This is a genomic window from Flavobacterium soli DSM 19725 (assembly GCF_000422705.1).
Taxonomy (GTDB): Bacteria; Bacteroidota; Bacteroidia; order Flavobacteriales; family Flavobacteriaceae; genus Flavobacterium; species Flavobacterium soli.
The window spans coordinates 1-43,411 of the sequence record NZ_AUGO01000016.1 but is presented as its reverse complement, the minus strand read 5'-3'; the positions used below and the strand labels follow the sequence as shown (position 1 = coordinate 43,411).

Genomic DNA, 43,411 nt, shown 5'->3' with positions numbered 1-43,411 from the left:
GGCTGTCAATTCAATATGTCTATGAACGTGTCTTCTCTATTGTTTCGCTTGTGTCTCAAAGCGGGTGCAAAAGTACGATTCTTTTTTTATCCTGCAAGCCTTTTTTAAATTATTTTCAATTTATTTTTTCAGCCTCCCAAATCTCGAAAAATCCGTTGTTTTGCGGGTGGCAAAGATAAAATCCTTTTCCGAATCTCGCAAATCTTTTTTTAGATTTTTTCCTGATCTTTTTCCAGTGTCTACATAAGAACTTCGCCTTGAATGCGGGTGCAAAAGTACACAAGATTTTCATTCCCGCAAGCTTTATAAACACTTTTTTTTAACCTTTTTTACAATGCATTGGAAACGTGCGGCTTGGAATCGAAAGTTTTTTCAACCACAGCACTCTTGAAATGCCTTACACCTTCCCTTGGCTTGAAAAATAACCGCAAAACATGTTACGAATGAAATAAAACCCGAAGCCAGAAGCAAAATTTAGCAGGCCTGCATACCGTGAAAGCTTCCAAAAATGCCCCCTGTTTGCTAAATAGCCCCGACTGGAGGGAAAATCCTTTTCTTTTTTTCCTTAAAAAAAAGAAAAGATTTGGAAGAAAGGCGGGAATATGGAATTATTCGAAGCCGGAAGATTCGCTTCTAATCGAAACGAATTGCTTTTACAGGAGATATTTTTGTTATTATATAGGAAGGAATTAACAACACAAGTAAACATATTATTATGGTTCCTATATTAAGGAGGAGTATGTACATCCAATTTATATAGACTGGCGCTTCGTTTACATAGTAGTTTTCTGGATTGAGTTTGACGATGCCAAAATACTGTTGGATTAGAATTAAGCTTATTCCAATTGCATTACCCCAAAGTAGGCCGCGGAATATTAGATGCGAAGCATTGAAAAGGAAAATTTTTCTAACAGTCCAGTTGTTAGCTCCTAGTGACTTTAAAATCCCTATCATTTGTGTTCGCTCGAGGATGAGAACCAGAAGTGCTACTATCATATTAATGGTAGCAACGATTATCATTACAATTAAAATGACCTGGATGTTTATGTCGAACATTTTGAGCCATTCAAATATATAGAAGTATTTTTCGATGATGGTTTTTGTATCTAATGCTTTACTTGCATCTGCTTTATTGAATGTATTATTGTAAACTTCTTTTCCTATCGTTTCGATATTATCAAAATCGTTTACAAAAACCTCGAAGGAACCGACTTCATCTTGAGTCCACTTATTCATTCTTTGGATATGACGGATATCTCCCAAAACATATTTGGCATCAAATTCAGGAAATCCTGAGTTGAAAATTCCGGTTATCAAGAAGGCTCGACGGTTTGGAATCTTGTTTACTTCGTCCTTCATAAAGAAAGTCGTGAACTTATCACCAACTTTTAACTTCAATCGATCGGCAAGGAATTTTGAAATAATTACTTCTTCGTTAATATCTTGTGTGAGATTTGGAATTCTGCCTTGAACTAAATACTCCTTTATATTATCCCATTGATATTCCTTACCTACTCCTTTATATAGTATCCCTTCAAAAGCAGTTTCGGTTCTGATGATTCCCATCTTTGTAGCGACTGCTTGAATGTGATTCACCTCTGGAATGGATTTGAATTTTGGATAGAAATCTTGATTAGTAGAAATTGGAACCAAACTGACTTCGGATTGATTGCCGTCATAATTAGAAATAGTAACATGTCCGTTGAAATCTGAAACCTTTTGACGAATCTTTTGTTTTAGCCCTATTCCGGTTGCTACGGAAACAATCATCATAATCATTCCGATGGCAATCGCTGAGATTGCAATTTTTATAATTGGTGCAGATATACTACTTTTATGGTTTTTAGCAGTAATTAATCTTTTGGCTATAAAATATTCTAGATTCAATTTGATATTTTTGCTGATTTGATTTTCAAAAATACAGCTTTAGCGTTTAATTTACGCCAATTTTACTAATAATTATATTCTTCGAAAAATGATTTCTTTTTCTAAAACCATTCAAAACATAAAAATTTCCAAAACCTTGAAAATGGTTTTTATTCTAGCAGTTTTTACCTCTTGCAAAACCAAGGCAAAGGTGAATTATTCTGTTCCATCCGAAACAACAGTCAAAACGAAAATGAAATCGGAGAGGTTTCTAACAGGTGCTGATAACGTTTTGAGCTATTTCGACTTGATCGAAAATAAAAAAGTTGGCATTGTGACCAATCAAACGGGATTGATTACTTATGATTCTATAGTTAAACAAACAAAAAAGTTAGGCATTAGAGAAAGCAAAATTACCAAAACGGAACATATTGTTGATTATTTGGTCAAACAAAAAGATGTTGAACTGGTTAAGATTTATGCTCCTGAACATGGTTTTAGGGGAACTGCGGCAAATGGAGAACTGATTACCGATGGAAAAGACACGAAAACTGGCTTACCTATTTTATCCTTATATGGAAACAGCAAAAAACCCAGCAAAGAACAATTAGAAGGAATTGATGTTCTGCTTTTTGACTTGCAAGATGTTGGGGCTCGTTTTTATACTTATATTTCGCACCTACATTATATCATGGAAGCTTGTGCAGAACAAGGAATCCCATTGATTATTTTGGATAGGCCAAATCCGAATGGCGGAATTATCGATGGGCCCATTCTAGAACCCGAACATTCAAGTTTTATCGGGATGCATACGATACCGGTTTTGCACGGCATGACTATTGGAGAATATGCTTTGATGATTAACGGTCAAGGATGGCTGGCAAACGGGATTCAATGTGAAGTGAAAATTATTCCCTGTGAAAATTATAATCGCGAAATGCCTTATAGCCTTCCTGTAAAACCTTCACCAAACTTACCAAACGACCAATCCATCAATTTGTATGCAAGTTTGTGTTTTTTTGAGGGGACAAATGTGAGTATTGGAAGAGGAACTGATATGCAATTTCAAGTTTATGGCTCACCTTATTTGCCAAATACTGGATTTTCATTTAAACCAGAACCTAATGTAGGTTCGACCAATCCGCCAAATAAAGGATTGAATTGTTATGGCGAAGATTTGCGAAACGTAGAAAAAGTAACCCGATTGGAATTAAAATGGCTTATAAGAGCCTATCAAGAAACATTGGACAAAAGTAAATTTTTTACTCCCTTTTTCACCAAATTAGCGGGAAACAAAACGCTTCAGTTTCAAATTCAGGCCGGAATGCCTGAAGAACAAATTAGAGAAAGTTGGATACTGGGTTTGGAGGAATTTAGAATCATGCGACAACAATACTTAATTTACTAATATATTGTGCATTTGAAAAAATAAGAAAATTTTATCATATCGATTATTCATTATTATCTAGCTATTCCTTAAATTAGTGGGAATTATTAAAACAACAATAAACCAAATCTATTGATATGAAAAGAGCTGAAATTATATTGACCTTTATGGATGAACTCAAGAAGTTCATTGCATTTATTAACGAAGGTATTGAAAAGGGTATTGAACTTTTTGTTCAAGCCAAAATCTGGGTTCAAAGAATGATTGAATACCTTGAAATACGAATCACTAATTTTATTGACAGTGTTCGAGGACGAACTTTAGATTTGATTGAAACTTCTGACGATTATATGTTTGTATAAAAAAGATCCTGCTTCTCGGCAGGGTTTTTCATTTAGAGCTTTATTTTTTTCTTCATTTCCTCTACAATATTGAAAGCTGCTGGACAGATTGAAACATTCTTTAACGTCAAATCCGTAATTTGCTGAAACTTTTTTCTGTCAGTGTGTGGAAATTCTCTACATGCTTTTGGTCTGACATCATAAATCATACAATAATTATCGGCATCCAGAAAAGTACATGGAACACTTTTTAGCACATAATCGTTATCTTCATCTATTCTCAAATATTGATCGATAAACTGTTGGGGTTTTTGGCGGAACGATTTTGAAATCCTTTCAATATCTGCCAACGTGAAAAGCGGGCCTGTTGTTTTACAACAATTCGCACATTTCAGACAATCCGTTTTCTTAAATTCTCTGTCGTGGAGTTCCTGCATCACATAATCTAAATCCCGTGGCGGTTTCTTTTTGAGCTTATCAAAATACTTTTTATTTTCGATATGCTTATCTTTGGCTAGTTTTCCGAGTTCGTTTAATTGTGGTTTCAAGTTTAAATTTTAAAGTTGAGTTGCAAAGTTAAACAACTTTTAAACTTATAACCCTTTAAACTCATAAACACGCAATGAAAGATCTTTTTGGAAAAGCCATTTTAGATTATCAAACTAATAATACTCCTGAAGACTTGATTACCGAAACTTCTATTTCTGAAGAAGATGAAATGTCGGTTGCTTATTTGTTTCGTTCATTTGAAGAAATGCCTTCGATTGAACAAAAAGCGCTTGAACTCTCCAAAGGAAAAGTACTTGATATTGGATGTGGAGCTGGAAGTCATAGCTTATATCTTCAAAACAAAAAGAATTTGGATGTCACTTCAATCGACATCTCGGCAAATGCAATTGAATGTTGCCAACTTCGAGGATTGAAAAATGCAGTTGCAATGGATGTTTTGGATTTGGATTCAGCTACCAATAAGTTTGACACCATTCTATTATTGATGAATGGAACAGGAATATTTGGCACATTGAATAAAACGCCACTATTTCTTCAGAAATTGAAATCTTTGCTAAACCCTGGCGGACAGATTTTAATTGACAGTTCAGATATCATTTACATGTTTGATGAAGATGAAGACGGCGGAAAATGGATTCCATCTAACAATTATTATGGTGAAGTCACTTTTACAGTTACGTATAAAAAGGAGAGAGAAGATACATTTGAATGGTTGTATTTAGATTATAATACGTTGCAGAATGCTTGTTTTGATAACGGTTTGAAATGTGAATTGATTTCAGAAGGCGAACATTTTGATTATTTAGCGAAATTATACTAAACAAAAAACGTCTGAAAAGACGTTTTAAATTTTTATTTCGATGAAGCAATGGTTATGGGTAATGTATATAAAACCCTAACTGGTATTCCTTTTTGTTTTCCTGCAATCCATTTTGGTGATTTCGATAAAACTCGGATAGTTTCTTCTTTTGTTCCGTGACCAATATCTTTTAATACTTTGATATCTGAAAGACTTCCATCTTTTTCTACAACAAATTGAACGAGAATATTTCCTTTCAATTTTTTCACATTTGGTACTTTAAATTCTTGGCCAACAAAATTGTAGAATTCTTGCATACCGCCAACAAATTCAGGTTTTGAGTTTACATCATAATAAATTTTTTCATCAGATGAAACGTTGTTTTCTGTATCTGTGGTTTGAGCAAAAGTTGTTTCTGACATAGAAAACATCAACAAAAGCAAGAGTATCTTTTGCATGCTTATGGAATATTTAGATATTTATGTGTTTGCAACGAAACTCTCCATTTTGGATTGTTCATAACATAATCAACAATCAAGGGAGTCATTTCTTCTTTTTTGCTCCATTCGGGTTGAAGAAATAGAATGGCATTGCTGTTTACTTTTTCGGCTTGTTCTTCGGCAAAGATAAAATCGTGTTTGTTGTAGATAATGACTTTTAGTTCGTGTGCATTATCATACACGGTTTGGGTTGGAAGTTTGTTTTTCTTTGGCGAGAGACAAATCCAATCCCAGGTTCCAGTTAAAGGATAGGCTCCAGATGTTTCGATATGAACACGACGGTTTCTGTCTTTTAACATTTGCGTAAGTAAAGTCATGTCCCACGTTAAAGGTTCTCCCCCTGTGATGACAACCGTTTCGGAATATTTTGAAGCATTTTCTACGATATGATCGATATGGGTTGGTGGATGAATTGCTGCATTCCAGCTTTCCTTTACATCACACCAGTGACAACCTACATCGCATCCGCCAATTCTGATAAAATAGGCAGCTGTTCCTGTGTGATACCCCTCGCCTTGGATAGTATAGAACTCTTCCATTAGCGGAAGCATGGTTCCTTTTTCGACTTCGGTTTGTATTTCTTTTGGTAACATTTTATTTTTTAAATAGTTTGCAAAGATAAGGTTCTTTTTTACAAATGTTTAAAAGATGCCTAAAGTTATTATCATAGCCCTGATGGTGACATTGTTTGAGCTCTTGCAACTGCCGTAAGAGCTGTTGCAAAGCGAGTGGCTCCAGCAGGAATATGGTTTCTGAAAATGCCCGAGCGATTTGCTCCTAAATAAAAAAAACCGATAACGCGTAATGTTATCGGTTTTAGTTTATTCTTAAATTATATTACAATAATTTTAAAGTGCTTATTGCTGTTTCATCTGTTGGATCGATGGCTAAAGCTTTTTGGAAATATTCTTTTGCTTTTGCTTTATCGGTTTTTGCAAAATGAATTCCTAAGTTATTGTAAGCTTCTACAAATTTTGTTTTGTTTGCTGGCTTGGCCATTTCTTCAGGACCTTTTTCGGTTACTACTCTGATAAAATCTTCATAGTTTTTAACCATTTCCGCCTGTGCTACAGCGTCATTTTCTAACAAACTGTTTATACGGGCTTTGTAGATATAAGCATCTTGAGTTGTTGGTGAAGCAGCGATAACATTTGCGAAAGCTGTATTTGCTTTTGCCACAATTGCAGGATCTATGGTTTGGCCTTCTTCTAAATTTACATTACCAAAGTATAAAGCATATCCCAAATAGAAATTGTCATAAAGAAAGTTTCTCGAGTCAGGATTAGTTGTAGCCACTTCATAGATAGCAGCTGCTTCGTTGTATAATTTTAAGTCGAAGAATTTTTTTCCGATATCATTCAATTCGTTTGCCATTGCTGGATCCATTTCAACACCTTTGCTGATATCTGCAACTCCGCCAGCAAATAGGGTTTGGTCAACAGTACTTACAGGTTTTCCTTCGGCATCTGTAGTTGTTGTCAATGCTTTATTGGTTTTTGCCATACCTAAATATAAGTAGTCACGACCAATTGGTTTTGCATTGCTTTTTGCCAAGAAATCGTTCAAAGCCTTGATTGCTGCATCTGGATTATTGTTTTCGAAAGCTGAATATCCTAGATAACGTAGAATTCTAGGATTTACTTTGTCTAATTTTTGCATTTCATTTGCTTCCTTTTCCAAAGCTGCATAGTCTTTTGTCAAGATAAGGAAATCGGCATGACGCATACGAGAATCCAACGAATAATCGGTCAAACTCATGTATTTCTCATAGTTTTGAATTGCTAATTTATTGTAGGCAGCATATTGAGCTTTATCGTTAAGTCCCCATAAATAATAGGTTTCTGCAATTTCTCTATAAGCTGGACCATAATTAGGGTTGGTTGCCAAGATGTTATCAAAAGCCGCTTTTGCTTCTTTGAAAGCTTTTGAACCTTTTGTAATAACACCTAATTGCAATTTTGCTCTTAAAACTGAATTGTCAGCATCAAAAGAATTACGGTAAGCTGAATAAGCTTCGTTTACATTTCCATCTCCTTTGTAGGCATCACCTAACGAAAGTAATACTTGGGCATCCATTGGTTGGATTGCTTTGGCTTTATTGATATGAACAAGAGCTGTTTTGTAATCCGGTTTTTCGATATTCATATAGGCACGACCAATATACATGAACTCTTCGAAATCTTTTCTTCGCATATCGGCAGTAGCTTTGTCAAAATTTGCTTTAGCAGCTGCTACATTTCCATTATCTAAATCAATCTGACCAAGACCTATGTAGTTAAAATTAGCTTCTTTTTTGGCTAACAAACCTTTTTCATAAGTTACTTTAGCTGAATCCTCTAACTTTTGAGTAAGGTATAAATTACCTAGAACAAAGAAATTTTTTCCTTCGTCAGCTTTAGTATTGATTAGGGTTTTTAAAATCTTTTTGGCTTTTTCGTACTGTTCAGCATCAATTGCTTTTTTAGCTTGCTCCAAATCTTGAGCATAAGCTCCGGTTCCGAATGCAAGTAGGGCAATGCTGAAAATTTTTAACTTGTTCATAGTATTCTGATTTATTTATTATTTTATAATTCATTTCGGACATTCAGCTCTCTTGATGGAATTCTAACAGGCAATAATCCTGACTTTAGAATAATCCTTTGGCCGATCTCTCCTGCTACAAAAGAAGCAAATCCCATACCCAAACCGTCCTTTCCTTGATAATTTAACATATAGATTGGACGCTTCAAGGGATATAAACCCTCGCCTAGATTGGATTGATTCGGTTTGTAGTACATAGTACTGTTAGGCTGATTTTTAACATTTCTGACACTCATAACGGAAATATTGTCCAAATATTGCTCAGTTTCTGAGTAAGGTTGTACCAATATATTAAGACCTATAACGCCAATAGTTCCTGGGTTTTTAGTTACATATTCTAATACTTCATTTTGAGAATTTAGAGAATAAATGTTCTTTTTTTGACCATTTTTAACTCCTGCCAAGTTGTTCATATAACTGACTATACTAGAATTAGGATTCTCAAAAACTAACCCCTTTATCTTGCTCTCTTTTTCTTGCAATAAGTTGATTACTTCTTGCAAGTCGATAAGTGTATCATTTGAATTTTTATTCGTCACAAAAACAATTGCATCCGATGCAAAATGGGTAACTTTAGGGGTGATTTTCTTTTGCTTAAAATGATTCTCTTCTTGCGTAGTGAGTTTTCTAGTTAAAATTGCAATTTGAGCTTTATCCGAAAGCAGGTCGTTTACAATTTCAGATTCTGTTTTATTAACCAAAGAAAGTTTAGCTCTGTATTGGCTTTCGAAAACATCTGTTTGATCTTCAATAATTGGCTGAAGTGTTTGATCTACATAGATGGTCGCTGTTCCTTCCAAAATTGTTTCTTCCAATTTTTCAGGTTGATCTGATTTTTCCTTACATGCAAAAACAACTACAGTAATCAATCCGATAAAGAATACTATTTTAAAAAAAAGTGTTTTCATAAAAAGATTATTTTGGTTATTTTTTTTGCATGAGACGCACAAACCTTAGAAAAGAATAAACGATTAGAAGTACCCCAAAAGCTATTCGGTAATTGTCAGATAATGCAATTGGAAATTTTTTCCAGAAGATGATTATCAATCCTAAAACGAAATAGATCAGGAAAAACAATATTCCTAAAACGAGCAGAAATCGCCCTTTAAGCGATTTCTGAACTCTTTGATGTGTATTTTCACGGTTATTCATTCCTTAATTCCCAGACACAATGCTGATTGGTAATGAATATAAAACCCTAACTGGACGACCATTTTGGATACCTGGTTTCCATTTTGGAGATTTTTGCAAAACTCTAATAGCTTCTTTTCCTGTTCCATAACCTAGATCTCTCATTACTTTGATATCTGTTAAAGAACCATCCTTTTCAACTACGAATTGAACAAAAACTTTTCCTTTTAGATCTTCACCTTCTGGAACACGGTAGTTTTTACCTACGAAGTCATAAAACTTTTGAATTCCTCCAGGGAAATCAGGTTTTACTTCTACTGCATTGTAGATTTGATTGTCCTCTACAATTTTTTGATCTGTGTTTGGACCATCACCAGACGGCTCATCGATAACGATTTTACCATCATCTCTACCTTTAACGTCTTTAGTACCGACGTTTTTATCCTTAAGTTCCTCAATTGTCTTGATTTCCTCCACAACTTCTTCCTTCTTTACAACCTTAGGCTTAACAAATTTTACTTCATCAATTTTTGGCGCAGGTGGTGGTGGTGGTGGTGGTGGGATCAATGGCTTTGGTTCATCTGGTGGTGGAGCAATTGTAGCCATATCAACCATAGTAACTTTTTCAGCTTCTTCCTCTTTATCGCTTCCCCAATCAATTAAAGGCAATGCTAACAAAGAAGCAAAAACAAAAGCACCAATTGCCAGAGCTATCAAAGTGGTTCTTGGATTTTTTTTACGCAATTCGTAGGCACCATAACTTTTGTTACGACCTTCGAAGACCATATCAATCCATTTCTGTTTATATATATCTAATTTCATATCTCTTATTTTAATTAAGAACTTTTGTTCTAATTATCAAACAATGCTTCTTCTTCTTTAGTGATGTCAACAATTGCATAAACAGTAACTTTGCTAATTGCCATTTCGTCCAAAACATCTACAAGATTCTTATAAGTAGATTCTTTATGCGCTTTTATCAAAACGATTAACCCTTTTTTAGGATCACCCATCAATTGAGGAACTGAAACCATTTTTTCTTGGATATCTTTACGAATTCCTTCTCTGCCGTATTTATTATCCTTCAAAGGTTCGACTGGCTCATTCAATTGCCCCATATAAGTCTTAATCTTATTATCCGGTCCAACAAGGATATTAAGCGTTCTCTCTTGAGCAATTTTAACTGGTTCACTAGTGTCATCTTTATCCGGCATAGCCAAATCCATCGATTGCGGCTTTGACAAAGAGGTTGTTAACATAAAGAATGTAATCAATAAGAAAGCCAAATCCACCATTGCCGTTAAATCGACGGAAGAGTTCTGTTTTTTACTTCTTACTTTGCCACCTTTTTTACCACCTCCACTGTCGCCAGTATCTAATTGTGCCATTTTATATTTTTTATATTAAAAATTATCACTTCTTAAACCAGTAACCAAATTGAATTTGTTTACTTTCTGTTTTTGCAAAATATCCATTATCTTTTTGATTTCTGGATACTGTTCTTTAGCATCGCCTTTGATTGCAAAATTCAATTGCTTTTCATTCACTTCAGCATTTGCATTTCTTGCAGCTTTTACCCATTTTTCCAATTGATTATTCAATGAATCATGAGGAATACCTGATTGCAAACCTTTCTGATTTCTTTCTGAAGCGGATAAAGCAATTAATGTTCTTAATTGATTTACTGGAACTCCGAACTCCTCCATCAAACTGAAACGTTTCTTTTCTTCATCGGTAAATGAAATTTTATATTCATCTGAAATTGCTTCCAATGTTCTAATTCTAACATCTGGAGCTTTAACACCGAAGAATACTTTACCGCTATCTCCTATCGTAATAATCGCCAGATCTGTTTCTGGTAATTTTACTTGTACCGTAGACGAAGGCGTTTCAACTGGCAATGGCTCTGGTTGTTTTGCCGTTGCAGTCAAGATAAAGAAAGTCAGCAAAAGGAAAGCAACATCACACATAGCAGTCATATCGATTGCCGTAGCCTTTTTGGACATTTTTACTTTAGCCATATTTGTTTTTTAATATTTATAGAAAGCTATAAATTATTAATATTAGTTTCTTAAACTTCCTCTGAATCTTCTGTAAGTACCAACGATTGTAGCACCTGCCTCATCAATAGAATACGTCAAAGTATCGATTTTAGAAGTAAAGAAGTTATAAGCAATAATTGCCAATGCAGAAGTAGAGATACCTGTTGCAGTATTGATAAGTGCTTCAGAGATACCATTTGCAAGAGCAGCTTGATCAGGAGTTCCAGAAGTCGCCAAGGCACCAAACGCCGTGATCATCCCCATTACAGTTCCCAAAAGACCTGCAAGAGTTCCCAGAGATACTAAAGTAGAAAGAATTGTCATATTTTTTTCTAACATTGGCATTTCTAATGAAGTAGCCTCTTCGATTTCTTTTTGAATAGTTTCTGCAGCAGCTTCGCTATCGAAACCTTCTTTTTTAACTTCATTATATTTTATCAAAGCAGCTTTGATAGAGTTTGCAACTGAACCTTTTTGTTTGTCACAATCAGCAATTGCAGCCTCAATGTTACCTGCATGAATGTTTTCCTGTACATTTTTCATGAATTTATCCAAGCTTCCTGTTCCAGCAGCTTTAGATATTACGAAGAAACGCTCAATAGAGAAAACAACTACCATTAATAACAATCCCATCAAAACTGGTACAATTTTTCCTCCTTTGTAAACCATCGCCAAATAGTTTCCTGGTAGTGGATGACCTGTATTATCACCGCCTTCAAAATTTGACCCAGCACCCATTACATATTTCCATATAAGTATTCCTATACCAATACATGCTACAATTACTAGTCCAGAGAATAAATTACCTCCATTTGAACCATTTTCTTTCTGCGCTACATTTGCGTTTGCCATCTTTTTTTAAATTTTAGTTTTTAAAAATTTTAATAATACTTAATTCTTAAGGTTTCTTTTAATGATTATTATCAGAATGACAAATTTATATTTTTACATCATATAAAAAAATAAAAATTCCTTTTTTATTGATTATTAACAATAATTTTTGATATCAATAACACCATGTTAAACCAATATTAAATCTCTTATTTTTAATAATAAATCGATTTCGTTAGAAATTATTCAAAATTTAATAATCAGATTACGATTTTCATTCTTTTCGTTGTCAAAACTTCAACAGCAATTCGTCTTGTTTAATAACTCCATTCTTGTTAATTATATTGTGCATAACATTAAATTTACATTGAAACTCGTGAATTCATCAATATTTTCATTCAAAATAATTGCCAAATCAAAAAGTATTCTATTTTTGTTAATACGTTTAGTCCAATAATAATCTAATTCCGATACAAAATGTCAAAAAAAGAAGTGTTTTCCGCACACATAAATCAAGGATATTCTTCCAAAGGTGAGAGCATTATTCTAGGTGGCGCTCTACTTGATGGTGAAGCTTTACAAGATACACTCGTTAAAATTCCGCTCAAGACTTTAAACCGCCACGGACTAATTGCAGGAGCTACAGGTACTGGAAAAACCAAAACAATTCAAGTTTTATCCGAACAATTATCTTCCTTTGGAATTCCTGTCTTGATGATGGACATTAAGGGAGATTTCAGCGGAATCGCTCAACCAGGAGAAGAACTTCCTTTTATCACCGAACGACATGCTAAAATTGGCTTGCCCTATTCTACCTCTGGATTTCCGGTAGAGCTGATGACACTTTCTGCTCAAAATGGTGTAAGACTTAGAGCTACAGTTTCCGAGTTTGGACCAGTGTTGTTTTCGCGAATACTCAACCTCAACGATACTCAAGCTGGAGTTGTTTCGGTAATATTCAAATATTGTGATGACAACAAGATGCCATTGCTCGATTTGAAGGACATCAAAAAAGTCATTAATTATATAACTGAAGAAGGAAAAGCAGAAATTGAGGAACATTATGGCAAGATTTCGACCTCAACAACAGGAACAATCCTTAGAAAGATCATAGAACTGGAACAGCAAGGCGGTGATTTATTTTTCGGAGAAATGTCATTCGATATTAATGATTTGATGCGAATTGACGAAAACGGAAAAGGCTACATTAATATAATACGTCTTACCGACATTCAAGACAAGCCGAAATTATTCTCTACCTTTATGTTGAGTTTATTAGCCGAAATCTACCAACAAATGCCCGAACAAGGCGATTCTGGACAACCAGAACTTGTAATTTTTATCGATGAAGCACACCTTATATTTAATGAAGCCAGCAAAACATTATTGGATCAAATTGAAAGTATTGTAAAACTAATTCGATCTAAAGGTGTCGGGATTTATTTTGTAACCCAGAATCCGATGGACGTTCCAAGTGCTGTTTTGGCACAATTAGGCTTGAAAATTCAACATGCCTTGAGAGCTTTTACTGCAAATGATCGAAAAGCCATCAAGATGACTGCCGAGAATTATCCGCTTTCTGATTATTATAAAACCGATGAAACTTTGACTAGTCTTGGAATCGGAGAAGCTTTGGTTACTGCCTTGAACGAAAAAGGGGTTCCGACACCTCTTGCTGCAACCATGATGAGGGCTCCAATGAGCAGAATGGATGTCTTATCAGAAAATGAAATTGCAACAATAAACAGCAAGTCGAAGCTAGTTAAAAAATACAGCGAAGTTATCGATAGGGAAAGTGCCTATGAAATGCTCAATAAAAAGATTCAAGCGATAGAATCCGAAGAAAAAGAAATTGAAGCTAAAAAACAAGAAGAAAAGCAAGAGCGAAAAACGGGTTCTGAACCCATGAGCCAAACCACAAAAGGGGTTATAAAAGTACTTACAAGTGCTACCTTTATTAGAGGTGTTTTTGGTGTACTGACCAAGTTGTTTAAAAAATAATTGTTTAAAACTCCAAAAAACAAATTTCAAAAAACAAATAAATTTCAAATACCAATATATGGTAAATAAAAAATTCCAAACCTTTGCCTCTAGCAACCGTTTGGAATTTTTATTTATAATCTAGGTATTGAAACTTGGAATTTATTTGTTTTTTGGAATTTTTTATTTGTGATTTAATAGCGAAATGATCTTCTCCTCCACTTCCTTACTATCCCAAATAGTCTCGATATTTTCCATCTCCAAAACCTGCTTCATGATACCATCCTGGAAATCGCCCATTGCCAAAGCTTCGGAATAGGGATGTGAACTAAAGGTTACTCGACTATATAAAGGCATCCATTTATCAGGGTGTTTTTCCGAGAAATGTTTTTCTATTTTTTTCTGAAGCAGGAACTTTTCATCAGCCGTTTTCGAACTCATTTCCATAAAATTTCTATAGGAAAGTTCGGCAATCGCATCAGCATTTGGTTTTCTGGATTGTTCATATTCCTTGAAAATGGTTTCCCAATCATCACCGTGTTTTTCCATGATTTCACTCAAAATGGTGATGTCTTCAAAACCAGCATTCATTCCATGACCATAAAAAGGAACTATTGCATGACAGGCGTCACCAATCAAGGCCACTTTGTCTTCAAATGTCCAAGGAAAACACTTCATCGTAACCAAATAACTCGTAGGATTTTTAAAGAAATCTTCCACCAAATTCGGGATCACTTCTTTTGTATCAGGGAAATGATTGGCGAAAAAAGCCACCAATGCTTCCTTGTCTTTTAAATTTTCGAAAGAATTCTCCCCTTCATGTGGCATAAACAACGTGCACGTGAAACTTCCATCAGGATTAGCCAATGCCATCAGCATAAATTCGCCACGAGGCCAGATGTGCAAAGAGTTTTTATCAATCTTATGAGTTCCATCGGCATTAGCCGGAATATTAAGCTCCTTGTAACCTATCTTTAAAAATTCCTGCGAATAATTAAACATACTTTGGCGTTGCATCCTGTGTCGTACTCTCGAAAAAGCACCATCGGCACCAAAAACCTTATCGTACTTTAATTCTTCCCACTCCCCTCTTTCGGTTTCTCCAATATGAAGTGATGCATCCGACAGGGTAACATCCCACACCTTATGATCAAAGAAGAACTCTACTCCTTCGGCTTCCGCCAAATCGATCATCTTGCGGTTTAGCAATCCCCTTGAAAGCGAAAAAATAGCTTCGCCATCCTTTCCATAATATTGATAGTTGAGCTTATCGGCCATGTGAATCGCACGCTTGTCTACAGGAATTCCTATCTTCTTGATCTCTTCATCAAGTCCAATATCTTTTAGGGTTTTCCAACCACGATTTGACATGACAAGATTAATCGAACGTCCCGAGAATTGGATCTTCCTGATATCAGGACTTCTGTCGAAAACATGAACCGTATGCCCTGCTTTCTTTAAATAAATAGCCAATAGCGTACCAACAAGTCCAGAACCTACAACGGCTATCTTTAGGGATTTTTGCATCAGGAAATATTCTAAATAAGAGTGCAAAAATAAGTATTTATAATGTAATAGGATTCAAAAAGGTTTAAAGTTTAAGGGTTTAAAGGTTTGAGTGGTTTTGGGCAAATAAAAAAACGCGTTTGAAATAGATCTCAAACGCGTTTTCGGGGAATATATAGTGGGTTGTTATTTTTTCTTCTTAGAATCAATAATGGCTCCTGTTCCGGCACCAACACCAGCTCCTGCCAAACCACCAATGATGGCTCCTTCTCCTTTTTTCTTACTTACGATAGCTCCTGTTGCAGCACCAACGCCAGCTCCAATTACAGCTCCTTTAGCTGCCGAACTCCATTTTTTTCTTTCTGTAGTGGTCGTGGTAGCTGCTGGAGCGGCTTGATTCACCACTACAACTTCTCGCTTAGCTGCTTCTTGTTGCTTTTGAGCTTCTAATTTCATAGAGTCAATCACTTTTTGCTTGGCCATTTCCATTTTCATAGAATCAATTGCTACTTGCTTTGCATCTTCATATACTTTGGCTTCGTCGTTCGTGTTCTTGCATGAAAAAATCGCTAACGATAATAATGCTACATATACTGCTTTCATAATTGTTTTATTTTAATGTTCATTACAAAGAAACAACAGCTTGAAATGAATTGCATTATGAAATTTTGAAGAAGGTTTATAAGATTTTGGAAGTAAAAAAATTAGCTTATCGATTATAAGGTTATCAATTTAAAGGTATTGCCTAATTGTCAGGCTTAATTCCTCATGCTTATTTATGGTCATAAAGTGACCTCCACCTTCTACTATACTATTAGCTTTTACAAATCGTAGTGGCAGGATTTTATCCGATGAGCCGTGGATGTGAAAACAATTCTGAGGTGCTTTTATATTCTTCCAATTAACGATTGCATCGATTGCCCATTTCAGGAAACGTGGATCTGTATCCTCCAATATCTCAGTTAGCAGCTTTTTATCTTCTTGCTTTTTTATGCCAAATAACCAAAAACTAAAAAAATTGGCGTGCTTCATTAATTGTGTGGGTACGAGTTTATGAAGTTGCAAAGCTCCCATGAAGCGATAATAAAAAGGAACTTCGTTTTTTGTTTTTGCCGAAGCAATCAGTATGATTTTCTCCGTTTGGATCTGCTTCGCTACTTCTGTCGCCATGATTCCTCCAAAGGATAATCCTATCAAGATTGGCTTTTCTGTTTTAATTTGTTTCGTCAATCGTTTTGCATAGTCTTCGATGGTTTCCTTATCTACTGGTGCAATCCATTTTATAAAAGTGACATCAAAACCTGAAAAGTCCAAATACTTGAATACGCGTTTGTCGGCTCCAAGTCCGCTAAAGATGTATAGTTTTTTCATCATTCAACAACTCCAATTATAACTCCAAAATTTCCATCAATTTGCATCCAGTTTTCCTTTGGCAAATAGGTCCTGGATACAAATCCATCCAAATACAACGCATTCTTGCATCCCAAACTTTTAAAATATGCCGCAAAATCATAGAAGTTGATTTCCTTCTTAGACATTGCAAAAACAATTTTGCCATCAGGCAATGTCCCAACACCATTTCGGATATGCACATTTGGCGAACCTTCTTTAAAATCGGGATGAATCTTTCCATCAATCACCAACATTGGTCCCGATTGTGTTGCATACTGTATTTCTGATGTGTTTTTAAACGTTTCAGTCTCACAAATTACTGCCTTGTTTTTAGTTGTCAGATAAAAAACGCCATTGGGTTTCATATAAAAATTGCCATTCCCAACAGCAGTATCAAGAGGCGAAAGTATTTTTGTTTTTTCGATATAAAGTCCCTGAGGCGAATTGTCCTTTTTATACATTCCGGCATTCATGGCAAATTCTAACTTCTGATTGTGTTTCCCCAGCCATGTTTTTAAATTTTGGATACTTTTGAAATGCTCTTGCTTTTCATTTTTCCAGTACATCTTCACCTGCTTTTGGGTAGGATCGACACTATAGGTCACAAAACGATCATCAGTATCTTTTTGAATGTATGCCGATACAAGAACCACAACAAACAAAAGTACTGTAACTGTCAGTAGGATCTGAATTCTATTTTTCATCATAAACGGATCTTTTACCGAACTAAAATACATCAAAACTAAACACGAATTCTATTAGGTCTAAAAATACTACTTTTGCACTATTATCAAAACCTCATGAAAATAGCATTTAACCTCTTCGACCTCTCCCAAAAAGTTAACTATAAGACCGAAATATTGGCCGGACTAACTGTTGCTATGACCATGATTCCCGAATCTCTATCCTTTGCAATTCTTGCAGGGTTTCCTCCTTTGGTAGGTTTATATGGCGCTTTTATAATGGGATTGATAACCGCCATTTTTGGTGGTCGTCCGGGATTGATATCGGGTGGTGCTGGTGCAACCGTGATTGTTTTGATTGCCTTGATGAAATCCCACGGACTGGAATATGTTTTTGGAGCCATAGCCTTGGCAGGAGTGATACAAATTGCTGTCGGACTTTTAAAACTCGGCAAGTTCATTCGGCTTGTACCTCAGCCTGTAATGTTTGGCTTCGTCAACGGATTGGCAATTGTGATTTTCATGGCCCAATTCGAGCAATTTAAAACCGTAGTCAACGGACAAGTCGAATGGCTCACAGGAACCCCCTTCCTCATCATGGCAGGACTTGTTGCCTTGACGATTGCCATTGTAGTATTTTTGCCCAAAATCACCAAAGCAATTCCGGCTTCGCTAGTCGCCATTATCATCGTTTTTGGCGTAGTATTGCTTTTTGATATCGACACCAAACAAGTGAAAGACATCGCCTCCGTTAGCGGAAGCCTGCCTCCTTTTCATATCCCGAATATTCCTTTTAGTTTAGAAACCCTGCAAATCATCTTCCCTTTTGCCTTGATCATGGCAGCTGTTGGCTTGACCGAAGGATTGCTTACGCTAAATTTAGTCGATGAAATTACCGCCACAAAAGGAAACAGCAACCGTGAATGTTTGGCTCAAGGTACTGCGAATCTGGCAAACGGCTTTTTCTTTGGCATGGGTGGTTGCCCGATGATTGCACAAACATTAGTGAACCTTTCAGCGGGGTCTAGGGCAAGACTTTCGGGGATTGTGGCAGCTTTAACGATACTTACCATCATCTTGGTGGGAGCTCCGGTTATCGAACTACTACCGATGGCGGCCTTGACAGGAGTAATGATTATGGTAGCGATTGGAACCTTCGAATGGGCAAGTTTACGCATCTTCAAAAGAATGCCAAAATCGGATGTTTTTGTGATGATTGCTGTTACCCTGATTACCGTCTTGCTTCACAATTTGGCTTTAGCCGTATTAATAGGTGTCATTATTGCCGCCTTAGTTTTCGCCTGGGACAATGCAAAACGCATCCGCGCCCGAAAACACATCGATGAAAACGGCGTGAAGCATTATGAAATATTCGGCCCCCTGTTCTTTGGTTCGGTAACAGGATTTGCAGAAAAATTTGAGGTACAGGAAGATCCCGAAGTAGTAATTATTGACTTCAAGGAAAGCCGCATTGTAGACATGTCGGCTATCGAAGCCTTGAATGCCATCACGAGCCGTTATAGCAAAGTAGGCAAGAAAGTGCAGCTGCGTCATTTGAGCCCAGACTGTATTGCCTTGCTTAAAAATGCCGAAGCGATTATTGAGGTGAATATTTTGGAGGATCCTACTTATAAACTCGTGGTCAATAAAAACTAACGCTTCTATTTAATATAAAAGCAATATTCTATCCCCCCCATAAACCGGAGTAAAAAGCACCTCCTCCTTATACTTCTTTTGAGCCGAAGTTCTAGTTTGCTTTAAACAAGTACCTTTTTCATCTTTTTCAGTACAGCTTATCATCACCTCATCTATAACATTGCCCTCTTTGTCCTTGGTCACAATTTTAGTGAGCTCATTGTCGGAATAATAGAAATACTGCGTTTCAAAAGACTTCAAATTATCTACAATCTTAGCAATCGTTCCATCCTTGTTATAATGATAAATGCTTTCGCTTGCCTTATCACGCTTCTTTTCATACGTGCTGATGCGTTCGCGTTGGTTGGGTTTCCAACGTGTCTTGCGGTACAGCTTTTCCTTATCAGGATAGATTTCCTCTACAAACCATAATTTCTTTTTGGTTTCCTGCACTATCTTACCAGAAGCATCAACCGTTTTAGAAGATTTGATACGGCCATTCTTCGTAAAAACCATTTCCTTTTTCGTCAACAGTTTCTTCTGATTCCCCACTATTTCATACCGTTCTTCTGTGGCCGATTGTATGCCGTCAGGAAGTAATTGTTTCCTAGTATCTTTTTTTGTCGCACAGGATTGCAGGGCGATCAAAAGGATTAAATAAAGTATAACTCTCATCATCGTAGGCTTTAGTTGTTAATTTCAAACAAGTTAAGTTACGATTTAAAATTTTGATTGTTTTTAAAGGAAAGTTAAAATGAGGATAGTGGAAAGGGATTGCGTCACCTGTTTAAAAATCATAAAAAAAACCGCAAGGTTTGCAGTTTTTAGTTTTGTGACACGACAAGAAGTTTTGGAGTGATTTATAGCTATATTTTGAGCTAATAATTCAACTAAAGAATTTCCCAACTTATATCTTTTTCTTCAACGTGAGCCTTCCATAATTGCCTACCACTTCTTAAAGTTTTCATCTTTATATCTTCCAAATGAAAATGTTCGTTTTCTTCAGATTCCAACATGACAACAAGTCTATGGGAAATTCCGTCTGCAACCATAAAAATAGATTCGTTTGTCTCGACATTAAAAAATTGATTTCTCTCCAACCAATTCTTAACTACTTCCTTTTTTTCATTATCGTTCATTGTTTCTTAATTTAGATTTGTCATCTTTGTTAGTACCTCAACTTTTGATTGTTTTGTAAAATCCTCAATCTTCTTATAATAATCCTCAAAATCATAGTCTGTAGGGTTCAAGTATATACCTCTCATCTCCTTAAGTTCTTCCAAACTTAAAGGTAACGTGTCAAAATAAATATGCTCTTTCTTAAGTACTAAGACCTTTATGTGGTCTTCAGTAAACAATGGAGTTATAGATGGCAAAATTAAGTCAAAAACACCATCATTTGCAAACAATCTATTTATTGTTAATATGGAGCCTAAAAATCTTTCAAATTTTTTATTTCGTATCCAATCGTCTTTAAATACACGAACTCCTTCAAAATAAGTTTCCCAATATTTTTGTTTAGAGTAGCCCTTCTCAGATTTCAAGTAGAGAGCAACATAGAAATCTGCTTCTATATCTATTAAACTCATAAAATCATTTCCAAAGTTATCCTTTATTTTTGTAGCATCTTCTTTGTTGGGAACCTTTTGAACAAGTAAATGAAAATATTCATGTAATACAACTACTTTAAAAAACTCTTTACTACTGTTTTTAAGCAAATTAGGATTAAAAAAAACTTCTTTACGGTCTTCAATTTGATCTACCCTCATTATCCAATCATCTTTCGAAAATGGCTCTATTTTAATATTGCTGACTTGAAAAGTTTCAGTACAATACTTTTCAAGATTCAACCACGATGTGAAATCTTGAATCTCCTTCAATACTTCACTTTTAATTTTGTCATCTACTTCTTTTTCAGAATTTCCTTTTGAAAGTAAATCATCTAATCCATTGGCACTTTTTGATTCCAACATACATTATAAAATTATCAAGATAGTAAATATACACATAATATTTTAACAAAAAAAATACTTTTTTATTTGACTTACTTAAAATTTAATTGCTATTAATCTTCAATTTTACAAATGCCCTCATCATTGGGTTGGTGAATCTATAACGTGAGTTCAAACCTTTACCTATTTTTTGTAAAACCTCTCCTCTTTCAGACGTGCACAATTGCTTTAAGTTGTATGATATAGAATCCCCTTTTACATTTTTCATTGTTAATCTATTGTAATAATCAACTATTTTACTCTTCTCTATACAATTATATTTATCTATTGGACTCATAGCACAAGCATAAAGTATATTCAACCATTTCTCAGATGTGGAATTATTTATTGTCGCCATCCTAAAAGCTGCCTTGAGCTGCTCATTGGTATTTTCAATGCCTTTTCGAATGGCAATATCTAAATAAGCTTTATTAAATTCTTGTTTATTATTTTCAATAATTTCTTGTGCACCGTATTTGCATAAGAGATGGATATAATGTGGGAAGCCAGAAGCAAATCCAATAATTTGCTTTTTGGTACTTTCATTTATACTTATCTCAAGCTTTTGCAACCCCTTAACGATTATTTCCTCACTTTCACTTTCAGACATTCTTGGCATCTTAATCTGTTTCATACACCTCTCTAAGCTTTGATGATTGCCTATCAACTCATTTACGTCGTCAGCTATTCCTACAATTACTACTGTTGTGTTAGTACTATTATCTGAAAATGCTTTAATTAAATCTGCAAAATCTGATTTTATTTTTACATCTTCGACATTATCAAATTCATCAAAAATAAACAAGAACTTATCGTTTAATGAATTCAAATGATTAATAATATCATTATTAAAATAAAGTGACTTTTGATTCAATACATTCGCTAAATTAATAACTTTCTTTTTAGCTTCAGGTTTAAATCCAAAGCCTTCAACGGTAGTAGAAAATTGTATTTTACTGAATGCTTGTAACCATAGTGAGCAAAAATCATCATTCTTATTGCACGTTATCTTAATTGGATATATATTCGTTAATAATTCAGTTAATATATTAGCTAAAGATGTTTTCCCTACGCCTCTCTCTCCAAATATTATTGCATGCTGACCATCTTCGTTAACTACATCACAAACTTTCTCAAGTTGAGATCGTCGGCCTGAAAAAAAATCTTGCTTTTTAATAGGTGACGAAGGGGAAAAAACCTTATTGACAAATAAAAGTCTGCTTTCTTGATCCATTTTAAGTAAAATTTTTTATTATTATTAAAGTTCTTATGTATTGATTTTTTCAATCGACCGGATATCCTCAACAGTCAGACAGTTTACAATCCCTATCAACAAAGAAAATAGAAAAAAGATGCAACCATTTTAAATCTCCTACAAACCTACATCAAAAAAACCAATCAACATTATTGTTTCTGTCTTTCCATAAAAAATCTAAGTCCAACAAACATAACACTTTATCACCATACTTCAAATAGGGTTTTCCCTCTATTTCATTGAATCACAAGTTTTTTTATAAATTTAGAATATTGGCTTTCTACCTCGCGGTAATTTGCTATAAAAACAAAGCCCTCAGCCGCTACCACATTGCCTCGTGGCACAACCATACTTCTCCCAAAGGGTTGTGCCCTTCCCCTAATCATTAACACACCCTACAAAAAAACGGGCCAAAAGCCCGTTTCCAAATATAAAAAATAAATCTATTATCGTTTAAAAGCAATCCGCTCTCCAACATTCAGTCCATTGTTCTTCGCCAACACCCCACACATATGAAACAGCATTCGTGCTCCAACATTTCCATCCCAGTCGGTGTCGCCCGGTGCTACTTCTACCAAGTCAAAACCTATTATTTCCTTGCCGCTTTCGCCTAATTTACTCAGCAAATAGGCCGCTTCTTCAAACGAGAAACCTCCTGGAACTGGCGTTCCCGTATTTGGGCAATACCACGGGTACATCCCATCGATATCAAAACTAATCGCAACTTTCTGTGGCAATTGTGCAATAATCGCATCACAATGTTGTTGCCATGTTTTGCCTTCAAAAGTGGCCGCCTTCATGTCCATATCGCTAAACACCACTACTCTGTCCTTTTGGGCCACTTCTACTTCCTGCTCACAAAAATCACGAATTCCTACTTGTACAATCTTGGAAATCTGAGGGATCTGCAACGCATTATACATGATAGAAGCATGCGAATACTTGAAACCTTCATAGGCAATTCTCAAATCCATGTGGGCATCAAGATGCAGGATTCCAAAATCACTGTGCTGTGTAGCCAACGCTTCATAATACCCGAGCGGTGTAGAGTGATCGCCTCCTAGAAGGACAACTTTCTTGCCTCTTTTTGTCCAATATAAAACGCGTTCCCTCACCTCATCCTTCAACTCACGGCACACCAAATTGATCTTATCCAAATCCGATTGCAACGGTGGTAGGCTTTCAATCACCTCGCCACTTTCCAATGCCTCGATAATGGGTTGTGCCAATGCTTTATATTTCTTGCTATCGGTTGCCCATTTATCTGTTTGCTCGTTCAGGTCAAGATAGATGCCCAGCTTCCACAACTCTGGAAACTCCTGATGGTGCAAATCTACCTGAAACGAAGCATCCAATATAGCATCTGGCCCTTCCGAAGCACCTGCTCCATAACTCACGGTTACCTCCCAAGGCACAGGAATAATCACGATATCACTCTCCTCTGCCGTAAACGGTAAGCCAAAGATGCTTTCATCCGCCAACCCTGGTTGGGAAGGGTCAAAGTTTTTTATTTTTTCTTGTTTAGTCATTTCTTTATTTTAATTGAAAAATTTAATGATGGAAAGATTAAAAGATGCCGTTGCTATTTCCACAATCTTGTCATCCCTACGAAGGAGGGATCTCTTAATCAGAATCAAGTTTGTAGAGCCTCTTTATGAGATTCCTCCTTCGTCGGAATGACAAAAGAGCGTTCAACTCAATACTAGCCATGAGACTGAATACCTGCCTTCAGAATCTGCCCGAACTCATACATATCTTCAAAAGAACAATACAACGGAACAGGTGCCAATCGAATCACATTCGGTTCTCTCCAATCTGTGATTACACCATTCTTCATCAAGTAGTCAAACAACTGACGACCTTCGCCATGCAAAAATACTGATAGTTGCGAAGCTCTTTCTAATGGATTTGTTGGTGTAATAATTTCAAACGTGCTCTTTACTTCCTTGTCAATTTCATGCAGGATGAATTCCAGGTAAGAGGTTATTTTGTCACGCTTCTCAATCAGTCTGTCCATTCCAACTTCGGCAAACATTTCTACCGATGCCAAGTAAGGTGCCAAAGTCAAGATCGGCAAGTTACTGATTTGCCATCCATCGGCTCCCTCAACAGGATCGAATTGTGGCTCCATCTTGAAACGTCTTTCCTTGTTGTGTCCCCACCAGCCTGCAAAGCGAGGCAAATCGTCATCGGTGTGGTGTTTTACATGCACGAAGCATCCCGAAGCATTTCCTGGTCCCGAGTTCATGTATTTATAGCTGCACCAAGCGGCGAAATCCACATCCCAGTCGTGCAACTCAAGCTTGATGTTTCCTGCTGCATGAGCCAAATCCCAACCTACATAGGCTCCGGCTTTATGGCCTGCTTCGGTAATGGTTTTGATGTCAAATACTTGTCCGGTATAATAATTTACACCTCCAATTAACACAAGAGCCAATTCATCGCCCACTTCTTCAATTTTCGCCAAGACATCTTCCAGACGGATATTGTGTTCGCCTTCGCGACGCTGGATTTCCACAATCATATCCGATGGATCCATACCCAAATGCTGTGCATGAAAATGCACCTGACTCTGGATCATATATTGATCGCTTGGAAAAGCTTTTGCCTCACAAAGTATCTTAAATCGCTTAGCAGTTGGACGATAAAAGGAAACCATCATCAAGTGAAGGTTTACGGTCAAGGTATTCATAACCGTTACTTCGCTAGGCAAGGCACCCACCAATGCACTTAATGGATTGGCAAAACGCTCGTGGTAATCCCACCAAGGTTTTTCGGCATAGAAGTGTCCTTCTACAGCAAGTTTTGCCCAGTCGTCCATCACCTCATCTACGAAGGCTTTGGTTCTTTTGGGTTGCAATCCGAGAGAGTTTCCTGTAAAATAGATTACTTTTCTTCCGTTTACTTGTGGGAAAATAAATTCACTTTTGTAGTGATGAAGGGTATCCTGAGCATCTAGTTGCTGTGCAAATTCGCGTGTATTTTCAAAAGTCATTGGTTGTTGTTTAGATGGCTGTAAAAATAGGAAAAAAGATTGATTGGAGGAAGTGCAAACCTATTAGACCTGTCAGGTTTTAAAAACCTGACAGGTCTATGCTTTTGAAAGATTCCAAAGTTAAAATGGATTATCCTCTAGCCCTGATGGTTGCAAATATCCTTTTGTTCTGGTCCCGAAGCGTCGGGACAGAACAAAAGATATTGGATCCAGCAGGAATATGTCCCGAAGCTTCGGGATGAAAATGCCCGAACGATTTGCTCCTAAATAAAAAAATCCCGCCATTTCTGACGGGATTTTTTTATGGTTAAATTTATGAAGCAATTTCCAATCGCTTGAGTAAATTTTTGTTCAAGGTATCTTTGACATAATCCCTGTCGATTGCAAGGGTCTTATCGTCTGAACTTGGGAGTTCATACATGGCATCCGTTAAAATTGCTTCGCATAACGAACGTAGACCACGAGCTCCGAGTTTATACTCTAACGCCTTGTCTACAATATAATCTAAAGCCTCATCAGTGATGGTAAATTCAACATCATCGATCGAGAATAACTTTTGGTATTGCTTGATTAACGCGTTTTTAGGTTGTGTCAAAATGGCTCTCAAGGTTTCTCTATCTAAAGGATCCATGTGCGTCAATACCGGCAAACGACCAATAATTTCTGGAATCAATCCGAAATCCTTGATGTCTTTTGGTATGATGTACTGCAACAGATTGTCCTTGTCGATGTTGTCAGCATTTTTAGAAGTGCTGTAACCAACTGCTTGACGGTTCAATCTTTTTGAGATGATTTTCTCCACGCCATCAAAGGCTCCACCTGCAATAAACAAGATGTTCTGTGTATTGACTTCGATGAATTTCTGGTCTGGATGCTTACGACCTCCTTTTGGCGGTACGTTTACTACGGTTCCTTCCAATAATTTCAATAAAGCTTGCTGAACACCTTCACCCGAAACATCACGCGTGATGGAGGGATTGTCGCTTTTTCGTGCAATTTTATCAATTTCATCGATGAAGACGATTCCTCTTTCGGCTTTCGCCAAATCATAATCGGCGGCTTGAAGTAAACGTGTCAAGATACTTTCTACGTCTTCTCCCACATATCCGGCTTCTGTCAGAACAGTTGCATCAACGATTGCCAATGGAACGTCCAACATTTTCGCAATAGTCTTTGCTACCAATGTTTTTCCGGTTCCAGTTTGCCCTACCATGATGATATTGCTCTTTTCGATTTCTACCTCGTCGTTATCCTGCAATTGCATCAAACGCTTGTAGTGGTTGTAAACCGCAACCGACATTACTTTTTTGGTTTGGTCTTGGCCAATTACATATTGGTCCAAAAATGTACGGATTTCCTTTGGTTTCTTTAAAATTAAATCCCCACTCGATTTCTTCGAATTCTTGTTGGTTTTTAATTCTTCCAAAACAATTCCGTGTGCCTGTTCGATACACCTGTCGCAAATATGAGCACTGATTCCCGCAATTAATAAATTGGTATCCGGCTTATTCCTTCCACAAAACGAACATTCTAAAACTTCTTTTGCCATTCTTTATTAGTTAGCAGTATTCAGTGTTCAGTAGACAGCTGAATACTGCTACTGAACACTGAACACTGAATTTTATCCTCTTCTCAACACTTCATCAATCATTCCGTATTCTTTTGCCTCATCAGCTTTCATCCAATAGTCACGTTCGCTGTCCTTGTGAACTCTCTCGAACGATTGTCCAGAATGGTTGGAAATAATCTGGTATAATTCTTCTTTTAATTTCAACATCTCTCTCAAGTTGATTTCCATATCGGTAGCAACACCTTGTGCTCCTCCTGATGGTTGGTGGATCATCACTCTTGAATGTGGCAAAGCCGAACGTTTTCCTGCCGCTCCAGCACAAAGTAAAACCGCTCCCATAGAAGCTGCCATTCCTGTACAAATTGTAGCTACATCTGGTTTGATGTATTGCATCGTATCATAGATTCCTAATCCTGCATAAACGCTTCCTCCTGGAGAGTTGATGTAGATTTGGATGTCTTTTGCAGCATCGGCACTTTCCAAGAAAAGTAATTGTGCTTGAACGATGTTTGCAATTTGATCGTCGATTCCTGTTCCTAAGAAAATGATTCTGTCCATCATTAATCTTGAGAAAACATCTAGTTGGGAAACATTCAACTGACGTTCTTCGATGATATAAGGCGTCATATTGGTTGGTGTCATTGCGTTTATGATCTTGTCATAATATAGTGCATTTACACCTTGGTGCTTTGTCGCAAATTTTTTAAACTCTTTTCCGTAGTTCATATATTTTATTTTTATAATTAAAGTAAGTTTATAATTTTAATCAAAGTTTATACCTTGTTGTTTGAGGTGACATTGTGTCTTGTTTCCTTTTTTAGCCCAGATAGAAGTGGAAATCCTTTTTTGTGAAAAAGCTATTTTTTCTTGCGGAAAAGAGCGACCAACGGAAGCTCCTTTTTGTGCTTAGAAAAAAAGCTTTTTGCAAAAAAGATTGCAACGGATAGCTGGAGTGGCTTCAAACAAAAGAGCGTCAAAAAAACTTCTGACGCTCAAATATAATGATTTTTCTTTGAAATTATTCTCCGTATGAAGCGGCGATAAACTCTTGATAGGTTACTTCTTTAACTGAAGTGCTTACTTTTTCTTTGTATAGGTTCAGCATTTTTTCGCTCATCAATTGATCTGAAATTCTTTTTGCTTCTTCTTGGTTAGACAAAACTCTTGTCACGATTCCGTCAACATCTGCATCGGTTGGATTCATTTGTCCGAATTGTGCCATTTGTTTCTTGATCATTTCAGCAGTGAAAGCCTTTAAATCATCAAAAGTGATTTGCAAATTGTTTTGCGACATTACTCTTCCTTCGATCAATTGGTAACGTAAACCGTTTTCTGATTTTGCATATTCTTCTTCGGCTTGTTCAGCTGTTAGAGGTTTTTCTCCAACTGTTTGAATCCATCTTTTTAAGAATTCGGCAGGCAAATCAAATTTTGTAGTGTTCAACAACGCTTCTGTCACGTCGTTCAAGAATTTTTGATTCGATTGAGTTTCGAATTGCTTTTCGGCATCTTCCTTGATTTTTTCCTTGATTTCTTCAACAGAAGATACATTTCCTTCTCCGAATAATTTGTCGAACAATTCTTGGTTCAATTCTGCTGGTTCGCTTTCTGTAATTTCTTCGATTGTAAAATCTACATTGATATCCAAACCGTGAACATCATCATGACCTACTTTTAGATATTCCATCAACTGGTGATCGTCTTCGAATAAACCTTTTGTATTTAATGTTACAACATCGCCTACTTTCTTTCCTAAGAATAAAGCTTCAACTGCTTTCTCGTCTTTGAAAATCTCCAAAGAAAATTGAGCTGGTGCGTCAATTGCTTTTTCTTCGTTTCTAAAAGTTCCTGAAACATCATTTCCTTGTTCGAAAGTATCTTTTGCAATCATTTTTCCATATTGCTTTCTGATTCTCAATACTTGATCTTCAAGCATTTTATCATCGGCAGAAATCTTGAATTGTGTCAAGTCTTTAATCGAAGACAAGTCGATATCAAAAGTTGGAGCAAGGGCTATATCAAAATCAAATTCAATTTTCTCTGCATTCCAATCGATGTTATCATTCTTTACAGGAAGTGGATTTCCTAGCAAATCTAATTTTTCTTGTTGCAGGTATTTTGTCAAATCTTCTTGGATTGTTTTGTTTACCATGTCCAAAAAGAGAGGTCTTCCGTATTTTTTTTCAATAGTACTCATTGGAACGGTTCCTTTTCTAAAACCTGGAAGTTCCGTTTGTTTTTGATACTCCTTTAACATCTTTTCTACTTTATAAGTATAATCAGATTTATAAACTGCCACAGTGATCACTGCATTAAGATCGTCGATATTCTTTCTTGTAACATTCATTTTTTTACATCATAAAATTGGGTTGCAAAATTATACTTTTTTTGCAACCCAACCAAGTTCTGTTATTAAAGAATTAACAATGTAGCTTTTAAATTACTTGTCTTTATCCGTAAAAGCAAAAGTTAAGGACTGAAGTACTGACAAAATAATACTAAAAAATAGTGCCGTCCAGAAACTTGACACCCCAAAACCAGTTACAAGATTTGAACAAAGCATAATCATTGCAGCATTTATAACTAACAAAAACAACCCTAAAGTGAGTACAGTAACCGGCAATGTTAACAAAACCAATATCGGTTTTACAAATAAATTCAACAACCCCAAAACGACGGCTACTATAACTGATGTCATAAAACTATCAACTGTGACACCAGTCATGAAATTTGCAATTAGCATCACTAAGATTGCTGTAACTAAAATTCTAATAATCAAACCCATACCTTTTTGTTTTTATTATTTCAAATATAGAAATTTTGGCCAAAACTTAACCTCTTGTGCATGATAAAATTTCATACTTTTGATTATTAAAAACCTATTAACCCCTATGTTATGAAAAAAACTTTACTTTTTGCAATCCTCTGTGCTAGTTTTCATATCCAAGCTCAGGATTTTTGGACTCCGAAGGCTACAACTTTCACACAGATTAGTCGAGGTGTTGATGATATTTCGATAGTTGATGACAACATTATTTGGGCTAAAGCCTATGATGGGGCGAGTGACACACCAGGAAATGTACGACAATACACAAAAAGTATTGATGGCGGAAACACATGGACATCTGGAAATATAAATTTAGGAACAGGACAAACCAACCTTAATGTATCATCTATAACTGGTATTTCCGCTACAACAGCTTGGGCAACGGCACACCCTAGCCCATCTGGAAACGGGGGTGTTTGGAAAACCATTAATGGCGGAACAACTTGGACCAAACAAACGACAGCCTTGTTCAACACCTCGGATTCCTTCACGAATTTTGTGTATTTCTGGGATGAAAACAATGGCGTTGTTCAAGGTGATCCTGCCAACAGCTATTTTGAAATCTATACTACCACTGATGGTGGGACAACTTGGACAAGGGTTCCGAGTGTTAACATTCCAGCACCTTTATCTGGAGAATATGGTTATGTGCACAACTATGATGTCGTTGGCAACACCGTTTGGTTTGGAACCAATAAAGGACGTTTTTTCAAATCCACGAATAAAGGTTTGAACTGGACCGTTGTGCAATCGCCAATAACTGATTTTGCTGGAACAGCATCAAGCGGAAGCTATTCTTTTTCTGATGCAAATAACGGACTACTTTTTGCCTCAACTGGCGTTTTATATAAAACAACTGATGGTGGCGCTACTTGGCCAACTCAAACTTATACAGGAATGATTGGAAACAGAAATATAGAATGTGTTCCTGGAACAACGAATGTTGTTTCGGTTGGAACTACTCCAGATTCAAGTACTTCCTATACAGCTTACAGCACTGATTTTGGACTAACTTGGACACAAGTAATGTCAGGGACACAAGTGACGACTTTAAAATTCAAGGACAACGAACTTGGTTTTGGAGGAGGATTTACAACTTCTTCAACTGCAGGAGGAATTTATAAATATAGTGGTACGGAATTATCTGTTTCTGATTTTGTTGCAACACAAAATCTAGTGGCTTATCCTAATCCTGCTTCAAATTTACTAACCATTTCTGGGAAAAACATCACGGAAGTAGTGGTTTTTGATTTAACAGGAAAGCAAGTAATCCATAAGAAAGCAAGCATGAATGATTTGTTCAATTTGGATATTTCATCGCTGTCAAGCGGAATGTATCTACTGAATGCTATTGATGAAGCTGGAACACAATCATCTTTGAAATTTTCTAAATTATAATCTTTATTTAAATTAAAAAAGGTCCTTTCCAAGTTTTGAAAATTTTGGAAAGGACCTTTTTTTTAAGCTTCTTTTAAAAAGTTGATGGTTTTTTGATAAAAATCTTTAGGTTTTTCGGCATGAAGCCAATGTCCCGCATTTGCAATCACTTCGATTTCAGCTTTTGGAAATTGACTTTTTATTGCCTGATAATCTTCTTCTTTGATGTAATTTGAATTGGCTCCTTTCAAGAACAATGTAGGCCTTTCATACACAAAATCTTCAGGTAGAGCTTCGCCAATATTTTCGATTTGCTGATTGAATACTTCCAAATTGAAACGTAAGGCAAGTTGGCCTGGTTCTTTCCAATACAAACTTTTCATCAGGAACTGACGCGTTCCAAAATCTTCAACATGTTTTTTTAGAATTTCTTCCACATCAGATCTTTCAGGTTTAACCGAGAAATCGATGGCATTCAACCCTGCCAAAATATCCTGATGATGTGGTCGGTAATATTTCGGACCAATATCAGCGATGATTAATTTATTTAATTTTTCAGGGAATTTCATTGCAAAAAACATTGCCACTTTCCCCCCCATCGAATGTCCCAAAAGATCAATCTTCTGTAAATTATTTGCTTGACAATAATCATACACATCTTGAGCCATGACTTCATAATTGAATTCTTCCGAGTGCAAGCTCCTACCGTGGTTTCTCAAATCAAGCATGTGCACTTGGTAGCCCTCTGCGGCATACTGAGTTCCTAGCGTTTTCCAGTTATCCGACATTCCTAGAAAACCGTGCATTACCACAAATGGTTTTCCTTCTCCTTCTATTTTTGAGTGTAGCATAGTGTTTAACATTTAGCCCCCAAACCCCCGAAGGGGGCTTTCCTAGCTTTGTGGAAATTGATTCCGAAGCAGTAAGGGAAATTTAGTTGTTATTTTAATTTATTAAGATACATATTTACTACGTTTTCTAAACCAAGATAAATCGCTTCTGAAATCAAGGCATGACCAATTGAAACTTCCAGTAAATTTGGGATACTTTGTTTAAAAAACTGAATATTATCCAAGCTTAAATCGTGTCCTGCATTGATTCCTAAATTTAGTTCGTTTGCTAATTTTGCAGCCTCTACATAAGGCAAAACACCATCTTTATTTCCTAAACTGTATTCATGTGCGAAAGCTTCCGTGTATAGCTCGATTCTGTCAGTTCCAACTTCTTTTGCACCTTCGATCATCTTCAAGATTGGATCTACAAAAATCGAGACACGAATGTCATTCCGTTGAAATTCTTGTACAACTTCTGTCAAATAGCTTTTATGCGAAATGGTATCCCAACCAGCAGATGACGTAATTGCTCCAATAGCATCCGGAACCAAAGTCACTTGTGTTGGCTTGCATTCCAATACCAAATCGATAAAATTGTGCTGTGGATTTCCTTCGATATTATATTCTGTGTAAACGATTGGCTTTAAATCTCTCGCATCTTGATAACGGATATGTCGCTCGTCAGGACGAGGATGAATTGTGATTCCTTGTCCGCCAAACTGCTGAATATCTTTTGCAACTTGCAATAAATTAGGCACATTTCCGCCACGAGCGTTTCTTAATGTTGCAATTTTATTGATGTTTACACTTAATTTTGTCATTGGAATACTTTTTGTGAATATTAATAAGGCAAAAATACGAAGTTAAACAAGGTGTTTATGCTAAATTTTGATTATTTTGCAGTCGAATATCCACACTATTATATGACAGAAATCACAGACTACATCAACAACGATTTTAAAGCACTGGACAGTCAGGAAACTATAGACAACGTTCAGGATTTTTTTGCAGAAGTAAATTTCTCACATTTTCCTGTGGTAGAAGAAAGCATCTATATAGGAAGTATTGCTTCTGAAGATGTTGAAACCTTTGATACTGACAAAAAAATCTCTCATTACCGCTATACATTAGAAGGATTTTATGCCCGAACCAATATGATTTGGCTCGACATAATGGAAGTATTTGCCCGAAATTCCACCAATGTAATTCCGGTTTTGGATGATGAAAATAAATATGTGGGCTATTATGAAATTACCGATATCATTAAATTTTTCAATGAAACTCCTTTTTTGAAAGAACAAGGCGGCATCATCATTGTAGAAAAACCCGTTGCCGATTATTCAATGTCCCAAATTGCACAAATAGTAGAAAGCAATGGAGGCCGACTTTTAGGCACTTTTATTTCGCAAAGCACTGCCAGTTCGGTTCAGGTTACCGTAAAAATTGGATTGGGTGGTATGAATGAAATTATCCAAACTTTCAGACGTTATGGATATGAAATTATTTCGGAACATCAGGAAGACAATTACTTGAACAATCTAAAAGAACGTTCAGACTATTTAGACAAATACCTTAATATGTAATGTATTTATTTTTTAATTTGGACATCCGTTAATTGGGCAAACAAATAAGCAAATAAACAAATAAACATCAATAATGAAAGTTGCCATTTACGGACAATATTATCAAAACAGTACCGAGCCCATCATTCGCGATATTTTTGTTTTTTTCAATCAAAACAATGTCGAGATGGTTATTGAAGCTACTTTTTTGAAGATGTTATACGAAAAACAATTGATCAAAAAAGAATACAAAACCTTCAGCTCCCATAAAGAACTTGACTCGAGCTTTGATTTGCTTTTGAGCATTGGTGGCGATGGAACTATTTTGAGGGCGGCTACTTTGGTACGAAAATCCGGCGTTCCCATTTTAGGGATCAATGCTGGGAGATTGGGTTTTTTAGCATCTGTCCAAAAAGAAAATATCGAAGCGTTTCTTCAATTGGTAATTGATAAAAAATATACAATTTCGAAAAGGACATTATTAAGCCTGACCATTTCGCCAAAGAACAAAGATATTCAGGATATTAATTTTGCTATGAATGAGATTTCCGTTAGCCGAAAAGATACCACTTCAATGATTACCATTGAAACTTATCTTAATGGAGAATTCTTAAACTCCTATTGGGCAGATGGATTGATTATTGCAACCCCAACTGGATCAACAGGTTATTCTCTTAGTTGTGGAGGTCCAATACTAACTCCAGATGTAAAAAGTCTAGTTATCACACCAATTGCCCCACATAATTTGAATGCGCGACCACTTGTAATTCCTGATAAAACCGAAATTAGGTTAAAGGTTACCGGACGTGAAGAACAGTATCTAGTATCACTTGATTCGAGAATTACATCCATCAAAAATGAATCTGTTCTGACGATTAAAAAAACACCTTTTCAAATCAATATGATTGAAATTCCAGAGGAAACTTTTCTCAAAACACTCCGAAACAAACTCCTTTGGGGCGAAGACAAGCGAAATTAATACTAAGTTTTTCTATATCTATTTATACTACAACCTACCTTATTACCGTTAGTTATTCCGTTGAATGGTTCAATAATTTACAGCATAATAACCAGTTTTAATATAATTCCTCAGAAATACTAAATTGTTAATCATTTAGTAGTCAGATTTGTTATATTTGCACGCTATTTTTAAAATGATGAATAGACTGTTTTTATCACTTATATTTCTTTTCACCTTTTCATTTGCCAAAGGGCAAATTCATGAAATTGGTGTTTTTGCAGGCGGAAGTAATTTTGTAGGCGATGTAGGCTCAATGACTTATCTCCACCCAAATGAATTTGCCTACGGACTGATTTATAAATGGAACAAGAGTACGAGACATTCTTGGAGGGCTTCGATAAAGAACATAAAAATCACAGCAGATGACGATCAATCTAAGGATGAAAGAAGAAAACAACGTGATTATGACTTCGAGAATACCATAAAAGAACTATCTTTAGGGCTTGAATTCAATTTTTTTGAATTCAATTTGCATGATATGGATCGACAAATTACACCATACGTGTTTTTAGGATTGAGCTACACCATATATGACGGTTTGTATATTATAGATAATGGAACAACAGTAGAAAAAAAATCGGACTCAAGTCATGGAACATTATCGATCCCGATGGCAGTTGGAGTAAAATCGAACATAACGCCAAACTTGGTTTTAGGTTTTGAAATCAGTCCGAGATATTCGTTTGCAGACAATATCGATGGAAGCTTTCCAAAAAATGAAGGGCTTCAAAATTTACGATTTGGAAATATAAATAGTAACGATTGGTATATGGTTTCGGGTTTTACCTTAACGTATACTTTTGGGAATAAGCCCTGTTATTGCGATTAAAACAATGAATTTGCTAGACAACATAAAGAAAGACAATTTACCCAAACACCTCGCCATTATCATGGATGGAAACGGACGTTGGGCAAAAAAGCAAGGCTTCCTAAGAGCTTTTGGCCATGAAAACGGAACCAAATCCGTTAAAACAACTGTTGAATGTTGTGCAAAATTAGGCATCGAGAATCTCACCTTGTATGCTTTTTCTACTGAAAACTGGAACCGACCAAAATTAGAAGTCGATACTTTAATGAAAATACTGATCAACTCATTAAAAAATGAGCTTAAAACATTGGTAGAAAACAAAATAAAACTACACACGATTGGTAATTTGGAAATGCTTCCTAAAAGTGCCCAAAAAGAACTTTTAGAAGTAATTAACAAAACAAAAGATAATTCCAGAATGACCCTAACACTTGCACTAAGCTATGGTTCAAGGGAAGAACTTATTTCTGCAATTAAAAACATAAGTAGTAAAGTTAAAAATAATATAATTTCAATAGACGCTATTGACGAATCAATTATTAATCAGCATCTTTACACGCAAAATTTACCGGATGTAGATTTATTAATAAGAACCAGTGGCGAACATAGAATCAGTAATTTCCTTCTTTGGCAAATAGCCTATGCAGAATTATACTTTACAGAAGTTCTTTGGCCAGATTTTACAGAACAAAATTTATATGAGGCTATCATTAGTTATCAAAAAAGAGAACGAAGATTCGGAAAAACAAGTGAACAAATTAAATAATTTTTTAGTGTTAAATAAAAGCATACAATTCTTCTTCACAATTATAATTTTTGGAAGTATTTCTCAAGTAAAAGCACAAGATAGAATTCCATTCGATCAGGGAAAACCTTATTTCCTAGCAGATATAGAAGTTACTGGAAAGATTAGCTATAACGAACAAACGGTGGTTACTTTTACTGGACTTGAGAAAGGACAGGCCATAACAGTTCCGGGAGAAGACATTAGCAATGCTATCAAAAAATTAGGCAAACTTGGTCTTTTTAGCGATATTGATTTTTATGTAAACAGGATTGAAGGGGATAGCATCTTCTTAGAATTGAATATTAACGAACTTCCAAAACTAAATGAAGTAAAAATCGTTGGTGTCAAAAAATCAAAAATTGAAGGATTAATAAAAGACAACAGCCTTACAAAAGGAAAAATTGTCAACGAAAATCTTGTTACTACCACAAAAAACTACATCGAAAATAAATATAAAAAAGACGGTTTTTTCAATACTAAAGTCAATATAACTACAACTCCCGATACAACATCTGGAAATGAAGTAAAAATGCTTGTTAGTATAGACAAGGGAGACAAAGTAAAAATCAGCGAAATAGAATTCACCGGAAACGAAAAATTTACCGACAAGAAGTTGCGTAGAGCAATGAAAAACACCAAGGTCATCAATCCGATTCGTATCCTTAAACGATCGAAATACATCAAGGAGAAATACGAAGAAGATTTAGCAAGTGTAGTCAGCAAATACAAAGAAAAAGGATACCGTGATGCCAGAATCGTTTCTGATTCTGTGACTTATGATCGAGAAAAAAATAAAATTGCCATCAAAATCAAACTAGAAGAAGGAAGGAAATATTATTTTGGAGATATTAAATTCCTAGGAAATACAGTATATACTGACAGAGGATTGAATTCTATTCTTGGCATAAAAAAGGGGGATGTATACAATGGTGTTCTTTTGGAAAAAAGAATTGCCGACAAGACAAAACCAGATGGAGAAGACATAACGAATTTGTATCAAAATAATGGTTATTTATTTTCTCAAATTAATGCTGTTGAGGTGAAAACGGAAAATGACACCATTGATTTCGAAATTAGAATTCTTGAAGGTCCATTGGCCTATTTTAATAAAATTACAGTTACCGGAAATGATAAAACGAATGATGAAGTAATTTATCGCGAACTTAGAACTAAACCAGGTCAAAAATACAGCAAGGAAGATTTAATTAGAACCATTCGTGAAATTGGAGCTTTAGGATTTTTTGATCCAGAAGCCATCAATCCTGCCTTTAAAAATGTCGATCCTGCTGCAGGAACAGTAGATATCGAATGGCAATTGGTAGAAAAAGGATCCAGCCAAATCGAATTACAAGGTGGTTATGGTGGAGGCGGTTTCATTGGAACACTAGGACTTTCATTTAATAACTTTTCGGCTAAAAACATCTTCAACAAAGATGCCTATCAACCTCTTCCGATGGGTGATGGTCAAAAAGTTGCATTACGTTTGCAAGGAAGTAACTTTTTTCAAACGTATAGTCTTTCTTTTTCAGAACCATGGTTTGGAGGAAAAAAACCAGTAAGTTTTAGCACATCATTTTCTTATAGCAAACAATTTCTTAACAACTACCGAGACAACAGTGTTGACAGAAGTAGAAGTTTCAATATTATATCACTATCAGTTGGTTTGGCCAAAAGATTAAGTGTTCCTGATGATTCATTTGTATTATCTCAGGCGTTGAGTTTCCAATATTATGATTTGAACAATTACAATACAGGTCTGTTTACCTTTGGTAATGGTTCGTCCCGAAATTTTGCCTATACAATCGGATTAACCAGAAACAATAAAGGAACAAATCCTATTTTTCCAATGTATGGCTCAGAGTTTAGCATCACTGCAAAATTGACACCGCCATACTCGCTTTGGAATGGAATTGATTATAAAGATTTGGAAAATCAAGAAGAATACAAGTTAAGATATACTCCAGGAACTCAAGTTTTAGCTGATCAAGTTGGGCCAGATGGAAGAATTGTTGCACAAGGTGATTATATACGAGAAACAGGCCAAAATACTAGAGTATATGAAAAAGTCTTAACATTTGAAGAAGCTGATGCCGATATCTCAAAAGTTGATCAAAAGAAATTTAATTGGCTTGAATATTATAAAGTAAAAATAAAGGCCGATTGGTATACTAAAATTTATGATAAATTAGTACTTCGTTCTTTGGCAGAATTTGGCTATCTTGGTAACTATAATAGCGCAAGAGGTGATGTTCCATTTGAGAGATTCTTCTTGGGAGGTGATGGTTTAGCTAACTTTGCACTAGACGGAAGAGAGGTTATTCAATTAAGAGGATACGAAAATCAATCCTTAACACCAATTACAACGAATCCTGCAACTGGCGAAAGTTCACAAGATGGTGCAACAATTTACAATAAATTTTCGTTAGAACTAAGATATCCATTAACTTTGAAACCTCAAGCATCAATTTATATGTTGGCCTTTTTCGAAGCAGGTGGTGCTTATGCAGGATTTAAAGAATATAACCCTTTCCTTCTACAACGTTCGGCAGGGGTAGGTTTAAGAGTATTTATGCCTGCATTTGGATTATTAGGTATCGATTTTGGACATGGTTTCGATGCCGCTCCAGGACAAGCACAAATAAGTGGATGGCAAACGCATTTTATTATCGGGCAACAATTTTAAAGATTTTGGCACGATATTTTCTAATACAGTTTAAGTTATGAGAAAACATTTTTTAGTAGTCGTATTAATTCTTGTAGTATTTTCTGCAGGTGCTCAAACCGCAAAAGGTATTCGTATTGGGTATATTGACATGGAATATATCTTGCAAAACGTTCCCGATTATACCGAAGCTAAAAACCAATTAGAGCAAAAAGCTCAAAAGTGGAAACAAGAAATTGAGCTCAAAAAAAACGAGATTACTAAATTAAAAGAATCTCTAAAAACTGAAAGAGTCTTACTCACTAAAGAACTTATTGAAGAAAGAGAAGAAGAAATTTTATTTCAAGAAACTGAATTAAATACTTTCCAAGAAAAAAGATTTGGCCCGACAGGGGATCTAATAGTTCAAAAGGCGGTCTTAGTAAAACCGATTCAAGATCAAGTTTTTACTGCTGTTCAAGATATTGCCGAACAAAAGAGGTATGATTTTATCTTAGACAAATCTTCGGATCTTACGGTGCTTTTTGCTGCAAAACGTTTTGATATAAGTGATGCCGTAATTAGAAGCTTAACCAGAAGTTCTAAAAGAGACCAATTAAGCAAAAAAGAACTCAAGGAAGAAGCGATTAAAGAATATCAAGAAGACTTACAGGACGAGAATTCAGATTTAGCAGCACGTCAAAAAGCATTGGAAGATAAAAAAGCAGCCAGAATTAAAGCAGCAGAGCAAAAAAAGGCAGATAGAGATCGTTTATTGGAAGAACGAAAACTAGCTGCTGAGGAAAAAAGGGAAGCCGCTTTAGCCAAAAGGCAACAGATGATTGATGAAAGGAATGGTAAAAAACCAGCTCCATCAACAGAAGAAAAGAAAAACACAGAGAATAACGATAGTGAAAAGGATAAAATAGAAGGAAAAACCAACAATTCAGATTCTACCCAAGTTGAAAAACCTGTTGTTGATAAACAAGCCGAAAGACAAGCCGCTATTGATGCAAATGCAAAAAAATTAGAAGAAAGAAAAAAAGCAATAGCTGATAAAAAAGCAAAAATCCTAGCCGATAGAGAAGCCGCTAAAAAAGCTAAGGAAGAAGAAAAAAATAAAAACACAGAGGAAAACACAGAAACCGAAGAGAACAAATAAATAACTAAAATTAATTACTTACTAAATATTTAAAATGATGAAACAATTGAAAACTTTACTACTTGCTGCAGTTTTATTTTTTGGAGCAAACCAAGTTAATGCTCAAACAAAGATAGCCCACGTCAATGTAGAGGATATAATGGCAAAAATGCCTGCTTTTATTGATGCACAAAAACAAATCGAAAAGTTAGGTCAAACTTATGAGACTGAATTTACAACGATGAGAAATGAGTATCAGGCTAAAATTCAAAAATATTCTGCGGAAGTTGATCAAGTAAGTGAGACCATTAACAAGGACCGTCAAAAAGAAGTTGAAGATTTAGAGAAAAGAATCCAAGAATACGGACAAAATGCTCAAAATGAATTACAGCAAAAAAGAATGGACTTATTAAAACCAATCCAATTGAAAATCAAAGCTTCTATTGAAAAAGTAGGGAAAGCTAAAGGTTTCCAGTATGTTGCTGATGTAGCAAGCTTTATATTAGCTGATGGAACAGATTTAACTGCTGACGTAAAAAAAGATTTAGGTTTCTAATAAAAAACTTAAAGTATAAAAACTGCCCATTCAAATAATGATTGGGCAGTTTTTTTATATTTGTTTTTATGAATAATAATAACCCTATTGGCCTTTTTGATTCTGGTATTGGAGGTACATCCATCTGGTCCGAAATTCATCAGTTACTCCCAGATGAAAGCACCATCTATCTTGCCGATAGCAAAAATGCACCTTACGGTCAAAAATCTAAAGAGGAGATTATTGCTTTAAGCATAAAAAACACCGAATACTTACTCAATCAAAATTGCAAGCTCATTGTAGTAGCCTGTAATACCGCAACTACAAACGCTATAAAGGAGCTTCGTACTAAATATGAGATTCCATTCATCGGGATAGAACCAGCCATTAAACCGGCTGTAAACAACACCAAAACACAGGTAATTGGCATACTTGCTACCAAAGGCACTTTGAATAGTGAATTATTCAATAAAACTGTTGAGCTTTATCAGGAAAATACAAAGATTATTGAACAGGTGGGTTTTGGTTTGGTACAATTGATCGAAAATGGTTCTATCCATTCACCAGAAATGACACAACTCCTTACCTCCTATTTGACTCCTATGATTGAGGCAAATGTTGATTATCTGGTTTTAGGATGCAGTCATTATCCGTATTTGATTCCTCAGATAAAAGAAATACTTCCACCACATGTAAAGATAATCGACTCAGGACAAGCAGTTGCTCGACAAACCCAACACGTATTGAAAGAAAAAGTAGGCTTCAATATTTCTTCTGAAAAATTTACGCATTTCATAACTAATACTGATCCTAAAGTACTTTCAGAAATTTTAAACCATAAGTATCACATCCAACAAAAGGACTTCTGAAAACTATTTAAACCAGCTCGAATACATCACATAATTATTCGAAATTCTTTCTATCTCTCCAGCAAAATCAGATTGATCAATATCCTTCACTTTTTTCGCAGGAACACCGGCATAAATAGTTCCCGATTCAACAACCGTGTTTTGGGTCAATACTGCTCCTGCAGCAACAATAGAATTGCTTTCTATAACACAGTTATCCATAACAATAGCTCCCATCCCTATTAACACATTATCGTGTACCGTGCAACCATGAACAATAGCATTATGCCCAATTGAAACATTGTTACCAATGATTGTGGGATGCTTTTGATAGGTACAATGAATTATAGCTCCATCTTGAATGTTTACCTTATTACCAATCTTAATAAAATGCACATCACCTCTAATGACTGCATTGAACCATACACTACAATTAGAACCAAAAGTCACATCACCTACAATCGTAGCATTTTCTGCAACATAGCAATCTTCAGGGATCTGAGGTGCTTTTCCATTTACACTTTTTATTATCATCTTTAATTTTAAAAAAAAGTCCCGATATACAACTATCGGGACTTGAATTAATAGTAACACTAAAATTAATTAATAGCAGGACAATTACAATCCCATTTCTCTCTTTTACAGAAAAGATTGATACCTAAAGTGAATTGGTGAAAACCACCTGCAAACTGAATATCCCCCAACAAATGAGAATATTGATATGCAAAAACTAAATTATTATAGTTCAATCCGACAATAGGAGTTAGGTATTGCAAATTTTGTTTAGATACGCTTCCGTTATCTTCGTATTGAGTAGCTTCAAAACTTCTTCTATAAGAGAAACCTCCCCAAAGCTTACCAAAATCTAAATCTTTATAAAGTTTGATGTTCATGTCAATCGACTTTTCTTTTGTTTCATCAACATATTGAAACAAAATAGAAGGTTCCCATTGCAAACGATCGCTATCTCCAAAAACATATCCAGCACTGAACAATAATTTTCTCAAATTATCTGGTTCAACATCTGTATAGATATCTCTTCTTGACTCCAAAACATTCTTAACTGTCAAATGTGTATAGAACTCCAAATAGTTATAAGATGCACCTATATCTACATTAAAGTAAGAATCTTTTTGAATGTTTCCATCTACAATTGGATCAAATCCATCAAACTCACTTTGGTCCAATTGACTTTGGATCAATCCTACACTCATACCAAATGATAACTGATTCAAATCTACATCTGACCTTGAAAACATGATATGATGAGCATATGTTAACTTTACCCCTCTTTGTGAATGATAACCATTTTTGTCGTTAAACAAAATAATACCTCCTCCTGATTGTTCTCCAAGACTACCATTAAAACTGGCAGTTTGCAATGCTGGAGCGTCATCCTGACCAAACCATTGTTGACGAGCTGTTACCCTAACTTTGGCACAATTTGCTGCACCAGCCATGGATGGGTGAATCAAGTAATAGTTATCTGATAAATAATCTGTATAAACTGCGATACCTTCTTGCGAAAATGAAATCTGTGATATGAACAATAATAATACTAAATATCCTTTTTTAAAATTCATTGGGGTTAACGTTTTAATGAAAAATGTGCTTTAAATTCTTTTCTAATTCCTGCTTCGTCGTAATTTAGTGTAAACCAATAATCTGTTGCTGGTAGCGGTTGCCCGTTGTAGGTACCATCCCAGCCCAGACCTTCGGTACTGATTTCCTTCACCAGTTTTCCAAATCGGTCAAATATATAAATTTTTGCGTTAAGTACCTCACCGAACCTTGAAATTTTCCAAGTATCGTTAATACCATCCCCATTTGGCGTGAAATACTTTGGATAATCGATGATGGTTACCACATCTGTCAGCACATCGCATGCCTGTGGATCCCTTACCGTGATGGTGTGTTCTCCCATGCTGATGTTGTCAAAAACGTTACTTTCCTGGAACGGACCATAATCCAACTGGTATTCATAGTCTCCCGCTGGCTGTGCCGTGATGACAACCGTAGGATTCTGAGAAAAATAGT

General features: G+C 35.7%; 44 protein-coding genes. 15 read left to right on the top strand and 29 right to left on the bottom strand.

Annotated features, from left to right (window positions below; all coding sequences use genetic code 11):
* Positions 1–633: 633 nt before the first annotated feature.
* Positions 634–1,887 carry an ABC transporter permease gene (locus tag G508_RS0115235; protein ID WP_026706127.1) on the bottom strand — a complete coding sequence of 418 codons (1,254 nt, stop codon included), beginning with the start codon at positions 1,885–1,887 and terminating at the stop codon, positions 634–636.
* A 142-nt stretch (positions 1,888–2,029) separates the two neighbouring features.
* Between G508_RS0115235 and G508_RS0115230 the strand changes: the two genes are divergently transcribed.
* Together G508_RS0115230 and G508_RS0115225 are read left to right on the top strand one after the other, a co-directional pair.
* A complete protein-coding gene (locus G508_RS0115230) occupies positions 2,030–3,274 on the top strand; it encodes an exo-beta-N-acetylmuramidase NamZ family protein (RefSeq protein WP_407918636.1) in 1,245 nt (414 codons plus the stop codon).
* Between the two features lie 116 nt (positions 3,275–3,390).
* Positions 3,391–3,615, top strand: coding sequence for a hypothetical protein (locus G508_RS0115225; RefSeq protein WP_026706125.1), 225 nt, complete (start codon positions 3,391–3,393; stop codon positions 3,613–3,615).
* Positions 3,616–3,647: 32 nt separating this feature from the next.
* Here the strand turns inward: G508_RS0115225 and G508_RS0115220 are convergent, their stop codons facing one another.
* Positions 3,648–4,142, bottom strand: a complete 495-nt coding sequence (locus tag G508_RS0115220) for a YkgJ family cysteine cluster protein (RefSeq protein WP_026706124.1) — start codon at positions 4,140–4,142, stop codon at positions 3,648–3,650.
* Positions 4,143–4,216: 74 nt separating this feature from the next.
* On the opposite strand from G508_RS0115220, the gene G508_RS0115215 reads away from it, so the two are divergent.
* Positions 4,217–4,924: a class I SAM-dependent methyltransferase gene (locus G508_RS0115215; protein WP_026706123.1), complete on the top strand. Its 708-nt coding sequence runs from the start codon at positions 4,217–4,219 to the stop codon at positions 4,922–4,924.
* Positions 4,925–4,956: 32 nt separating this feature from the next.
* Here G508_RS0115215 and G508_RS19145 read toward each other — a convergent pair whose 3' ends face one another.
* From G508_RS19145 to G508_RS0115175, 8 genes are all read right to left on the bottom strand, one after another.
* Positions 4,957–5,361: an energy transducer TonB gene (locus tag G508_RS19145; protein WP_051197686.1), complete on the bottom strand. Its 405-nt coding sequence runs from the start codon at positions 5,359–5,361 to the stop codon at positions 4,957–4,959.
* Between the two features lie 2 nt (positions 5,362–5,363).
* Positions 5,364–5,996: a 7-carboxy-7-deazaguanine synthase QueE gene (locus G508_RS0115205; RefSeq protein WP_026706122.1), complete on the bottom strand. Its 633-nt coding sequence runs from the start codon at positions 5,994–5,996 to the stop codon at positions 5,364–5,366.
* Positions 5,997–6,240: 244 nt separating this feature from the next.
* A complete protein-coding gene (locus G508_RS0115200; protein WP_026706121.1) occupies positions 6,241–7,944 on the bottom strand; it encodes a tetratricopeptide repeat protein in 1,704 nt (567 codons plus the stop codon).
* 23 nt (positions 7,945–7,967) lie between these two features.
* Complete coding sequence (locus G508_RS0115195; RefSeq protein ID WP_026706120.1) at positions 7,968–8,891, bottom strand: substrate-binding domain-containing protein; 924 nt, start codon at positions 8,889–8,891, stop codon at positions 7,968–7,970.
* Positions 8,892–9,138: 247 nt separating this feature from the next.
* Positions 9,139–9,936 (bottom strand): energy transducer TonB, encoded by a 798-nt coding sequence (locus G508_RS0115190; RefSeq protein WP_026706119.1) that lies wholly within the window; start codon positions 9,934–9,936, stop codon positions 9,139–9,141.
* Positions 9,937–9,965: 29 nt separating this feature from the next.
* Entirely contained in the window at positions 9,966–10,502 is a 537-nt protein-coding gene (locus G508_RS0115185; RefSeq protein ID WP_026706118.1) for an ExbD/TolR family protein, read from the bottom strand.
* Between the two features lie 15 nt (positions 10,503–10,517).
* Entirely contained in the window at positions 10,518–11,135 is a 618-nt protein-coding gene (locus G508_RS0115180) for an ExbD/TolR family protein (protein ID WP_026706117.1), read from the bottom strand.
* 42 nt (positions 11,136–11,177) lie between these two features.
* Positions 11,178–12,008, bottom strand: coding sequence for a MotA/TolQ/ExbB proton channel family protein (locus tag G508_RS0115175; protein WP_026706116.1), 831 nt, complete (start codon positions 12,006–12,008; stop codon positions 11,178–11,180).
* A 456-nt stretch (positions 12,009–12,464) separates the two neighbouring features.
* Between G508_RS0115175 and G508_RS0115170 the strand changes: the two genes are divergently transcribed.
* Entirely contained in the window at positions 12,465–13,988 is a 1,524-nt protein-coding gene (locus tag G508_RS0115170) for a helicase HerA-like domain-containing protein (protein WP_026706115.1), read from the top strand.
* Between the two features lie 162 nt (positions 13,989–14,150).
* On the opposite strand, the gene G508_RS0115165 is transcribed toward G508_RS0115170, so the two are convergent.
* The 4 genes from G508_RS0115165 to G508_RS0115150 form a co-directional block, all read right to left on the bottom strand.
* Entirely contained in the window at positions 14,151–15,494 is a 1,344-nt protein-coding gene (locus G508_RS0115165; protein WP_026706114.1) for an FAD-dependent oxidoreductase, read from the bottom strand.
* Between the two features lie 165 nt (positions 15,495–15,659).
* The gene (locus G508_RS0115160) at positions 15,660–16,076 is read right to left on the bottom strand and encodes a YMGG-like glycine zipper-containing protein (protein ID WP_026706113.1); all 417 of its coding nucleotides are present in this window, start codon (positions 16,074–16,076) and stop codon (positions 15,660–15,662) included.
* A gap of 129 nt (positions 16,077–16,205) precedes the next feature.
* Complete coding sequence (locus G508_RS0115155) at positions 16,206–16,847, bottom strand: alpha/beta hydrolase (RefSeq protein WP_035694955.1); 642 nt, start codon at positions 16,845–16,847, stop codon at positions 16,206–16,208.
* Positions 16,844–17,572: a phosphodiester glycosidase family protein gene (locus G508_RS0115150; protein ID WP_084626004.1), complete on the bottom strand. Its 729-nt coding sequence runs from the start codon at positions 17,570–17,572 to the stop codon at positions 16,844–16,846. The genes G508_RS0115155 and G508_RS0115150 overlap by 4 nt, the downstream gene beginning before the upstream one ends.
* Before the next feature lie 93 nt (positions 17,573–17,665).
* On the opposite strand from G508_RS0115150, the gene G508_RS0115145 reads away from it, so the two are divergent.
* Positions 17,666–19,204 carry a SulP family inorganic anion transporter gene (locus G508_RS0115145; protein WP_026706110.1) on the top strand — a complete coding sequence of 513 codons (1,539 nt, stop codon included), beginning with the start codon at positions 17,666–17,668 and terminating at the stop codon, positions 19,202–19,204.
* A gap of 9 nt (positions 19,205–19,213) precedes the next feature.
* On the opposite strand, the gene G508_RS0115140 is transcribed toward G508_RS0115145, so the two are convergent.
* From G508_RS0115140 to kynU, 6 genes are all read right to left on the bottom strand, one after another.
* Positions 19,214–19,858: a hypothetical protein gene (locus G508_RS0115140; RefSeq protein WP_157486055.1), complete on the bottom strand. Its 645-nt coding sequence runs from the start codon at positions 19,856–19,858 to the stop codon at positions 19,214–19,216.
* 215 nt (positions 19,859–20,073) lie between these two features.
* Positions 20,074–20,322, bottom strand: coding sequence for a hypothetical protein (locus tag G508_RS0115135; RefSeq protein WP_026706108.1), 249 nt, complete (start codon positions 20,320–20,322; stop codon positions 20,074–20,076).
* Positions 20,323–20,328: 6 nt separating this feature from the next.
* Positions 20,329–21,156 carry a hypothetical protein gene (locus tag G508_RS0115130; RefSeq protein WP_026706107.1) on the bottom strand — a complete coding sequence of 276 codons (828 nt, stop codon included), beginning with the start codon at positions 21,154–21,156 and terminating at the stop codon, positions 20,329–20,331.
* Between the two features lie 82 nt (positions 21,157–21,238).
* The gene (locus tag G508_RS0115125; protein WP_026706106.1) at positions 21,239–22,408 is read right to left on the bottom strand and encodes an nSTAND1 domain-containing NTPase; all 1,170 of its coding nucleotides are present in this window, start codon (positions 22,406–22,408) and stop codon (positions 21,239–21,241) included.
* Between the two features lie 467 nt (positions 22,409–22,875).
* Positions 22,876–23,958 (bottom strand): agmatinase family protein, encoded by a 1,083-nt coding sequence (locus tag G508_RS0115115; RefSeq protein WP_026706105.1) that lies wholly within the window; start codon positions 23,956–23,958, stop codon positions 22,876–22,878.
* Positions 23,959–24,131: 173 nt separating this feature from the next.
* Positions 24,132–25,424: a kynureninase gene (kynU, locus tag G508_RS0115110; protein WP_026706104.1), complete on the bottom strand. Its 1,293-nt coding sequence runs from the start codon at positions 25,422–25,424 to the stop codon at positions 24,132–24,134.
* A 98-nt stretch (positions 25,425–25,522) separates the two neighbouring features.
* Between kynU and G508_RS20160 the strand changes: the two genes are divergently transcribed.
* Entirely contained in the window at positions 25,523–25,666 is a 144-nt protein-coding gene (locus tag G508_RS20160) for a hypothetical protein (RefSeq protein WP_157486053.1), read from the top strand.
* A 71-nt stretch (positions 25,667–25,737) separates the two neighbouring features.
* Here the strand turns inward: G508_RS20160 and clpX are convergent, their stop codons facing one another.
* The 4 genes from clpX to G508_RS0115080 form a co-directional block, all read right to left on the bottom strand.
* Entirely contained in the window at positions 25,738–26,973 is a 1,236-nt protein-coding gene (gene clpX / locus G508_RS0115100) for an ATP-dependent Clp protease ATP-binding subunit ClpX (RefSeq protein ID WP_026706103.1), read from the bottom strand.
* A gap of 72 nt (positions 26,974–27,045) precedes the next feature.
* Positions 27,046–27,720, bottom strand: a complete 675-nt coding sequence (gene clpP, locus G508_RS0115095; RefSeq protein ID WP_026706102.1) for an ATP-dependent Clp endopeptidase proteolytic subunit ClpP — start codon at positions 27,718–27,720, stop codon at positions 27,046–27,048.
* Positions 27,721–28,012: 292 nt separating this feature from the next.
* Entirely contained in the window at positions 28,013–29,341 is a 1,329-nt protein-coding gene (gene tig, locus G508_RS0115085; protein WP_026706101.1) for a trigger factor, read from the bottom strand.
* 93 nt (positions 29,342–29,434) lie between these two features.
* Positions 29,435–29,779, bottom strand: a complete 345-nt coding sequence (locus G508_RS0115080; protein WP_026706100.1) for a phage holin family protein — start codon at positions 29,777–29,779, stop codon at positions 29,435–29,437.
* Between the two features lie 111 nt (positions 29,780–29,890).
* Between G508_RS0115080 and G508_RS19140 the strand changes: the two genes are divergently transcribed.
* Positions 29,891–31,219, top strand: coding sequence for a T9SS type A sorting domain-containing protein (locus G508_RS19140; RefSeq protein ID WP_051197679.1), 1,329 nt, complete (start codon positions 29,891–29,893; stop codon positions 31,217–31,219).
* 62 nt (positions 31,220–31,281) lie between these two features.
* On the opposite strand, the gene G508_RS0115070 is transcribed toward G508_RS19140, so the two are convergent.
* On the bottom strand, positions 31,282–32,049 hold the full coding sequence (locus tag G508_RS0115070; protein ID WP_026706099.1) for an alpha/beta fold hydrolase: 768 nt from the start codon (positions 32,047–32,049) through the stop codon (positions 31,282–31,284).
* Positions 32,050–32,138: 89 nt separating this feature from the next.
* Positions 32,139–32,852: a pyridoxine 5'-phosphate synthase gene (locus G508_RS0115065; RefSeq protein WP_026706098.1), complete on the bottom strand. Its 714-nt coding sequence runs from the start codon at positions 32,850–32,852 to the stop codon at positions 32,139–32,141.
* Between the two features lie 102 nt (positions 32,853–32,954).
* On the opposite strand from G508_RS0115065, the gene G508_RS0115060 reads away from it, so the two are divergent.
* From G508_RS0115060 to murI, 8 genes are all read left to right on the top strand, one after another.
* On the top strand, positions 32,955–33,614 hold the full coding sequence (locus tag G508_RS0115060) for a CBS domain-containing protein (RefSeq protein ID WP_026706097.1): 660 nt from the start codon (positions 32,955–32,957) through the stop codon (positions 33,612–33,614).
* Positions 33,615–33,687: 73 nt separating this feature from the next.
* Positions 33,688–34,572, top strand: coding sequence for an NAD kinase (locus G508_RS0115055; RefSeq protein ID WP_026706096.1), 885 nt, complete (start codon positions 33,688–33,690; stop codon positions 34,570–34,572).
* Between the two features lie 178 nt (positions 34,573–34,750).
* Positions 34,751–35,443, top strand: a complete 693-nt coding sequence (gene porG / locus G508_RS0115050) for a type IX secretion system protein PorG (protein ID WP_026706095.1) — start codon at positions 34,751–34,753, stop codon at positions 35,441–35,443.
* A gap of 4 nt (positions 35,444–35,447) precedes the next feature.
* Positions 35,448–36,188, top strand: a complete 741-nt coding sequence (locus G508_RS0115045; protein ID WP_026706094.1) for an isoprenyl transferase — start codon at positions 35,448–35,450, stop codon at positions 36,186–36,188.
* Positions 36,121–38,892: a BamA/OMP85 family outer membrane protein gene (locus G508_RS0115040; RefSeq protein ID WP_026706093.1), complete on the top strand. Its 2,772-nt coding sequence runs from the start codon at positions 36,121–36,123 to the stop codon at positions 38,890–38,892. Before G508_RS0115045 ends, G508_RS0115040 begins: the two co-directional genes overlap by 68 nt.
* Positions 38,893–38,929: 37 nt before the next feature.
* On the top strand, positions 38,930–40,012 hold the full coding sequence (locus G508_RS0115035) for an OmpH family outer membrane protein (protein WP_026706092.1): 1,083 nt from the start codon (positions 38,930–38,932) through the stop codon (positions 40,010–40,012).
* A 37-nt stretch (positions 40,013–40,049) separates the two neighbouring features.
* Positions 40,050–40,547, top strand: a complete 498-nt coding sequence (locus G508_RS0115030; protein ID WP_026706091.1) for an OmpH family outer membrane protein — start codon at positions 40,050–40,052, stop codon at positions 40,545–40,547.
* Positions 40,548–40,615: 68 nt separating this feature from the next.
* On the top strand, positions 40,616–41,395 hold the full coding sequence (gene murI, locus G508_RS0115025) for a glutamate racemase (RefSeq protein ID WP_026706090.1): 780 nt from the start codon (positions 40,616–40,618) through the stop codon (positions 41,393–41,395).
* Between the two features lie 3 nt (positions 41,396–41,398).
* On the opposite strand, the gene G508_RS0115020 is transcribed toward murI, so the two are convergent.
* The 3 genes from G508_RS0115020 to G508_RS19135 all read right to left on the bottom strand — a co-directional run.
* Entirely contained in the window at positions 41,399–41,908 is a 510-nt protein-coding gene (locus G508_RS0115020; protein ID WP_026706089.1) for a gamma carbonic anhydrase family protein, read from the bottom strand.
* 65 nt (positions 41,909–41,973) lie between these two features.
* Positions 41,974–42,957: a PorP/SprF family type IX secretion system membrane protein gene (locus tag G508_RS0115015; RefSeq protein ID WP_026706088.1), complete on the bottom strand. Its 984-nt coding sequence runs from the start codon at positions 42,955–42,957 to the stop codon at positions 41,974–41,976.
* Between the two features lie 5 nt (positions 42,958–42,962).
* The coding region (locus G508_RS19135) for a T9SS type B sorting domain-containing protein (RefSeq protein WP_035694953.1) at positions 42,963–43,411 on the bottom strand (449 nt) is incomplete at its 5' end.

Bases quoted from the DNA above. Each gene is read 5' to 3' on its own strand.
- G508_RS19140 (WP_051197679.1), top strand. From the start codon at position 29,891: ATGAAAAAAACTTTACTTTTTGCAATCCTCTGTGCTAGTTTTCATATC.
- G508_RS19145 (WP_051197686.1), bottom strand. From the start codon at position 5,361: ATGCAAAAGATACTCTTGCTTTTGTTGATGTTTTCTATGTCAGAAACA.
- G508_RS0115170 (WP_026706115.1), top strand. From the start codon at position 12,465: ATGTCAAAAAAAGAAGTGTTTTCCGCACACATAAATCAAGGATATTCT.
- G508_RS0115185 (WP_026706118.1), bottom strand. From the start codon at position 10,502: ATGGCACAATTAGATACTGGCGACAGTGGAGGTGGTAAAAAAGGTGGC.
- G508_RS0115205 (WP_026706122.1), bottom strand. From the start codon at position 5,996: ATGTTACCAAAAGAAATACAAACCGAAGTCGAAAAAGGAACCATGCTT.
- G508_RS20160 (WP_157486053.1), top strand. From the start codon at position 25,523: ATGCTTTTGAAAGATTCCAAAGTTAAAATGGATTATCCTCTAGCCCTG.
- G508_RS0115035 (WP_026706092.1), top strand. From the start codon at position 38,930: ATGAGAAAACATTTTTTAGTAGTCGTATTAATTCTTGTAGTATTTTCT.
- G508_RS0115045 (WP_026706094.1), top strand. From the start codon at position 35,448: ATGAATTTGCTAGACAACATAAAGAAAGACAATTTACCCAAACACCTC.
- G508_RS0115040 (WP_026706093.1), top strand. From the start codon at position 36,121: ATGAGGCTATCATTAGTTATCAAAAAAGAGAACGAAGATTCGGAAAAA.
- murI (WP_026706090.1), top strand. From the start codon at position 40,616: ATGAATAATAATAACCCTATTGGCCTTTTTGATTCTGGTATTGGAGGT.
- G508_RS0115080 (WP_026706100.1), bottom strand. From the start codon at position 29,779: ATGGGTTTGATTATTAGAATTTTAGTTACAGCAATCTTAGTGATGCTA.
- G508_RS0115135 (WP_026706108.1), bottom strand. From the start codon at position 20,322: ATGAACGATAATGAAAAAAAGGAAGTAGTTAAGAATTGGTTGGAGAGA.
- G508_RS0115030 (WP_026706091.1), top strand. From the start codon at position 40,050: ATGAAACAATTGAAAACTTTACTACTTGCTGCAGTTTTATTTTTTGGA.
- G508_RS0115140 (WP_157486055.1), bottom strand. From the start codon at position 19,858: ATGAGAGTTATACTTTATTTAATCCTTTTGATCGCCCTGCAATCCTGT.
- G508_RS0115130 (WP_026706107.1), bottom strand. From the start codon at position 21,156: ATGTTGGAATCAAAAAGTGCCAATGGATTAGATGATTTACTTTCAAAA.
- G508_RS0115115 (WP_026706105.1), bottom strand. From the start codon at position 23,958: ATGACTAAACAAGAAAAAATAAAAAACTTTGACCCTTCCCAACCAGGG.
- G508_RS0115060 (WP_026706097.1), top strand. From the start codon at position 32,955: ATGACAGAAATCACAGACTACATCAACAACGATTTTAAAGCACTGGAC.
- G508_RS0115230 (WP_407918636.1), top strand. From the start codon at position 2,030: ATGGTTTTTATTCTAGCAGTTTTTACCTCTTGCAAAACCAAGGCAAAG.
- porG (WP_026706095.1), top strand. From the start codon at position 34,751: ATGAATAGACTGTTTTTATCACTTATATTTCTTTTCACCTTTTCATTT.
- G508_RS0115125 (WP_026706106.1), bottom strand. From the start codon at position 22,408: ATGGATCAAGAAAGCAGACTTTTATTTGTCAATAAGGTTTTTTCCCCT.
- G508_RS0115200 (WP_026706121.1), bottom strand. From the start codon at position 7,944: ATGAACAAGTTAAAAATTTTCAGCATTGCCCTACTTGCATTCGGAACC.
- G508_RS0115225 (WP_026706125.1), top strand. From the start codon at position 3,391: ATGAAAAGAGCTGAAATTATATTGACCTTTATGGATGAACTCAAGAAG.
- kynU (WP_026706104.1), bottom strand. From the start codon at position 25,424: ATGACTTTTGAAAATACACGCGAATTTGCACAGCAACTAGATGCTCAG.
- G508_RS0115175 (WP_026706116.1), bottom strand. From the start codon at position 12,008: ATGGCAAACGCAAATGTAGCGCAGAAAGAAAATGGTTCAAATGGAGGT.
- G508_RS0115015 (WP_026706088.1), bottom strand. From the start codon at position 42,957: ATGAATTTTAAAAAAGGATATTTAGTATTATTATTGTTCATATCACAG.
- clpX (WP_026706103.1), bottom strand. From the start codon at position 26,973: ATGGCAAAAGAAGTTTTAGAATGTTCGTTTTGTGGAAGGAATAAGCCG.
- G508_RS0115215 (WP_026706123.1), top strand. From the start codon at position 4,217: ATGAAAGATCTTTTTGGAAAAGCCATTTTAGATTATCAAACTAATAAT.
- G508_RS0115145 (WP_026706110.1), top strand. From the start codon at position 17,666: ATGAAAATAGCATTTAACCTCTTCGACCTCTCCCAAAAAGTTAACTAT.
- G508_RS0115055 (WP_026706096.1), top strand. From the start codon at position 33,688: ATGAAAGTTGCCATTTACGGACAATATTATCAAAACAGTACCGAGCCC.
- G508_RS0115190 (WP_026706119.1), bottom strand. From the start codon at position 9,936: ATGAAATTAGATATATATAAACAGAAATGGATTGATATGGTCTTCGAA.
- G508_RS0115070 (WP_026706099.1), bottom strand. From the start codon at position 32,049: ATGCTACACTCAAAAATAGAAGGAGAAGGAAAACCATTTGTGGTAATG.
- tig (WP_026706101.1), bottom strand. From the start codon at position 29,341: ATGAATGTTACAAGAAAGAATATCGACGATCTTAATGCAGTGATCACT.
- G508_RS0115165 (WP_026706114.1), bottom strand. From the start codon at position 15,494: ATGCAAAAATCCCTAAAGATAGCCGTTGTAGGTTCTGGACTTGTTGGT.
- G508_RS0115020 (WP_026706089.1), bottom strand. From the start codon at position 41,908: ATGATAATAAAAAGTGTAAATGGAAAAGCACCTCAGATCCCTGAAGAT.
- G508_RS0115180 (WP_026706117.1), bottom strand. From the start codon at position 11,135: ATGGCTAAAGTAAAAATGTCCAAAAAGGCTACGGCAATCGATATGACT.
- G508_RS0115195 (WP_026706120.1), bottom strand. From the start codon at position 8,891: ATGAAAACACTTTTTTTTAAAATAGTATTCTTTATCGGATTGATTACT.
- G508_RS0115150 (WP_084626004.1), bottom strand. From the start codon at position 17,572: ATGATGAAAAATAGAATTCAGATCCTACTGACAGTTACAGTACTTTTG.
- clpP (WP_026706102.1), bottom strand. From the start codon at position 27,720: ATGAACTACGGAAAAGAGTTTAAAAAATTTGCGACAAAGCACCAAGGT.
- G508_RS0115160 (WP_026706113.1), bottom strand. From the start codon at position 16,076: ATGAAAGCAGTATATGTAGCATTATTATCGTTAGCGATTTTTTCATGC.
- G508_RS0115065 (WP_026706098.1), bottom strand. From the start codon at position 32,852: ATGACAAAATTAAGTGTAAACATCAATAAAATTGCAACATTAAGAAAC.
- G508_RS0115155 (WP_035694955.1), bottom strand. From the start codon at position 16,847: ATGATGAAAAAACTATACATCTTTAGCGGACTTGGAGCCGACAAACGC.